The sequence below is a fragment of the Streptomyces sp. NPDC059957 genome, from assembly GCF_042730015.1.
Classification (GTDB): domain Bacteria; phylum Actinomycetota; class Actinomycetes; order Streptomycetales; family Streptomycetaceae; genus Streptomyces.
This window is the reverse complement of record NZ_JBHWMB010000027.1, coordinates 56,066-103,117: the sequence shown is the minus strand read 5'-3', so window position 1 is coordinate 103,117 and position 47,052 is coordinate 56,066. Positions and strand designations below refer to the sequence as shown.

Here is a 47,052-nt window from a genome sequence, read left to right as displayed (position 1 = left end):
CGGCGGTGTCAGATGTGTAGAAGAGAAAGGGCCTGGACTGCATGATTTAGGCGCCCTCTGTTCTACTCCGACAGGGTGCGGGCTTCTTTTGCGCCACAAATCACGCTTTACGTCCAGGCCGACACCCCACCCCGCCCCCGTCCCCGGCCCGGGCCGCCTCCGGGCTTTTCAGCCGTCCGGCGTTTGAGGACCGGGGTCTGGGGCGTAGCCACAGGGGGTCCGGGCGCAGCACGGGGAACGGTGGAAGGGCGGGTAGGGGAGATGCCCCGCGCAGCGGTGGCACCGTCTGACGCCACTGTGGCACATGGTGGATTCACCGCCCTGACCAGCGGATTTACGGGAACTGGCGTCACCGCATCGCAGAGTGGTGCCACATTGGCTCGACATGGCGCCATCCCTGTGCCATGCTGTGGGACATGGACCTCACGCCCTACGTCACCACCCTCCGCCAAGAGCTCGCCGTCGCCGCCGAGGCCGGCGGCGACGAAGCCCGCAAGCTGGCCGAGAGGCTCACCGCTCCCCTGGAGTCGGCGACCCGGCTGACCCTGCTCAACGTGCTCTCCGCCGCGATGGACGAGATCACCCGCGAACTCGCCCCCGGCTCGGTCGACGTACGACTGCGAGGGCTCGACCCCGAGTTCGTGGTGACGGTGCCGACCGTCGAGAGCCACGCCCCCGCGGAGCCGGCCACCGCGGACGCTCGGTTCGCCGAACCGCTCGCACCGCACGCGTCCGCCGACGGCGACGAGGGCGGCACCGCCCGCGTCAACCTGCGCCTGCCGGCCCACCTCAAGGCCCGCGCCGAGGAGGCCGCGAGCCGCGAGGGGCTGTCGGTCAACGCGTGGCTGGTGCGCGCCGTATCGGCCGCGGTCGACGGCGGCGCGAAGCCGCGTACGGCAGAGAAGTCCCAGAGCGTGGGGCAGAGCTTCACAGGCTGGGTGCGCTAGCCCCCGGCCCCCTCACCGCACCGCATCAGTTCTCCCACACCACGTCCCACCAGCGGGGACGCCCAGAAGACTCAAGAGGACGGGACAGCCATGCCTACTTTCGACACCTCCGAAGCGATCTCGGTCACCGCACACGTGGAGGCCGGCTCCATCCAGTTCACCGCGGGCGACCGCCTCGACACCGTGGTCGCGGTGCAGCCCCGGGACCCGAAGCGCGACAAGGACGTACGGACCGCCGAGCAGACCGAGGTCACGTTCGCGGGCGGCGTGCTGACCGTCAGGACGCCCAAGTCCAACCCGTTCGGCAAGCCCGGCATCGTCGACGTGACGGTCGACCTGCCCACGGGTTCGCACGTCGACACGACCGGCGCCTGGACCCAGGTGCTCGGCGAGGGCCGGCTCGGCGAGGTCCGGGTGAAGACCTCGTCCGGCGACGTCCGGCTCGACACCACCGGCCCGCTCAAGCTGACCGCGTCGCACGGCTCGATCACCGTGGACCGGGCCGAGGGCGCGACCGAGATCACCACCAGCTCCGGCAGCGTGCGCCTCGGCTTCGTCGACGGCCCCGCCGTCCTGAAGAACTCGCACGGCACCACGACCGTCGGCGCCGCCATCGGCGAGCTGCGGGTGAGCGGAGCCAACGGTGACATCGAGATCCGGCGCGCCGAGGACTCGGTCACCGCCAAGACCGCCCACGGCACCCTGCGGGTCGGCGAAGTCGCCCGTGGAACCGTGGAGTTGGAGACCTCCTACGGGGCCATCGAGGTCGGCGTCCGCGAGGGTACGGCCGCTTGGCTCGACGTCAGCTCGGGCTCCGGCCAGGTGCGCAACACGCTCACCGCGTCCGGGAGTCCGGAGGCGAGCGCGGACACCGTCAAGGTTCGCGCCCGGACGAAGTACGGCAACATCGACGTCCGCCGCGCCGCCGCCGGATCCTGACAGCCCCCTCCCCCCCCCGCCACTTCAGCCTTCGAATGGAGGGCCTCATGCCTTCTTCTGTCATGCCCACATCACGTCGAGGCGACGGTCACCCGTCTCCGGCAGCCGTCTCCACAGTCGGTCTGCGCAAGTCCTACGGCGACAAGCCCGTCCTCGACGGCATCGACCTGAGCATCCCGGCCGGCTCCGTTTTCGCACTGCTCGGCCCCAACGGCGCCGGCAAGACCACCGTCGTGAAGATCCTGTCCACTCTCATCACCGCCGACGGAGGTCAGGCCCAGGTCGCGGGCCACGACATCGCGGCCTCCCCTGGTGGGGTGCGGGCGGCAATCGGGGTCACGGGTCAGTTCTCGGCGGTGGACGGGTTGATCACGGGGGAGGAGAACATGCTCCTCATGGCCGACCTGCACCACCTGTCGAAGGGCGAGGGGCGGCGAGTGGCCGCCGAGTTGCTGGAGCGTTTCGATCTGACGGAGGCGGCGCAGAAGCCGGCTTCCACCTACTCGGGTGGCATGAAGCGCCGCCTGGACATCGCGATGACGCTGGTGGGTGATCCGCGGATCATCTTCCTGGACGAGCCGACGACCGGTCTCGATCCCCGTTCCCGCCACAACATGTGGCAGATCATCCGCGAGCTGGTCACCGGCGGTGTCACGGTCTTCCTCACCACGCAGTACTTGGAGGAGGCCGATCAGCTCGCGGACCGGATCGCGGTGTTGAACGGCGGCCGGATCGCTGCCGAGGGCACTGCCGAGGAGCTGAAGCGGCTGATCCCGGGCGGACACGTCCGACTGCGGTTCTCCGACCCGCACGCCTACCGCTCCGCCATCGCGGTACTCGGCGAGGTCAGCCGGGACGACGAGGCACTGGCTCTGCAGATCCCCAGCGACGGCAGTCAGCGTGCGCTGCGCTCGATCCTCGGCCGGCTGGACTCGGCCGGTATCGAGGCGGACGAGCTGACCGTGCACACGCCCGACCTTGATGACGTGTTCTTCGCCCTGACGGGCACCGACCCGCGCCCCAGCCAGTCCAAGGAGAACGTCCGATGAGTTCCCTCGCCCTTGCCGTCCGTGATTCGTCGACGATGCTGCGCCGCAACCTGCTCCATGCCCGCCGCTATCCGTCTCTGACGCTGAATCTGCTGCTCACGCCGATCATGCTGTTGCTGTTGTTCGTCTACATCTTCGGAGATGTGATGAGCGCGGGCATCGGCGGCGGCGACCGCTCCGACTACATCGCCTACCTCGTGCCGGGCCTGCTGCTGATGACGATCGGATCGACCACGATCGGTACTGCGGTGTCGGTGTCGAACGATATGACCGAGGGGATCATCGCCCGGTTCCGCACGATGGCCATCCATCGTGGTGCGGTGCTCATCGGGCACGTCGTCAGCAGCGTGCTGCAGTCGATCGCGAGTGTGGTCCTGGTGGGGGCCGTCGGTGTGGCCATCGGGTTCCGTTCCACGGATGCGACGGCGCTGGAGTGGCTTGCCGCGTTCGGGCTCCTGGTTCTGTTCGCCCTGGCGTTCACCTGGATCGCGGTCGGGATGGGGCTGATCAGCCCGAACGCCGAAGCCGCCAGCAACAATGCGCTCCCGATGATCCTCCTGCCGCTGTTGTCGAGCGCCTTCGTGCCGGTGGAGGGGATGCCGGGCTGGTTCCAGCCCATCGCCGAGTACCAGCCCTTCACCCCGGCCATCGAAACCCTGCGCGGGCTGCTCCTCGGCACCGAGATCGGCCACAACGGATGGCTCGCCGTCGCCTGGTGCCTGGGCCTCGCGGTCCTCGGCTACTTCTGGTCCGCCGCAAAGTTCAACAGCGACCCCAAGTAGTAGAGGTGGGGGGTTGACCCGCTGTGGCTAATGCCATTAGCTTGTGAGTGATGGGTATTAGCCGCAGCGTGAATCACTGCTCCTGGGGGACGGGTCATGACGGAGTTTCTGAGCATCGAAGCCGGACGGCTCGCGTATGAGGTCACGGGCGAGGGCCCGCTGATCGTGCTCGCCCACGGCATGGGCGACAACCGCGCGGCCTACCGCGAGACGGCGCTTCTGCTCGTCGCCGCCGGGTACCGCGTGGCTGCCACCGACCTGCGCGGACACGGGGAATCGAGCACCGGCTGGGCCTCGTACACCCGCACCGACGTGGCCGGCGACCTGCTCGCCCTGATCCGGCACCTCGGCGGACCGGCCGTCATCGTCGGCCACTCCTTCGCCGGAGGCGCCGCCACCATCGCGGCGGCGCAGGAGCCCGCGCTCGTCGACGCGATCGTCGAGATCAGCCCGTTCACCCGTGCCCAGAAGATCGACTTCGGCGCCCTCGGATCCAACGCCCGCTACCGCAAGGGCATGCTCCTGCTGCTGGGCACCGGCATCCTGCGCAGCGCCGGCCTGTGGAAGCGCTACCTCGACCACGCCTACCCCGGCACCCGCCCCGCCGCTCACACCGCCCACCTCGCCGCGCTCGACGCCGACCTGAGCCGGCCGGGCCGGATGGCCGTCCTCGCCAAGATGGGGATGTCCGCCCCCACCGACGCGGGCGCCCGACTCGGCGACGTGCGGTGCCCGGCGCTGATCGTCGAGGGCACCCTCGACTGCGACTGGGCCGACCCGGCCGCCGAGGGCGCGGCCATCGTCGCCGAACTGCCCGAGGGGCGCGGGCGCCTCACGATGATCGAGGGCGCGGGCCACTACGCACACGCGCAGTTCCCCGCCGAAACCGCCGCCGTCATCGTGTCCTTCCTGAAGGGGGCCGCCCGTGCCTAGGGCCTCGCTCTCGGCCGACGCGGTGGTCGACGTCGCGCTGCGCCTCGTGGACGAGCAGGGCCCGGCGGGCCTGACCCTGTCGGCGGTGGCCGGGCAGGCGGGGGTGGCGACGCCCTCCCTCTACAAGCACGTACGCAACCTCGCCGAGCTCCGCGACCTCCTGTCGGCGCGGGTCATGAACGAGATGGCGGACGAGATCGGCGTGGCGGTCATCGGCCGCTCCGCCGACGAGGCGATCCGCGCCTTCATGACGGCCTGGCGCGGATACGCCCTGCGCCACCCGCACCGGTACGCGGCCCTGCTGCACAGCCCCGAACCGCGGACGGCCGAAGCCGGGGAACGGCTGATCACCATCCTCTTCGCCACCCTGCGCGCCTACGGCCTGGAGGACTCCGCGGCCGTCCACGCGGCCCGCTGCCTGCGCGCCACCGCCCACGGCTTCGTCTCCCTCGAAACCGGAGGCGGCTTCGCCCTCCCCGAAGCCCTGGACGAGAGCTACGCCCTGCTGACGCACATGGTCGTCAGCGGCCTGCACGCGCCGCGCCCGGCTAGTCGGTGATGAAGTCGCCCATCATGGCCATGTCCTCGTGTTCGAGGTTGTGGCAGTGGATCATGTAGGTGCCGGGGTAGTCGGTGAAGCGGGTGACCACTTCGACGGCTTCGGCCGGGCGCACGTCGACGGTGTCCTTCCAGCCGTGGTCGTACGCCCCGATGGCGCGGTTGCTGCGTGAGAGCACCTGGAAGTGGTCGAGGTGCAGGTGGACCGGGTGGTGGAAGTTCGTGGTGAACCGCCAGATCTCGACCTGGCCGAGCTTGGGCCGGGCCAGTGCCTTTCCGGGTTCGTACTCCTTGCCGTTGATCGTCCAGCCGTCGCTGGAGCCGCGGAAGTGGAAGTCGCGGGTGACGACGGCCCGGCTGGGGTCGAGGCGGGGCACGTCGCTGAGCTTCTCCGGGACCCTGGTGTCGTCGACGGGGGAGCCGGGGGCGATGTCGAAGCGCATGACCTGGGCGGTGGAGCCGTCCCCGAAGAGGTTGAGCAGGCGTACCCGGGTGCCCGGCCGGTAGCGGGAGAAGTCGATGACGACGTCGAAGCGCTCGCCCGGGGCGATCTCGAGGGTGTCGTGCCGGCGGGGCGCGTCGAGCAGTCCGCCGTCACTGCCGACCTGGACGAAGCCGCCGCCGCCCTCGGGCTGTGGGTCCAACTGCAGTTTGTACGGGCGGGCGTTGGAGGCGTTGAGGAAGCGCAGCCGGTAGCGCAGCCGCTGCGTCTCGTGCACCGGCCAGGGGGCCCCGTTGACGAGGACGACATCGCCGAGGACGCCGTTCATGTAGGCGTCGGTGACCCCGGGCGTGTGCAACTGGGGGTCGATCCAGGGGTACTGGAAGGATCCGTCCGCGGCGAACGAGCGGTCGGTGATCATGAGCGGTATGTCCCGGTCGCCCCGGGGCAGCGGCAGGCGCTCCTCCTCGTCGTCCTTGACGAGATGGAATCCGGCGAGCCCCATCCAGACGGCCGCGCCGGTGTAGCTCATGCGGTGGTCGTGGTACCAGAGCGTCGCGGCGCGCTGGTTGAAGGGGTAGGTGTAGGTGCGTGTCCCCTCGGTGAGGTCCATCGGGCCGTGGCCCATGGCCGCACCGTGCGGTCCGCTGCTCATGTCCTGGTGGACGCGGTGTGCGTCGTACGAGCCGTCCGCCGGCAGGATCAGGGAGGTCGGGTAGCCGTCGCTGGCCGCCGGGGTGTGGCCGCCGTGCAGGTGGACCACGGAGGGGCGGTCGAGCTCGTTGCGGTGGCGCACCACGGTGCGGCGTCCCGAGCGCGAGACGATCGTCGGCCCGGGGAAGGTTCCGCCGTAGGTCCAGGCCGGGGTGCGCAGTCCGGGCAGGATCTCCAGGTCGGCGTGCTGCTGGGTGATCTCGTAGGTGTCGGTGGTGCCGTTCGACGACACCGGTTGCAGCACCTGGGGGATCGGCAGGGGCGTGCGGAAGGCGGCCGGCAGCTTGGCCTTGCTCGTCAGCACCTTGCCGGGGAGGCCCCCGCGCACGTAGTCGCTCAGCAGCGGCCAGCCGGCCGCGGCAACGACGCCGCCGCCGAGCACCGCGCCGCCGGCGCCCAGGAACGTACGCCGCCTCACCGGACCGCTTCCGGCGTCAGGGTCTCGTCCGGGGCACTGGGGGCCGGGATCTCGGCGGCCGGGGTCTCGGCGGCGGGGGTCTTGGCGACCGGGTCCTTGGCGGGCAGCGGGGTGGTGAGCACGCGCTGGGCCAGCACCACTACGGCGGAGACGAGGACGACGCCGAGGAAGACGTGGAGGGAGACGGCGCGGGCCAAGCCGAGGGCGATCTCGCCCACGAGCGCCACGACCAGGACGATCGCTGCGGGCAGGACCGATCTCGGCCCTCCGGCGCGGCGGACGAAGAAGGCGGCGACGGCCGTCAGGAGGGCGACCACGGTGAGGACGCGGGCCAGCAGTCCGTGGAGCGCCAGCATGTCGTAATGGCCGCCGAGAAAGCCTCCGGCCAGGGCTACCTGACCGAATATCAGAACCGAGAGAATTCCGGCGGTGATGCGCAGGGAGAGCAGAGATGGGCGCAAAGGCATACCGTCGATCCAACCCGAAGCCAAAGCGGCCTGCAACCCTGATGTGCCATTGCCGCAAGTCACTCGAGTGATACTCAAGTTTCCTCGGGATTGGCAAAGGAAGAATAGAGCCAGTGGGTGGGTCGAAAACGAGCCGCATTGTGTGAAGTGCCCCGGCAGCTCGGCTGTCGGGGCACTTCGGCGCTCCGGCGGAGGGGCTCAGCGGGCGATGGCGAGCGTGGCGGGGGAGTCGGTGGAGTGGAAGGAGATGTTCTCGAAGCCGGCTTCGGCCAGCCAGGCGGCGTAGTCGGCGCGGCGCCAGGTTCCCCCGGTGTTGCTCTTGAGGAGCATCTCCGAGGCGAACAGGAGCGGGAAGGAGGGGCCGCTGCGGTCGTCCTCGACGATGTAGTCGCAGACGACGAGGGCGCCGCCGGGTTTGAGGGCGCGGCGGAGCTTGGTGAAGACCGCGATGTTGTCCTCGGGGCCCTCCTGGTGGGCGATGTGCGAGTACAGGGCCACGTCGTAGGCGGCGTCCTCGAGCGGGACGGTGTGGAAGTCGCCGTCCAGGGAGGTGAACCGGTCGTCCAGGGAGTCCTGGGCGAGGAGCCTGCGGGCGATGGCGTTGATGGGCTCCCAGTCGAGCTGTGTGGTCCGGGCGGTGGGGTTGAGCCGGAGCCAGACGGAGGAGAAGACGCCCGACCCGCCGCCCACGTCGAGGATGGAGAGGTTGTCGCGTTCGGCCAGGCCCAGCACGTCGGCGGAGGTCTGCGCGGCGGTGACCGATATGCCCGCGATGGCGGTGACGACCTTCTCCCAGTGGGGGTTGTCGGCCACCTCCACCATCGGCTCGGCCAGCGGGCCCCCGGCGCTGAACACCTCGAGCCGGCCCGCCAGTCTGTCCATCTCGCCCAGCTTGAGCTGTGCGAACCCGCTGATGTCGGTGGGCTTCCCCTCGACCAGGTACAGCTCGGCTTCGGGGGTGTTCCGGTAGGTGCCGTCGTGCGTGTGGAGCAGTCCCAGGCCGACGAGCCCGTCGAGGAGGGTCTGCACACCGCGCTCGGCCATGCCGGTCTTCTCGGCGAGGTGGCCGGTGGTGTCCAGCCCGTCGTCGATGAGCGTGAACAGCGAGTGCTGCGTCGCCACGCCGAGGAGGCCGGTGGCCCAGTAGCCGCTGGCGATCTCCAGGATGCGGCCGGGGGAAGGCTGGTTGCCCGTCATGTTGTCCTTCTCCTCAGAGGGATACCGGCACGGCCTGCCGGCGGCGGTCCACGGTGATGGCCGGCGCCTGGACGCGCCAGCGACCGACGGCCATTTCGGCGGTGATGCCCGGGCCGAAACCTGCGACCACGCCGGTGGCGTTCGTCGTCATGGTGTCTTCCTCGAACAGCCTGCGCAGCGCGTCGAACACGACGGCGCTGGCGATGTTCCCGTACTGCGAGAGCGTCGCGTAGCTGTGCCGGAACATGTAGGGATCGACGCCCAGGAACTTGCTCAGGTCGGACAGGATGCGCGGGCCGCCGGCGTGGATGATGTAGAAGTCCAGGCCGGCGACGTCCCAGCCGTGGCTGCCGGCGAGCTGGCGCAGTACCGGGGCGAGGGGCTCCATCGTCCCGGGCACCCGGCGGTCCAGCTGGAAGTGGAAGCCCGTGGGCTTCACGGCGTACGAGATCCAGTCCTCGGTGTTCGGGATGATGTAGGAGGCGTTGCGCTCCAGCGAGATCCCGGTGCCGCCGCTGCCGCGCACCACGGCGGCGGCCACCGCGTCGCCGAACAGTCCGTCGGACAGCAGCGCGCCGATGTTGTCGTCGGTGGGCTGGTAGCACAGCGAGCACAGTTCGCAGGAGACGATCAGGACGTTGCCCTGCGGGTAGGCCTTGCAGAAGTCGTGGGCCCGGTTGATCGCGGCGCCGCCGGCGGCGCAGCCCAGCTGGGCGATGGGTATCTGCCGGGTGTCGGTGCGGAAGCCCATGTTGTTGATCAGCCATGCCGTCATCGACGGCATCATGAACCCGGTGCAGGACACGAAGATGATCGCGTCGATGTCCCGGACGGTCAGAGCGGCGTTCGCCAGGGCCTCTTCGATGACCTTCGGGCATCGCTTCTTGGCCTCGACCTCGAAGGTCCGGTTGCGTTCCTCGAGTCCGGGATGGCGCAGCGTCTTCTCGATCGGCTGCACGATGTGACGTTTCTGTACACCCGTGTTCCTGATCAGCCGAAGCGCCAGTGGTAGCTGTGGCTTCCCGCGGTGGGTTTCTTCGGCGAACTTCAGGGTGTCTTCCATGGTGATGATGTACTCCGGTACATCCACCGACGGTTTGCATAGCGTAGGCATATCCGTGGAGTCCACCTTCTGAGGAGTCGGCCAGGAGTTCGCGCCTCCAAACCGTCGCCGACCCGACTTGCGATCGACTTGCCGTGGACTTGGCCTCCACCGTGCCTGTAGTGCGCTGTGAACGGACCGCCGCTCCAGCGCTACTCGTCCCGGCGTGTAGTGATCTCTTCTAGCATCCGACGCAGCGTGTCGATCGTGTCCTGGCCGAAGTGCCGGGCCCACAACCGTTCCATGTCCCCCAGGATCCGGGCGGCGGCGAGCTGACCTGCCCGGCCCCGCTCGGTCAGCCGGATGAGCTTGGCCCGGCGGTCGCTCGGGTCCGCGGTCCGCTCGACGTAGCCGAACCGCTCGAGTTCGTCCACGACTTCGGCGATGGCCTGCTTGCTGAACCCGGAGCGTTCGGCGAGCGAGGTGAGCCGCGACCCCTCCGGGTCGACGAACCGGAAGACGGAGCCGTGCCTGAAGCGGATGCCCTCGAACCCCTCCTCGTGCAGCTGCCGGTGCAGCTGCTCGACGGTGAGGTCCTTGGCCTGCGCGAGCAGCGTGGGCAGCGGCACCCGATGTTCGCCAGAGTTATGCGGTTGTGTGGTGATTTGGGGCCACCTTTCGGACGCAGTCAAGTCGTCAGGGGGCTTGACTAAAAAGTAGTACGGTTGCTTGACTAACTCTAGCGGCATGGGGAACCCGGCCGCGAGATACGGCGCGACACCGGTTGTGAAGGGAAACAGTCATGAGCACTGCGGGCGAGGACAACCACAAGGCGACGGGCTTCGACAGCGAGGCCGTCGAAGCCTTACGCAAGCGGGTGACGGGGCCGGTTCTGACTCCCGAGGACGAGAGCTACGACGCGGAACGCGCCGGGAACCAGACCGCACGCTCGCACCGGCCCGCCGTCCTGGTGGGTGCGGCCGACCCCGCCGATGTGCAGCAGGCGGTGGAGTTCGCCGGCCGCCACGGCCTCCCGGTGGCGGTGCAGGGCACCGGACACGCGCTGGCCGCCGTCGCCGCCGAGGGCGGAGTCCTCATCAACACCTCCCGGTTGACCGGCGTCCGCGTGGACGCGGAAGCGGGCACCGCGTGGGTGGCGGCCGGAGTCAGCTGGAACGAGGTCATCAAGGAGGCGGCGCCCGCCGGGCTGGCACCGCTGGCGGGCTCGGCCCCCGGGGTCGGCGTGGTGTCGTACACCCTCGGCGGCGGCCTCGGACTGCTCTCGCGGCGCTACGGATACGCCGCCGACCACGTACGCAGCATCGACGTCGTCACGGCCGACGGCCGGCTGCGACAGGTCACCCCGACATCGGACCCGGACCTGTTCTGGGCGCTGCGCGGCGGCCGGGACAACTTCGGTGTGGTCACCGGGATCGAGATCGACCTCATGCCGGTCCCCACGCTCTACGGCGGTGGCCTGTTCTTCGACTTCGCGTCGGCCCCCGAGGTCCTCGAGACGTACGTCCAGTGGTCGGCCGGCCTGCCCGACGAGATGACCTCCTCGGTCGCGATCATCTCCTTCCCCGACGCGCCGGTGCTCCCGCCGCCGCTGCGAGGCCGCCACGTCGTCCACGTCCGCATCGCCTACTCGGCGGACGACCTCAGCCTCGGCAAGGACCTGGTGGCGCCGCTGCGGGCACTGGGCCCCTTCAACGACACCGTCCGCGAGCTGCCCTACGCCGAGGTCGGCACGATCCACAACGACCCGCCCGTGCCCGGCAGCTTCGAGTCGGTCACCACTCTGCTGCGCGAGCTCGACACCGACGCGGTCCGCGCCGTCCTGGACCTGGTCGGACCGCACGCGCCGGTGCCGCACGTCGTCGAACTGCGCCACCTCGGCGGCGCGCTCGCCCGGCAGGCCGAGGTCGCCAACTCCGTCGGCAACCGCGACGCGCACTACCTGGTGAACGTGGTCTCGCGGCTGGAGCGCGCCGACCTCGCCGACATCCAGCCCGCGCACGAGCGCCTCCTCGAGGCGCTCGCACCCTGGAGCACCGGAGGCCGGGCCCTGACCTTCCTCAACGGCCGCCGGGACACCGAGTACGTGCGCTCCGCCTACGAACCCGCGGACTACCAGCGCCTCACCGAGATCAAGGCCGCCTACGACCCGCAGAACATCTTCCGGCTCAACCACAACATCCCGCCGGCCACGCACTAGACGACCTCGGCCGTCTCTTTCGGATCCCGCGGGCTCGGCCGGCAAGATCCGGAAGAGACGGCCTGGGGCCTGTCGTCACATTCCCGTCGTCGCCCGAGGCAGACGGGAATTTGACGACAGGCCCTAGGCGCGTCCCGCCCGGGGAGGGCCCGGCGGGCTCATGCTCTGGGGGCGGCCGTGGCGGGCGCCAGTGGTCCGGTCGGCCGCCCGGCCGCCCAAGCGCGGCCGGCTGCCGCCTCGATCCGCAGGTGCAGACGTCCCCGGCGCATCCGTCCGGTGATCTCGTACAGCGCGTCGGCCACCAGCGCGTCGGTGAAGCAGAACCAGCCGAGTCGTTGCTTGTCCTCGTCGATCAGCCCCGCCGCGATCGCGCTGTCGAGCACCGCGAGCGCCGTGTCGATCTCGATCGACGCCACGTCGGCGACGACCTCGACGTCGAAGTGCCGGCCGGCGACGGCGGCCACGGCGAGCAGCTCGGCGGCGGGTTGCGGCAGCCGTGCGACGCGGTGCAGCACCACCTCGCGGACGGGGGCCGGCACCGGCGCCGTATCGGATCGGTCCGAGCGCTGCTCGCCCGCCAGCAGTTTGAGCATCTCGTGCAGGAGGACGGGGTTGCCGCCGGACCGGGCGCACAGGCCTTCGGCCGTGCGGCTGCTGACCTCGCTGCCGACGAGGGCGCCGGCCAGGGCCTGGGTGTCCCGGGGGGTGAGCCCCCGCAACTGGATCCGCGTCGGGTTCGCACCGGACAGTGCCGCCAGGGTCCCGGCCAGGACCGGCGTCTGGTCCGAGCGGTAGGACGCGATCAGCAGCAGCCGGCTGTCGGGTACGGACTCGGCCAGGTGCACCAGCATCCGCTGGGAGTCCGGGTCGGCCCGGTGCACGTGATCGAGCATCACCACGAGCGCTCCGGTGCCGGACAGACCGGTCAGGTGGCGGCCGATGGCATCCAGCAGCCGCGGGTCGACACCCATCGCGTCCATGCCGGACGTCGGCCGGGCGGATCTCTCCAGCAGCTCGGCCACCGTCCTGGGCGTCGGGCGGCCGGGGAAGGCGGCGTCGGCCGCGCGCAGTACCTGCTCCCACGGTGACAGCGGCGGTGCGGCGATGTGCTCGGCGCAGGTCCCCCACAGCACCGGGACACCGGACCGCTCGGCGAAGCGCCGCAGGAGGCTGGTCTTTCCGGCTCCCGGTTCCCCGGACACCGTCACCACCTGCCCGCGGCCGGCCTCCGCCGCGGCCAGTGCCTCGGTCAGCTGCCGGATCGCTGCCTCGCGGCCGACGAAGACGTCCTCGGCTGTGTCGTCCGCCGGCGGTGACATCACGGGGCCGTGCGGCGCGTGCGAGCCGGCGGCCCCGGCGGCCGCCCGCTGCGCGGGGAGGGCCGGGACGGCCGGGAGGTCCGGGAGGTCCGGGAGGTCCGGGAGGTCCGCGAGGTCGGGGAGGTCCGGGACGGTCGGGGCCGGTTGCCAGTCCAGAGCAGGGTCCTGGTTCAGGATCTGCTGCCTGATCTGCTGCAGCCGCAGGGTGGGATCGACGCCCAGCTCCTCGGACAGGCGCGCCTGGATGGTCCTGAGCACTTCCAGCGCGTCAGCCTGCCGGCCTGCCCGGTACAAGGCCAGGCTCAGCAGCTCGCAGCCGTACTCGCGCAGCGGGTTGGACTCGACGAAGGCCCTCAGCTCGGCCACGGCGACTTCGTGGGCACCCAGCGCCAGCAGCGCCTCGCACCGCATCTCGACGACGGACAGCCGCACCTCCTCGAGGCGCGCCACCTCCGGCACGACACACGGGACACCGCTGACCTCAGAGAAGGGCTGCCCACGCCACAGGGCCAGCCCCGCGTCGAACTCGTGGAGTGCCGCTCGCGGATCATCGCGGTCCCGCGCCTGCCTGCCCGCCTCGGCGTGCGCGCTGAACCTGTGCACGTCGACGTCGACGGCCCCGGCGTCCAGCACATAGCCCCGGGCGTACGTGCACAGGACCGTCGCCTGTGTTCTCGGCGCACGGCCCGGTTCCAGGACCTTGCGCAATTTGGCCACGTACGCCTGCAGCGATGTCATCGCCGACGGCGGCGGATTTCCTTCCCAGAGGGCCTCGAGAATGACGTCCGTGCTCACCGGCCGGCCGGCCTGGCTCACCAGCAGAGCGAGGAGCGTGCGCTGCTTGGGCGCCCCCAGATCCACCATCCGGCCGGATACCCACGCCTGAACCGGGCCCAGCGCATGGAATTGCGCCGTGGCATGCCGAGGGGCCCGTCCGCCTTCGAGTGATATCGCGGTCACCGTGCAGAGCCCGAAAGCTGCGAGGTTCCGACGAGCTGGGTGTTCGTCATGATGAGCCCTTCCGGATAACCGACCGTATACGGGCTTCCGTACAGCAGCGCAGGCCGGAAAGCGCTTTGTCGCCCGCTGCCCACCCCAGATCTAAGGGATCGTTGGCCGACGTTACGGACATCGGTTCAAGACTCGCTTGAGTATTCCTCGAAATGCACTCGGGTGTCTCTGATTCGTCTGGTCGGCTTCATGGTTCGGATGCTAATAAATAAAGGGTGCTTCAAGGCAATGGTGAAGAGAGGCTGATCATGAAGGCAGTGCGTTTCCATTCCTATGGTGATTCCGATGTTCTGGTCTACGAAGAGGCGGACCGTCCCCGGGCCGGTGCGGGCCAGGTCGTGCTGCGGGTCGCCGGCGCGGTGGTGAACCCCGTCGACGCCTCGCTGCGCGCGGGTTGGGTCAGGCAGGTGTTCGACCTGGCTCTGCCGCACGTGCCGTGCTACGACGTCGCCGGTGTCATCGACGAGGTCGGTGAGGGGGTGAGCGGCTGGAGCGTGGGCGACGCGGTGGTGGCCTGGCTGCCGATCGACGGGCCCGGCGCCGCAGCCGAGTACGCCGTGGCGCCCGCGAGCGTGCTGACGGCCGCCCCGCGCACGGGGGAGCTGGCCGACGCCGCGGCGCTGCCGTCCGTCGCGCTGACGGCCTGGCAGGCGCTGTTCGAGCACGCCGGCCTGACAGCTGGCCAGAGCATCCTCATCAACGGCGCCGGCGGCGCGGTGGGCGGGTACGCCGTCCAGCTCGCGGCGCAGGCCGGTGCGTCGGTGACCGCGACCGCCAGCGCCGGCAGCGCCGAGCGCGTGCGCTCCTACGGGGCCGAGCGGGTCGTCGACTACACCACGGCTCCGATTCAGGAGGCCCTGGCCGGCGAGCAGTTCGACGTCGTGCTGAACCTGGTGTTCCTCCCCGACCCGGCCGAGCTCGCGCGGCTGGTGGACCTGGTCGTCGACGGCGGCGCGTTCGCCAACACCGTTCCCCCGGGCCTGGCGCAGACCGAGCGCGGGGTGCGCAACGTGCAGGTCTTCGGACGCAGTGATGCGGGGCAGCTCGCCGAGCTGGTCGCCCGGGTGGACGCCGGTGATCTGAAGATCCACGTGGCCCAGCGGCGGCCGCTTTCCGACCTGCGGGCCGTTCACGACGAGCTCGGCGCCCAGAAGCTGCCGGGCAAGACCGTACTGATCCCCTGAACCGGTGGCTCGGCGAATGCCGCTGCCACGAGAACAAGGAGCTTTGTGCCCATGCCCTCGACGTTGGAATCAGACGCTGTCGCATCAACCCTGAGCGCCCTGCTGGCAGCGGAGGACAAGCAGGATCTGGCGGCCGAATGGGCCGCGGCCGGTGTGCCTCTGGGCGGTGACTTTCCCGCCGAGATGAGCGCCGCCGAGCTGGCGGAGCGCACGAAGGACATCATCATGTCCGTCTCCAGGGAGGGCGGGCGGCTGCTCTACCTGCTCACCAGGGCCGTCAAGGCGAAGAACGTCGTCGAGTTCGGGACCTCCTTCGGGATCTCGACGCTCTACCTGGCGTCCGCGGTGCGCGACAACGGCGGCGGCCAGGTGATCACGACCGAGCTGCAGCAGGACAAGGCAAAGGCGGCGAACGAGAACTTCGCCGCCGCCGGGCTCGCCGATCTCGTGGACCTGCGGCTCGGTGACGCCCGCGAGACGCTGCGGGAACTGCCCGGGCCGGTGGACCTGTTGCTGCTCGACGGATGGCTCGACCTGCGGCTGCCCATCCTGAAGGTCGTGGAGCCCCGGCTGCGGCCGGGCGCCCTGGTGGTGGTCGACGACGTCTCCCTCGACATCGGCCGCGGGGTGTACGAGGAGTTCCGCGCCTACATCGACGACCCGGCCAACGGGTTCCTGTCGATCACGCTCCCGATCCATCAGGGAGTCCAGCTGGCGCTCAAGCTGGGCTGACGCACGAGAAGCGGGCCGGTCGCGGCCACCGGGTCCTTCCCGGTGGCCGCGGCCGGCTCATGTGCGCCACTCGCCCGCGCTACTCGCCCGCGCTACTCGCCCGCCGCGATCACCATCCGGAGGCTGTCGTCGACGATGCGCTCGGCACGCTCCCCGGAGACGGCCCCGTCGATGTGGGTGAAGTTCCACGAGAGCCGGCCCTGGCTGGTGGACACCGAGGAGCCGAAGTAGCCGACCACCGAGATCCCGCCCACGAACTGCGCCCCGGACAGCTGCCAGTCGCCGAGCTCGGTGGGGAAGTCGAACCGGCCGATGTTGGACACGAAGAAGTTGAAGGGTCCGTGATCCTCGAAGTACCGGATGAAGCCCTCGCTGTCGGCGACGCCGGCCGGTCCCTGCGCGGCGAGCAGGCTGAAGACCTCGTACTGCTCGCCGAGCTTCTTGCGCCCGGTGAGGTCGTCCTTGATGAACCGGGCCATCGACCACAGGTCGTCGGGCTGATAGCTCACCACCGAGTGCAGCGCCGACACGAAGCAGCCGACCTCGTCCTCGGACACCACACGCTGAAGCTCGCTGCGCAGGGAGACCGGGGAGCCGACCGCGAAGCGCGCGGCCGGCGCGGCTCCCGCGTCGCGGGCCACGGCGCAGGCCATCGCCGCGGCCAGCACACCGTGCAGTGTGGCGCCTTCCCGCTTGCACGCGAGGGTGAGCCGGTCGAGCGTGTCGGCTGACAGGGACCGGTGCAGCATCCGCGTCCGCCGCTGGTCGAAGGGCACGAACCGCTCCGGGTCCAGCCGGCCCACCTTGCCGGCGGCCGCCTCGGCCTCGGCTCCGCCGGCCTCGGACCCGTCGGCCGCCTGCTCGCCGGACGGCGCCGACCCCACGCGGAAGCGCTCCGGGAAGAGGGCTTCGAACGGCTCCGGGAAGAGGTCGTTCGAGGCGGCGGCGGGGCCGGTCTCCGTCGGGGCGGCGGCAAGCCGTACCCACTGGCGCAGCAGGGACAGCGCGGTCGTCCCGTCCGCGATGACGTGCGGGACGGTGAGGATGAGGTCGTGGATCTGCTGCGGCCCGCTGATGACGACGGCGCGGGCCAGCGGGCCGGTCCGCCAGTCGAGGGGATCGGTCAGCTCGTGGCCGTCGACCTCGCCGGCCCATCGCGCGTCCTCGGAGCTGGGCAGGTACACCTCGCGCAGCGGGATCGGCCGGTTCGTGGGCACGAACTGCGGCCCGGCACCCGGCTGTTCGGACGATGCGTCGGCTATGGCGGTCCGCAGCTGAGGGTGGCGGTCCTGCAGCGCGCCGAGCGCGGTGCGCAGCCGCTCGACCGAGAGTTCCCCCTCGATGCGGACGCGGGCGCAGACGTTGAGCGTGGAGAGCTGATCGATGATCCAGTACCAGCGTTCACCCGGGCTCAACTCGCGCGAGACGGTTGCGCGCCCGGCGGTGTCTTCTTCCGTCAGGGCCTTCGATGCGTTCATGGCCGCCACTCCCCATCACTGTTCTCTTCGCACGTCCGATGCCACATCGGGTGGCCGCAGGAAGCTAGCAACGTGTCATCGCATATCGGTCGAGCGCCGGTCAGGTACGTCGTGCAGGCGGCTGAGCTGCGGTTTGTGGTCGGCGGTTAGTCGTTCCCAAGTGAACTCTGGTGGCATTTTCCTCCCGGCCTCAAGTCAGCCGGGATCCGGCTTCGAGTCAGCCGGGATCCGGCCTCAAGCCAGCCAGGAGGAACACCGCCATGACCGACACCACGATCGCTGGGAAACCGGGCCTGCTCTTTCCCATCGACCCGTCGGGCGCCGACCGTCATGGTGAGGCGGCCCTGATGCGCGACCTCGGCCCGGTCGTGCGGGCGGTGCTGCCCGGTGGCGTCCGCATGTGGGTGGTCACCGAATACGCGCTGCTGGCCGAGCTCACCGCCGACCCGAGGGTGGGGCGGGACTGGCGCACCTGGGAGGCCCTGCGCAAGGGCGAGATCCCCGACGACTGGCCGCTGCTCGGCATGATCCGGCTGAACAACATGATGGCCCGTGACGGTGACGAGCACCGGCGGCTGCGCCGGCCGCTGACCAGAGCGTTCACCCGCAACCGGGTCGAGCGCATGGGGCCGCGCATCGACCAGATCGTGGCCACGATGCTGGACGACCTGCCCCGCCATGCCGCGGCGGACGGCACGGTCGATCTGCGGCGGCACTACGCCTACCCGTTCCCCATGCAGGTGATATGCGAGCTGATAGGCATACCCGAAGCGTGGTGGTCCCGCTTCCGCGAGCTCATCGACTACGTCATACGCGCCGACACCACGCCCGAGCAGTTCATCGCCGGTCAGGAGGAGCGGCACGAGCTGTTCCAGCGCCTGTTCGCCATGCGGCGCGCCGAGCCGGCGGACGACCTGACCAGCGCGCTGCTCGCGGCCGGCGCCGAGGAGGGCGCGGAGGCGTTCACGGACGAGGAGCTCGAAGACACGCTGTGGACGCTGATCGGCGCCGGTCACGAGACCTCGATCAGCCTGATCGTCAACGCCACGCGCGCCCTGCTGACCCACCCGGAGCAGTTGGCGATGGTCCGCGACGGCGGCAGCGCCGTGTGGGGTGAGGTGGTCGAGGAGACCCTGCGCTGGGACTCCCCGGTGGGCAACTTCCCGGCCCGGTTCACGACCGAGGACATCACGGTGGCCGGCGTCACCATTCCCAAGGGGGACGCCATCCTCGCTCCCTGGAGCGGCGTCAACCGTGACCCGAAGCAGTACGGCGAGAGCGCCGACCAGTTCGACATCACGCGGCCGGTCAAGCGGCACCTGGCGTTCGGCAGCGGGCCGCACGTGTGCATCGGACCCGCCCTGGCCCGGTTCGAGGCGATGGCCGCGCTGCCTCCGCTGTTCGCCCGCTACCCCGAACTCCGGCTCGCCGTCGATCCCTCCGAACTGTCCCCGGTCCCGTCGATCTTCTCCAACTCCGTCACGGGCCTGCCCGTGTACCTCGGCCCGGAGAAGCGCTGAACCCGGCCCACGGCTCCCGCCACGACCGCCCCAGACCCGAAGGGAACGTTCCATGACCGCACAAGCCACACTCGCCCGATTCCGCGAGTACATGGTGGGACCCGCACGGTTCATGAACCTGCTGTCCTGCTTCGAACTCGGTCTCATCGACGCGCTCCGGGACAAGCCCGGCATGACCGCGGCCGAGCTCGGCGCCGTCGCCGGAGCCAAGCCCGACGCGATCGAGCAGCTCCTGAACCTGCCGGTCAAGGAGGGCTTCGTCGCACACGACGAGCAGGCCGGAACGTACTCCCTCGACGCACTCGCCGACGTGGAGGGCCCCGACCTCCAGCGGGTCCTCGACTTCATGGGCAAGATCAAGGCCACCACGCTGCGGCAGCTCTACTACCTCACCGAAAGCGTGCGGAGCGGAACCATCGTCGGGCTGAAGGAACTCTACGGATTCGACGGAGACCTGTACGGCGCGATGGCCGTGCACGCGGACCTGCGCGAGCCGTGGTCGAAGCTGATGGACTCGGTCACCGACCGCATCGACCCCTGGTTCTTCGACAACGTCGACATCCCGGCCGGCTCGCAGGTCCTCGACCTGGCGGGACACACCGGACTCGGCGCGATCCACACCCACAAGTTCAAGAGCTCGCCCGGACTTCGGGTGACCACCTTCGACCTGCCGGACAAGCGCGAGGACTGTTTGCGCAACTTTCGGGAGAACGGCGTGGACGACAGGTCGTCGTTCATCGGCGGCGACGTGTTCGAGGGCGTCCCCAAGGGCTTCGACGTCGTACTGATCAAGCACTTCCTGAACATGTTCGACAAGGACGACGTCCTCAAGATCCTGGGCAATCTCCACGCGTCCCTCGAGCCCGGCGCGCAGGTCCACATCCTGGTGCCGATCTACGCCGAGAACATCAAGGAATCCTGGAGCGTCGACTACTACCCCTCCTTCTTCCTCGGCTGCGCCACGGGTCAGGGCGGACCCCAGAAGATGTCGACGTTCGTGAGCTGGCTGGAAGAGGCGGGATTCACCGTCACCAGGGAGATCTCCCAGGACCCGGCCGACCTGCCGCCGGACGCACTGCCGCTGCAGGGAATTCTCAGCGCGACGAAGAACGGCTGACCACACGCTTCGGGCTCCGCGTCCACATCCATGGGAGGACCATGTCCAGCCGCCTGTTCACCTCGGAATCCGTGACCGAGGGGCATCCCGACAAGATCGCCGACCAGATCAGCGACACCATCCTCGACGCCCTGCTGAGCCAGGACCCCACCGCGCGCGTGGCCGTCGAAACCCTGATCACCACCGGCCAGGTGCACATCGCCGGAGAGGTGGCGACCTCCGCCTACGCGGACATCGCCGGCCTGGTCCGCGCGAAGATCCTCGACATCGGCTACGACTCCTCGAAGAAGGGCTTCGACGGCGCCTCGTGCGGTGTGTCGGTGTCCATCGGCGCGCAGTCCGCGGACATCGCGCAGGGCGTCGACAGCGCCTACGAGGACCGCGTCGAGGGCGTCGCCGGCGACGACGAACTCGCCCGCCAGGGCGCCGGCGACCAAGGCCTGATGTTCGGGTACGCGACCGACGAGACACCCAGCCTGATGCCCCTGCCGATCGAGCTCGCCCACCGCCTCTCACAGCGCCTGACACAGGTCCGCAAGGACGGCACCGTCCCCTACCTGCGTCCCGACGGCAAGACCCAGGTCACCATCGAGTACGACGGCGAGACCCCGGTCCGCCTGGACACGGTGGTGGTCTCCTCGCAGCACGCGGCGGACATCGACCTGGACTCGCTGCTCGGCCCCGACATCCGCACGTACGTCGTCGAGCACGTCCTCGCCCAGCTCGCGAGCGACGGCATCAAGCTCGACACCGACGGCTACCGCCTGCTCGTCAATCCGACCGGCCGCTTCGAGGTCGGCGGCCCGATGGGCGACGCCGGTCTGACCGGCCGCAAGATCATCATCGACACCTACGGCGGCATGGCCCGCCACGGTGGCGGCGCCTTCTCCGGCAAGGACCCCTCCAAAGTCGACCGTTCGGCCGCCTACGCGATGCGTTGGGTCGCCAAGAACGTGGTCGCCGCCGGTCTCGCCTCGCGCTGCGAGGTCCAGGTCGCGTACGCCATCGGCAAGGCCGAGCCCGTGGGCCTGTTCGTGGAGACCTTCGGCACGCACAAGGTCGACGTGGAAAAGATCGAGAACGCCATCGGCCAGGTCTTCGACCTGCGCCCGGCCGCGATCATCCGCGACCTCGACCTGCTGCGCCCGATCTACGCCCAGACCGCCGCCTACGGACACTTCGGCCGCGAGCTGCCGGACTTCACCTGGGAACGCACCGACCGCGTGGACGCCCTGCGCAAAGCCGTGGAAGCCGGCTGACGGCAATCTGCCGCCAGGACCTGGCGCGACACAAGCCAGTGGTGCGCTGCCTCCCCCGCAGCGCACCACTTTGACGACCGGAGGTACACGATGACGTCGCAGCAGGCAGACCGCGTGCTGATAGTGGGTGCCGGGATCGCGGGCATGTCGGCGACCATCGCCTTGCGACGCATCGGGGCGGAGGTCGACCTGGTCGACATCCAGCCCGACTGGGCGGTGGTCGGCGCGGGACTCACGATCACCGGGCCGACGCTGCGCGCGCTACGGCAGCTCGGTGTGCACGACGAGGTCGCCGCGCAGGGATACGTGGGCGAGGGCATCCGGGTGTGCGGGGTCGACGGCACGTACATCCGGGACATCCCGACGCCGATGCCGCCGGAGGCCGGTGTGCACGGCTCCGGCGGCATCGGCCGGCAGGTGCTCTACCGGATCCTCTCCGCGCAGGTCCTCAGCCGTGGAGTGAGCCCGCGCTTCGGCACGTCCGTCGCGAAGATCGAGCAGGATGCGGCCGGCGTCGACGTCACCTTCAGCGACGGCACGGAGGGCCGCTACGACATGGTGATAGGGGCGGACGGGATCTACTCGCGCACCCGCCGCCAGATCTTCCCCGGCGCCCCGGAACCGCAGTACACGGGCCAGAGCGTATGGCGCATGTTCGTTCCCCGACCGCCGCAGGTCGACCGCCGGCACTACTTTCTCGGCGGAGCGGTCAAGGTCGGCTGGACACCGGTCTCGGCGACGCAGATGTACATGTTCGTGGTGGAGCGGACGCCGCGCAGGTTCCGTGAACCCCACGAGCTGCCGGGCGCCCTGGCCGACCTGCTGGAGCCCTACGGCGGGCACGTCCAGGCGTTCCGGAAGTCGATCGGCGAGGACACCGAGATCGCCTACCGCCCGCTGGAGTCGTTCGACCTTCCCGGTCCGTGGCACCGCGGGCGGGTGATCCTCATCGGTGACGCCGCCCATCCCACCACGCCGCAGCTGGCCTCGGGCGCCGGCATCGCGGTCGAGGACGGGTTGGTGCTCGCCCAGGAACTCGCCCGCCACGGCGGGGTTGCCGCGACGTTCGAGGCGTACTCCGCCCGGCACGAGCAGCGGTGCCGGTTCGTCGTCGAGAGCTCCATCGAAATAGGCAGGCTCGAACAGGAACAGGCACCGCCGCAGGCCCAGACGACCATCGTGGAACGCGCGCTGACCAGGCTCATGCAACCGATCTGAGGCCGCCCGGGCCCGGCCGGAGGCGGTTCACCCGCCGCGCACCGCGCGACCGGCCGGCGCCCCGCAGCGCGGAAGCTCACCCCGAGAGGGCCGACCGGCTCGGATCGGCCCGGGGATAACTGCCCAGGACGAAGGCGGCGTGGTGTCGGGCGAGGGCGGCGACGACGACGCCGACAGGCGGGTCGTCCACGTGTCCCTCGCATTCCAGCAGGAAGGAATAGGTGCCCAGGCCGAGGCCGCCGGGCCTCGACAGCACGGCGGTCAGGGGTACGGAGGAGCGGGTGAACTCCTCGAGCACGGAGTGCAGTTCGTGCATCTTGTCGGCCAGCGGAACGACCAGGCTGGTGCGGTCGACGCCGGTGGGCAGGCCGCCCGCCACGGGCCGGGAGACCTTCACGAAGCGGGTCACGGCGTCCCGCCTGTCTCCGATGTCGAACGCGAGGACCTCCAGCCCGTAGCGCCGCAGTGTGTTCGGCGCGGCGATCGCGGCGCGATGGGGCGAGGCCGCGGTACCGACCTCCTGGGCGGCTTGTGCGGTGGAGGTCGAGGTGACCACCTCGGCCCGCGGCAGGTTGATGTTGAGCCAGGTGCGGCACTGCGCGTGCGCGACGGGATGCGTCAGTACCTGGCGGATGGAAGCGAGTGAGCCGGTAGGGGGAACGGCGAGCGCGAACTCCACCCGCAGGAGCGTCTCGGCGACGATCCACAGGTCCCTTCCGGTGGTGAGCGAGTCGACGGATTCGGTGACGGAGCCTTCGACCGAGTTCTCCCACGGGACGACGCCGGCCGACACCTCGCCGCTGCGAACGGCGTCGAGTGCCTGTCGGACCGTCGGGTACGGCACCGCCGCCTCGTGCGGTACGTCCAGCCCGCTCAGTGCTGCTTCGGTGAACGAGCCGGACGGGCCCAGGTAGGCGATGGACATCAGGGGATACCTCCGGTCTCGACCGGTCAGAGCTCGCTCCAGGCACCGGCGACGGCGACGGCCTGTCGGGGGTTGAGGCGCGGGTCGCACAGTGTGGTGTAGCGCGTGTGGACTTCGGCCCACTGGCCCTCGCTCCAGACGCACTCGGTCACATCGTCCGGCGTGGTCTCCAGGTGGAGACCGGCCGCGATCCCGCCGGCCGCACCGACCGCCTGCTGGAAGGCCACCACCTCTTCGATGACGGTCTGCACCGACCGGGTCTTCATCCCGGAGAGCGTCTTGATCGTGTTGCCGTGCATCGGGTCGCACAGCCAGGACACCGGATGCCCGGCCTCACGCACTGCGGCGACCAGCGCCGGCAGCCGTGCCGCGACCTGGTCGACGCCCATGCGTGCGATCAGGGTCAGGCGGCCGGGCTCCTTGCCCGGATCGAGCCTGGTGCACAGGTCCACCAGTTCCGCGGGGGACATGGTGGGGCCGACCTTGCAGGCGACGGGGTTGGCGACCTGGGCGAGCAGCCTGACGTGAGAGCCCTGCGGATCCCGGGTGCGTTCGCCGATCCAGGGCAGGTGGGTGGAGGACAGGTACCTCTGACCGCCGGCCGTGCGGCGCAGCAACGGCCGCTCGTAGTCCAGGACCAGCGCCTCGTGGCTGGTCCACACGGGTGCTCCGGTCGGAGGCATCCATGCACCGGTGCGCTGGCGCAGGAGCGTGGTGGCCTGGTCCGCCGCCGCGTAGCAGGAGAGCATGCGCTCGGGGTCGGCGCGCCGCTCCTCGGCCGTGGCGCCGGGTCCGTTGACCAGATGGCCGCGGTAGACCGGCAGTTCGCGCCCGTCGACGATCTCGGTGGGGGAGCTGCGCGGCTTGGCGAACTGCCCGGCTATGCGGCCGATCCGGATGACCGGCTTGCCGGTGTTGATCTTCATGACGCCTGCCAGCGCGTCGATCAGACCGATCTTGCGGTTCACCGCCTGCGGTCCGCACTCGGCAGGGTCCTCCGCGCAGTCCCCGGCCTGGATGACCTGGTAGGTGCCGACGGCCGCCTCGGCCATCAGCATGCGCAGCATCTGCACCTCCTCCCAGCCCACCAGGCCGGGCCGCGCGGCGAGCTCCGCGCGCACGTCGGCAGCGCGCCCCGGGTCCGCCCACACGGGCTGCTGTTCCGGAGCGGAGATCCGCCCCGGGGCGACGGCGGTGGCCGTCGCCGGCCGGAAGTCGCGGTCGCGAACGGGAGATGCGACAGGCATCGCGGACATGATCATGCTCCTTGGGGCAGAGGGGAGTCAGTTCCCCGGGGGCGGGGCACTCAGGTCGGGGCGCAGCGCCGCCGTGGCACCGAGGTACACGTGGTCCATGGCGTAGCGGGGTCGGGGGCTGTGCACGTGCGCCAGAATCCGGATGACGCGATGCAGGGAGCCGGGGACCGCGATCTCGGCGGTGCACAGCAGCGGTACATCGGTCAGGCCCAGCTTCCTGGCCGCGGCCGCCGGGAAGGCGGAGCGCAGGTCGTGGGTGGTGGTGAAGACGATGCTGATCAGGTCCGCATCGCCCAGCTCGTTGCGCCGCAGGATCTCGCCGAGGAGTTCGGTGGTGGCCTGTTCGATGAGTGCGGGGTCGTCGGAGGTGACCTGAGTGGCACCGCGCACGGCACGCACGGCGAGAGCGCCGGGCGCGATCGCCTGGCTGGTCGGGGTCGTCACTGGCTGGCTCCTGTGTCTGCCGGGAAAGGCCGGTGCGGCCGGGTGATCAGGCCGCCTGCCGGGTCAGCAGCTCGTGCAGGGAGGCGATGGTGCGCGCCTGCGGCAGTTCGTCCGGGGGCAGCGCCACCCGGAACTGCTTCTCCACCTGAGCGACGATCTCGATGACGTTGAGCGAGTCGGCCTGGTAGTGGTCGAAGAGGTCCGCGGTGTCGTCGACCTCCTCCGGATCCAGCATCAGGATCTCTGCCACGATCGCGCGGACCCTGGCGATCGAGTTGTCGGTGTCGTTCATCTGCCGTCCTTGTCTTGATGCGCTTACGGTGCGGTGGGGAGCAGGCTTGCGGAGGGGCGCGAGACGACGAGCATCGAGCCGACGGTCAGGACCGTTCGGCCGGCCGTCCGTGTCTCACCGGTGAACTCGCCGACCCCGCCGGAATGGTGGCCGAGCCGTACGTGGTGTTCCAGGACGTCGCCGGGCACTGCCGGCGCGGCGTAGACCAGGTCGCGGATGTTGACCATCAGCGGGACCTCGTCCGGCGGGCCGAGCTCGGCGAGCGACCACAGGAGGGAGACGGCCTGCCCGAACGATTCGAGCAGGAGCACCGACGGATAGGCGAAGCCGTCGATGCCGGCTCCCTGCGCCATGTCCCGGTAGCAGTCCTCCCCACCGGTGATCGCCTTGGTGGCGACGAGCGAGTCGGGCGGCGTGAACTCCCGCACCGTGTCGAGCAGAAGCATGGGAGGGCGCTGGCGCAGCCGGGCGCGCACCTGGCTGTGGTCAAGCATCGGCCACCACCACCGGTTCGAGCGTGACGGACAGCTCCGCCGCCATCTGGCCATCGCTGCGCGCGCCTCGAGCCCGCACCGAGACCCGGCTGTCCGTCCCGGCCGTCACCAGCAGGGACAGTTCCAGTTCGTCGCCCGGAAACAGCGGCCGGGCGAAGCGGGCGCGGTCGATGCTGCGCAGCCGCAGCTCCGCACCCAGAGCGGAACCGGCCGCCTGGCGCACACAGTCGATCAGGAGGACCCCCGGCATGATGGGGAACCCCGGATAGTGGCCGACCATCTGCGCGGTGGCCCGCTCCACGGGCACCCGCACCGTGACCCGGGTGCCCCGGGGACTCTGCTCGATCAGCGGCGGGCTGTGCAGCGCGTCGAACACCTTCGCTGTTCGCGACGAGGCAGGCACGGCGCTCCTCAGCCCAGGCCCGGCTCGGAGAGGAGTCGCTTGGCGAGCTCTTCCACGTACTCGGTGATCGTCACGTCGTGGTCGAGGTACGGGACCACCTCGCGCGTGGCCTCGTACAGCTTCCGGGTCGCGGGCGACAGGCCCTCCGTGCCCCGGATGTCGACGGCCTGGGCGGCGCAGAGCAGCTCGAAGGCGACCACGTAGGCGACGTTCTCCAAAACCTCCGCGGCGCGGCGGGCCGCGACGAAGCCGAAGGACACGATGTCCTGGAAGTCCCCCGTCGAAGTCAGCGACTGGATGGACATGGGCATGCACTTCGCCCGGGTCTCCGCGGTCAGCGAGGCGGTCATGAACTGGCCGCCCATCAGGCCCAGGCGCAGGCCCGGGTTCTCGTTGCACAGGAAGGCCGGGAGCCCCTCGCTGTTGCTCTTGTCGAGGAACCGGTCGATGCGGCGGTTGGACAGGTTCATCAGCGTGGTCAGCGCGATCGCCAGGTGGTCCATCGCCATGGCGACGTACTGCCCGTGGAAGTGGCCGTTGTGGAACACCTCGGCCTCGTCGGGGTCGATCAGGGGGTTGTCGTTGGACGAGTTGAGCTCGTCCTCGACGACCTTCGAGAGCGAGGCGAGGCTGTCCACGACCGGCCCGAGGATCTGCGGTGTGCACCGGACCGAGTAGGCGTCCTCGATGGACTGCGATCCCGCCTTCGCGGTGTCTCCCATCTCGCCCGACAGAAGGTGCTCGGTGTTGAGCTCGTCGACCGCCAGAGTGGACTCGGCCAGCGTCTCCCACAGGAACGTGGCGACCTCCTGCTGTCCCTTGTGCGGCTTGAGCGCGTGGACCCGCGGGTCGAACGGCTTGGTCTTGCCGGCGAGGCCCTCCACGGACAGCGCCGAGATCAGCAGGTACGTCTGCAGCAGCCGCCGGGCCTTCGCGATGTTGATGCTGCCCAGACCCACCATGCCGGAGGTGCCGTTGATCAGCGCCAGGCCCTCCTTGAAGCTGAGTTCCATCGGCTCGATGCCGACCCGTCGCAGTGCCTCGGCACCCGGGAGGACCTCGCCGTTCAGCCGGGCCTTCCACTGGCCGATGCAGACGAGGGCGATCGCGGCCAGCGGCCCGAGGTCGCCGCTGGTGCCCAGCGACCCCTTCTCCGGCACGCACGGTATGACGCCCGAGTTGCGTACCGCGATCAGCTTGTCCAGGTTCGTCAGGGAGATGGCCGAGTTGCCGCGGGACAGCGACACGATCCGGGACGTCATGATCGCGCGGACCGTGGTGTCGTCCAGGTGGTTGCCCACGTTGGTCGCCACGGCGTTGAGCAGGTTCTCCTGGAGCTGGCGGGCCATCGTGACCGGCACCAGGTAGTTGACGAACCCGCCCATGCTGGTGTTGACGCCGTAGATGACCCGCTTCTCCTCGACGAACTTCTCCAGCGTGCCGCGCGAAGCCTGAACGCGCGCGCGAACCGTGTCGTCGATGGCCACGGGCTCGGCCGAGACCGCGGTCGACTCGACGTCGGTGAGCCGCACTCGCTGGCCGATGGACAAGGTGAAAGTCACTTCTGGCTCCTAAGCGTTCGTTACGTGTCGTACAGGCGACGTCCCCTGGGGGGAGGCCAGCTTCTGTGTGAGCAAAGTGCGGTCGACCTTGCCGTTCTCGGTCAGGGGGAGCTCCGGCAAGGTGCGGATCGACCGGGGCACCATGTAGGCGGGCAGCTCCCGGGCGCAGAACGCGATCGCCGCACGGACGTCGAGGTCTTCGGGGCCGTCCAGGACGACGGCGGCCATCAGCACGTCGTCCCCCGGCCGCGGAACCAGGGTGGCCGCGGCCGCCGTCACGCCGGGAAGGCGGGTCAACGTGCCCTCGATCTCGCCCAGCTCCACCCGGTTCCCGCGGATCTGCACCTGGTAGTCGGACCGGCCCACGAAGGAGAGGTCGCCCTCCGGGCCCAGGCGGGCCAGGTCGCCGGTGCGGAGCACCTTCTGCCCGTGGCGCGGCTCGACCGGGTCGGGCACCAGCACCGAGGCCGTGGCCTCGGGGTCGTTCCAGTAGCCGGTGAACAGCGCCGGGCTGCGCAGGTAGATCTCCCCGATCCCGCCCGGCTCGGTGACCACCTCGCCCCGCTGGTCCACGAGGGTCATCTCGGCGCCGGCGTGTGCGTGGCCGATCGACAGCCGCTCCAGCTCGGCGGGCAGTGGATTGGGAACGTCGGTGAACGAGGCCGCCATCGACTCCGTCGCCCCGTAGCCGTTGACGACACGGATGCCGGGAAGCGTCTCCTGCAGCCGACGGAGTTCGGGGAGCGGGAACTCCTCTCCCGCGAAGACGACCGAGCGCAGCCGCTCCAGCTCCTTGAGCAGGTCCGGGTCGTGGCGCAGGACCGGCCGCCACAGCGACGGAACACCGTGCACCTGGGTGGCTTCGGCATCGCGCAGGAAGCCGATCATGCGCCGCGGCGAGCCGAGGTCCTCCCGGCGGACCGGAACCAGCGTGGCGCCGCTGCTGAGGGCCACACCGATCCCGAACAGCGCGAAGTCGAACTGCAGCGGCGAGGTGGTGGCCACCCGGTCGTCGTCCGCGGCCAGTCCGTCCTCCAGCATCGCGCGCAGGAACGTCACGATCGACCGGTGGCTCATCACCACGCCCTTGGGACGGCCGGTCGAGCCGGAGGTGAAGACGATGTACGCGGTGTCGGTGGCCAGCACGCTGCGCCGGCGGCGCACGCGCCGAGCCGGCGCGTGCTCCACCACCAGGCCGCCCGCACCGAAGTGCGCGCTGCCCTCGGCTTCCACCAGCTCCCTGCGCGCGAGGCCGTCGGCCCGGGCGTGGAGCGCGGGCTCGACCGAACGCACGATCGACAGCAGGCGGGTGTCCGGAGTCTGCGGGCTCACCGTCACGAACGGCAGGCCGAGCATGGAGCAGGCGAGCAGCATGGCCACCGCCGGCGCCGAGGTGTCCGCCTCGATCACCACGCGGTCACCGACATCGAGGCCGAGGCCGTCCAGAACGGCCGCGTATTGCCGGGTCAGGAGGTCGAGGCTGCGGTAGGAGGTCTCGTGGAGACCTCCGCTCCCGTCCGCCTCCACCACCGCGGGCTTGTCCGGCGTGATCGCCGCGGGCCCCATGAGCAGCCCATAGAGGTTGTCCGCCGAAGGACGCGGGCGTTCCATTACGTCTCCCTGGTCAGTTGAGTAACGGCGGCGAGCTGAGCCGCCGGTGCCGCCGTGTCGCTTCGGGGCCTTGGGAGCAAGGGTGGGACACCGCGATGGGCGTGGGACTGGAGCGCGTCTTGAGCGGCGGTGTAAAGGCAGGTCGGCGCCCCGGTACGAACGGCCGCGCGAACAGATCGAGCCTCCGCGCCGACCGCCGGCCGCGCACCGGTGGCGCGCGCTCCAGCCGGGTGCGAGGGGCAGACGAGGGCAGCGTCCTAGCGTCCACCACATCGAACCGGCCAAAGTCTGAAGGAGCCCGCATGTCCTCCGAGCACGAGTTCAAGCTGCCCGGCGCGGATCTTCCCGCGCCCGACGCCGACCTGCGCAAGAAGCGCGAGGCCGTCGTCGCGGAACACACCATCGCCGAGGGCGCCTGGGACATCGACGGCGTGCTCGCCACGTTCCCGCGCGGCGGCGTCTACCGGGTCATGGCGTACCCGGAGAGCCCGTTCATCGGTGAAGAGGCCATCAAGACGGGCTACTTCGCCGAGCTGCAGAGGGCCTTCCCGAACCCCGAGCACGACCTGTTCCACGTGCACCACACGCCGACCGCGGTGATCCTCGAGGCGCAGATGCGCGCCAAGCAGGAGGCGGACTGGCGCGGCATACCCAACCTCGGCAAGACCGTCGAGGCCCCCGTCGCCGTCTTCTTCCACTTCGACGGCGATGTCCTGATCGACGAGACCCTCTACTTCGACATGGCCACCTTCGCCCGCCAGCTCGGGGCCTGAGTCCGCAGAGCCGGGGCGCACCGATCAGGGCACCCCGGCAGCCGGCCCACTCCACCGCCGACCGACAAGGACCACCACCCATGAGCGTGTCCAGGACGGACCGGAAGGCACCGTCGCAGACCCACTCGGCCGGCGTGCGCCCGATCCTCCTCGATGTCGCAGGCCTCACCCTGTCGGGTCTGCTGGCCGAGCCGGCCGACCGCCCGCCCCGGGCGACCGTCGTCGCCGTCCACGGCGGCGGCATGCGCGCGGGCTACTTCGACGGCCAGGCCCACGCGGACCTGTCCCTGCTCGCACTGGGCGCCCGGCTCGGCTTCACGGTGCTGGCCCTCGACCGGCCCGGCTACGGCCGGTCCGCGGAGCAGGTGCCCGACGGCCTGACCCTCGAGGAACAGTCCGACGTCCTGGCCGGGGCGCTCGACGCCTTCGCCGAGGGGCACACCGTCGGCAGGGGCTTCCTCCTGCTGGCCCATTCCTACGGCGGCAAACTCGCCCTCACGACCATCGCGCGCACCCCCGGCCTGCTCGCCCTCGACGCCTCGGGCATCGGTCACCGCTACGGCATCGAGCCGTCCGAACGCCGGCGCCTGCGCCGCCACCTGGAGATGGAGCGCAACTGGGGCCCGCTCGGGCTCTACCCGTCGGGTACGTTCCGTGCGGCCGAGGCCCTGGTCGCCCCCATTCCCGACCGCGAGGCCGCCGAGGTGCCCCTGTGGCCGGACATGTTCGACGAGCTGGCGCCGCGGATCGACATCCCGCTGCGGCTGACGTTCGCCGAGCACGAGGGCTGGTGGCTGCACGAGGAGCAGGATCTCGCCGATCTGACCTCCCGGCTGGCCAAGGCACCCGTAGTCCGGGTCGAGCGCCAGCCCGGCGCGGGGCACAACATCAGCCTCGGCATGGCCGCCCGCAGCTACCATCTGCGCGCGTTGGCCTTCTTCGAGGAGTGCCTGCAATCCGCCGAGGACGACCTGGCAGACGTACGTCCCCCCAGGGCCCGGGACAAGTCCGCCGCCTAGGGCGGCCACCGGCGTCGATGCGGCATCCCCTCGCCGCTCCGTCCGCACCGGGGCGCTGGCCTGCCGGTACATCGCCACTCAAGACGCACTCAAGTCCCACGCCCATCGCGGTGTCGCACGGTTGGCCCCGAGGCCCCGAAGCGGCACCGGCGACTTCGCTCGTCGCCGTCACTCAACGGACAAGGGAGACGTCATGGCGAGGCTCTTGAGGCGCGCCCGATTCGCGATCGTCAGATTCACCGCTCGGCTTTGAGGACGCGTGGGCGCGGCCAACGCCCCATGATTTCCTCACGTATTCGGTGTGAGTCCATCGCTGCTGGATACCCGGCACGCACATTCATACTGGAGGGCGAACGAATCCGCGGGGGATGAGCCGGCCGTTCGGTCGGCTCCTGTCAGCCCGAGGAGGTGTGCTGTTCGTGATTCCACCCCTGGAAGACCCGCCCCTACGCTTGCATCACTTGTGGTCCCTGCGCGAGGACACCGCGGTCGGGTGGGACGAGGAGGGCCAGGCGCTGGTGCTCAGCGGCCCGCAGGGCACCGAGCGGATCGAGGCCCCCACGACCGTCGTCGCCGAGGCGCTGCACCGCATGGAACTGGGCCCCATCCGGCTCGCGAACCTGCTGCAGCCCAAGGACGAAGCGACCCCCGGGCAGGACAGCTACACGGTGGTGCTGTCGGTGCTCCGCGAGATCTCCCACCTGGTGATCAGAACGCTGTCCCTGGAAGACCTCAAGGGCCCGGTGCTGTCCGTGGTGCCGGCGGGCCGGACCGCCCGTTTCGCCATGGCCCGGGTGCCCGCGCAGCGCCGGGTGGGGCTACGGCCCAACGTGACGATCACGGTGCAGGACAACGCGTTCCTGCTGGAGTGCGGCGGCCTGGAACACCGGGTGGAGATCCACCGTCCCGAGGCGATGTGGGTGGTGTCCCTGCTGGCCTGGCCCATGACACCGGAAGCACTGGTCGAAGTGGCCCCGCTGCCCGCCGAACTGACGCTGTCGATCCTCGGTCACCTGGCGGGTGCCGGCATGACGGTGCCCGTAGGCTGACCGGTCACATCGGACCGGTCACACCGGACCGGTCACACCAGCCAGCCCGAGTCACGGGCGATACGGATGGCGTCGACCCGGTTGCGCGCGTTCAGCTTGGCCACGACCGTGGTGAGGTAGTTGCGTACCGTGCCCACCGAAAGGTGCAGTTGCGCGGCCATCTCCTGGGGCTCCGAGCCCTGCGCGGCCATCTGGAGCACCTCGGTCTCGCGTATCGTCAGCGGGCTCTCGCTGCCACCCCAGGCGGCCAGGGCCAGTTGCGGGTCGATCACCCGCTGACCGGCGACGACCCGGCGCACGGCCTGGGCGAGATCGCTGGGCGGCGCGTCCTTGAGAAGGAAACCCGAGACGTGCGCGGACATCGCCCGGCGCAGCGTGCCGGGGCGGCCGAGGCTGGTGAGGATCAGCGTCCGGCACTCGGGCAGACGCTCGTGCAGGAGCTCGGCCGCGCTGATCCCGTCAAGACCGGGCAGGTCGATGTCGATGATGGCCACGTCCGGCCGGTGCTCGCGCGCCTGGCTCAGGATCTGGTCGCCCCGCTCGAGCTCGGCGACCACCTCCAGGTCGTCCTCCAGGTTGAGCAGAGCCACCAGTGCGCCGCGGACCATGTGCATGTCTTCGGCCAGGAGGATCCGGATCATCGTCGCCGTCCACCGTTCTTTCCCATACGAGAATCTTGCTGGATCCTGCCCACCCGCGCCTCCGCCGTAGGAGATTCGCCAACGGGAGAGCCGGCCAGGACTGCTTACGCTACGTCGTCTATCCGGCCGTAGGGCTGCTCTTTCCCCATGATCACGGTTTGGTGCGGATCGTCCGATCGCACTTCCCGGACCGGTGCCTCGGCCGTGAGCCGGAACAGGTCCGTGTCGGAAGCGTCGGGGAGGCGTTGTGCGATCAGCAGGCCACCGATGTCCTCCAGCCGTCGTTCGAGGTTGCCCAGGCCGTTGCCGCTGTGCGGCGCGCGGAGGTGGGAGCCCAGCACCAGGCCGTCGTTGACGATGGCGAGGCGGACGACGCCGTCCTCGATGCGGGCGGAGATCCAGCAGCGCGAGGCCTTGGAGTGCCGCAGCAGATTGGTCACGCCCTCGCGCAGCACCGTGGCCAGCACGGTGGACGTCATCGGCCCCAGGCCCTCGATGGCGTCCTCGGTGTCGACGGTGACCTCGACGTCGGCGGCGGCCAGTACCGATTCCGCGGAGGTGAGCTCGGAACTGAGCGACATCTCCCGGTACCCGCTCGCGACCCGGCGCACATCGGCCAGGGCCTGGCGGGAGATGCCGAGCACCTCGTCGACCTCGTCGCAGGCCCGGTGCGGATTGGTCGGGATGAGACGGCGTATCAGCTCGCTCTTCAGGGTCACGGCGGACAGGCTGTACCCGAGCAGGTCGTGCAGATCTCTGGAGAACCGCAACTGCTCGTTGCTGACGGCCAGCCGGGCCAGATCGGCGCGGGCCTTGTGCAACTGGTCGACCAGGCTGGTCAGGCGGCTCAGGCCGTACACGACCAGACCCGTGAGCGAGGTCGTCTGGGCCAGGTAGACGATGTCGACGACGCTCCGGTCGTACAGGACCCCGGTGATGACCATGCTGAACGCCGTCAGCCCGTACAGCGTCCAGCCCGCCGCGGGGCGCAGGAGGAGCAGGAGCGAGCCGGCGAAGAAGCCGGCCATGGCACCCCAGTACACCCCGAACCAGAGCAGCGGCAGATAGGACAGGACGCCTTGGGCGCCCAGGGTGAGGACCTTGGTGCGCATCCGGGCAGTGGAGGCACCGGGTGCCGAGTGCACGAGTTGCAGCAGGAACACCAGCACCAGGCAGATCACGGCGCGGGTCAGGTCGTACGCGCCGAGGGACAGGGAAAGGATGTTGAGGAAGGTGATGCCCAGATAACAGCCCAGCGCGGCCAGCAGAACGCCCCGGGCGGTCCTGGTGGCCACGCTGCCGTAGTCCTGCGAGTGGTTGACGTGCGAGGGGGATCTGTCCGGACCGGTGCCGTCCATCTCTCGTCTCCCGGTTTTCTTCGTTGATGACGATTCGAACAACCGGCAGTCATTCTAGGCAGGTTGGCCGATGTCCGGTGGTCATCCCCGGGACCGGATGCATGCCCGTTCCATCGCCGTCGCCGATGGCTTCGGCGCAGGCCGGGAGGGGACGGCCGATCCACCGGACGCCCTCCGAGGGGGCCGTCGTCACGTCGCCTGTGGGGAGGCTGGGAAACCTGTGGGGGAAGGCCTCCTGGCTGGATCTGTCCTCCCCGCCGCCTGCCGGGGAGCGGTCGACCGCCGCACGCGGTCGCCGCGTCACACGAACAGCGGGATCGGGTTGAGCTGCTCGTACGGGGTGGGCGCGGTCAGGCGTCCGAGGGTGACGGGCACGTCGAACAGCCGGCCCGGCCCGTACCGGGTCCAGAAGTGCCGGAGCCCCGGCACGATCACCTTGACCACCGGCAGTCCGATGTCCGGCCGGGTCTGGTCGAGGGCGAGCAGCTCCAGGCCCTTGGCGGCGAGCAGGTCGGTGATGGCCGTGACGTCGTCGAGCAGGTCGTTGCGCACCACGTAGTTCCAGTGGCCGGGAGTGCGGGGCCGGACGGTCGGGTCCGGCGTCAGGTAGGGCTGGTTGGCCACCGTCGCCTGCCGCCACCAGCGCACCGGGAGAGGATCCGTGATGCCGTATCCGCCGCCGGGGCGGTCCCTGTTCACGGCCGGCAGCAGCTGACCCGTCTCGGTGAGCGCACGTCGCAGTGCGACGGCCGGGTCGAAGTGCGCGCCGAAGCCGAAGACGATGTCCTCGCTGGGGCCGTGCGTACGCCGGGACAGTGCCACGATCGCGGGAATGCCGAGGTCCGAGGTGAGGTCGAGAGCCCACAGCTCCCGGCCCAGTTTCTGGTGTCCCTCGCGGATCCGCGCTATGTAGGGCTCGTGGAAGGAGTCCAGGTCTATCGCGGGCTGCCGGGTGCGGTTGTACCACCACAGCGCGACGGCGTCCCGTTCCACCAGTTCCATGAAGCCCTGCAGCAGGGCGTCCTCCAGGCTGCTGCCGGCCGCGTTGCCGTTGGAGTCGGCGTACGGTCCCGACTCACCGGGGGTGGAGGAGAAGTAGAGCATCGAGGTGGGCAGCAGCCGCTGGCGCTGCTCGGTCAGGGACCACACGGGCGTCCACTCCACCGGCCGGTTCTCGTCGAAGGGCTTGGGCACGTGGTGGAAGGGCGAGCCCGAGCGGTTCCAGCGGTCCCGGTCGCGGAACTGCTGGTCCGCGTACAGCTGGCAGGCGTTGGGATGCAGGCCCTGGTCGCCGAGGGCGCGCAGGGTGTCCACCACGGTCGGCTCGTCGCCGTGCCGGGTGCCGCAGTAGCGCTCCACCGCCTCGCACAACGCGCTGGTACGGGCCTCCGTGTCGGTCAGGCCCTTGCCGCCGCTCTGCGAGCGCAGCCCGGCCGGACCGCGGTCCCGCATCGCCAGGTTGTACCCCGACACGTACGTGGTCGCGAAGTCCGGCGCGCCGGGGGAGGGTTCGAGGTGCGGAATGATCCCGGTGATCGGGCTCACCAGGTGGGCGTGCCGCTTGAGCAGCTGATCGGGGCTGAGCGCCCGGTGGTCGCCGCCGCCGTGCCCCGCCTTGGTCCGCGACACCGGGACGATCGGAGCGAGCACGCGCCGGCTCATCAGGCCGGGTTCGCCGCAGGAGGGGCACTGGGGGATCCGGGACACGGTGTGGACGCGGGTGCGCAGGTTGAGGGTGTCGACCGTGCGCACGGAGCCCTGGTCGGCGTAGCGCAGCCCGGCCAGCCACTTGGCTGCCTCCAGGACCGCACTCTGAGCGGCCATGACGCGCCCTGCGGAAAGCGAGGCGATCGGCCGTAAGAGAGGGCGGTCCAGTCCTAAGGCCTCCTGGAGCGGTCCGTCGTACCCGCGGTGCTGCTCCAGCCGGTAGGCCAGGCAGGACCAGCAAGGTCCCTCGTCGGGACGGAAGAACGGGCCGATCCAGGGTTCGTAGCCGCACAGCCGGGTGAGCAGCCACGGCCTTCCCGCCGCCCGGTGCTCCGCGTCGACCCGCTCCAGCTCGGGGGAGAGGTAGTCGTCGCACAGGACGAGCGTGAGGTCCGTGTCCGAGTCGGTCACGCTGAGGCCGGACTCCACGCTCGCCGCGAGCACCGGCCCGGGGTCGACGCCGCCGAGCGGCAGGACCCGGAGCCGGGAGCAGGTCAGCCCCGCCGCGGCCCGGGCGCCGTCCAGGCCGGCCAGGTCCCAGTACGCCTCGGCGACCGGGTCGGTGTCCCTCGCCGACCGGGCGGGATTGTCGAAGCGCAGGAGCCCGGCTTCGCTGAGCAGGCGCAGACCGTCCTCGGCCTCCTCGGCGGTGAGGGCCGGCGCTGCGGCGTGCAGGATCTGGGCGAGCGACCGGGTGCCGTCGAGCAGCGGAACCAGCACATCGGCGAGGAGACCGTGCAGGGTGGTCACGCCCTGGCGGGAGACCAGATACGTCGCCTCGTTGGGGACGGTCGCCGGGCGCAGGTGGTGCCTGAAGCCCACAAGAGTCGAGCTGTCCCGCAGGGCGGCCGGTCCGGACTTCCGGGGGACGGAGGACTCAGAGGTCATATCCAGGCCCCCGCGACTGCATCGCCGTCGACGGCCACGGGGGCCGAGATGGGGGCGAAGCTCGCGGGGGGCGGTCCTGCGCACAGGCTGAAGAACGCGACGTTCGGCGCCGCGGGCACCGGAGTCGCACAGAGGCTGAACAGAGCGGGTGATCCGAAGGAGCTGTCAGGGAGCTGGACAATGAGGAGCGGACGTGCGGGAGCTGCCTCGGAGATGCGCGCCGAGAGAGAGACGGTGGCACTGGCGTGGCTCATCGGAGAAGGTCCTCACTGATGTGGTCGGCGTTGTGCTCCAATGGCCGGAATTCTTCGTGAGTGAGGATGGCCACGGACAGTGTCGCCTTCACCGGTGCCGGGTGAAGTTCTCACTCAATCGGAGGCACCACCTCCGGCGGCCGCCGCCTTGAGCGGTTCCCACCAACTGCGGTTGTCGCGGTACCACTGGACAGTTTCGGCCAGCCCCTCCTCGAAGCTCTTCCGAGGCTTGTACCCCAATTCCTCGCGGATCTTCGTGCAGTCGACGGAATAGCGCCGGTCGTGCCCCTTGCGGTCCTCGACGTATTCGACACTGTCCTCCCAGGTCGCGCCGCACGCCGCGAGCAGCATGCCGGTGAGCTCCTTGTTGGAGAGCTCGGTGCCGCCCCCGATGTTGTAGATCTCGCCGGCGCGGCCCTTCGTGCGGACCAATTCGATGCCCTGCACATGGTCATCGATATGCAGCCAGTCGCGGACGTTGTCGCCGTCGCCGTACAGCGGGACCTTCTCGCCGTTGAGGAGGTTGGTCACGAAGAGCGGGATGAGCTTTTCAGGGAAGTGGTGGTGCCCGTAATTGTTCGAGCAGCGGGTGACCCGGACATCCAGGCCGTGGGTGCGGTGGTACGACAGCGCGATGAGATCGCTGGACGCCTTCGCCGAGGAGTACGGCGAGTTGGGGCTCAGCGGGTGGGTCTCGGGCCAGGATCCCTCGTCGATCGAGCCGTACACCTCGTCGGTGGAGACGTGCACGAAGACCTCGACGCCGGCCCGGTGGGCGGCGTCGACGAGCGTGTGCGTGCCGACCACGTTCGTGCGCACGAACTCGGCGCCCCCGTCGATCGACCGGTCGACGTGCGACTCCGCGGCGAAGTGCACCACCTGGGCGTGCTCGGCCATCAGCTTGTCGACCAGCTCGGGGTCGCAGATGTCGCCCTGCACGAAGGAGAACTGCGGGTGCGCCCTCACCTCGTCGAGGTTGGCGGGATTGCCCGCGTACGTCAGCTTGTCCAGGACGGTGATCGAGACGTCACCGGGACCCTCGGGGCCGAGCACCGTACGGACGTAGTGAGAGCCGATGAATCCGGCCCCGCCGGTCACCAGCACACGGGTGGTCATGACGCGCTCACCTGGGCGTCGGCGGGGGTGGCAGGTCGGATCGGAAGCATGGGAGGTTCTCCTTCTCAGGCTACGCGGACGATCGGCATCGGGCGGTGGCGTGCGGCGACGTCGATGACGTAGTCGCCGTAGGCCGTACCCGCCATTTCCTCACCGAGGCGCCGGCACTGTTCGGCGGTGATGAAGCCGCGGTTGAGCGCCACCTCCTCGACGCAGGCGATGTACACGCCCTGCCGCTGCTCGACCAGCTGGACGTACTGCGCCGCCTGCAGCAACGAGTCGTGGGTGCCCATGTCCAGCCAGGCGAAGCCGCGGCCGAGCTCGGTGAGGCGGGCCCGGCCCTGCGCCAGGTAGGCGAGGTTGACGTCGGTGATCTCCAGCTCGCCCCGCGCCGAGGGCGAGAGGTTCTTGGCGATCCCGACCACGTCGCTGTCGTAGAGGTACAGCCCGGTCACCGCGATGTCGGAGCGCGGGTTGGCCGGCTTCTCCTCCAGCGACAGCAGCCGGCCGGCGGCGTCGACCTCCCCGATCCCGTAGCGGTGCGGATCGCTCACCCGGTAGCCGAACAGCGCGGCGCCGTCGAGCCGGCGCAGCGCGTCGTCGAGGAGCACCGAGAACCGCGGCCCGTGGAAGATGTTGTCGCCGAGCACCAGCGCGACCTGGTCGTCCCCGATGAAGTCGGCGCCGATGACCAGGGCTTCGGCGATGCCGCGCGGCTGGTCCTGCTCGGCGTACTCGATGTTCAGGCCGAGCCGGGAACCGTCCCCGAGGAGGGCGCGGAAGCTGTCCGAGTGGTCCCGGGAGGAGATCACCAGGATGTCCTGGATGCCGGCCAGCATCAGCACGGAGAGCGGGTAGTAGATCATCGGCTTGTCGTAGACCGGCAGGATCTGTTTCGACAGCGCGGCCGTCAGCGGGCGAAGCCGGGTGCCGCTGCCGCCGGCGAGGATGATGCCCTTCATCTGAGCTTTCCTTTTCGTCGTTGGTGGGGTGCGGGCCTTCGACCACAGCGCCGCCAAGGCGTCTTCGGCGCCGGGACGCGGAGGACGTCTGCGGTGGTGCGGGGGCCCACGGCCTGCCCGAGTCCCGCCGCCCGATGGTGTTGCGGTCCGATCGAGTGCGGGCGGAGAAGAACTGGAGACCGGCGCGCCCCCGGGCCGCTGCCGGGACTCGACCGGCGCTCGAGCGCGGCTGCCTAGCCTCCCTCTGACGCCCTGGGCGTCCTCAGCAACGGGTCGGCGCCTCGTTACCCGACCGCGCGACGGAAGCCGTCGTCCCCCCATGGTGGAATCGGAAGGAAAGCCCTGAATGAGTACTGACAAGGTCGCCGCCGGCGGCGGTGCGGCCGGTGCGGGGAGGTCCCCGGGCCTGGCCACGCTGATCACAGCCCTCGCCACCTTCATGGCGGGGCTCGACAACCTGGTAGTCCTCGTTGCGCTGCCCACCATCAGGGACGAGCTCGGTGGCAGCCTGGAGGACCTGGAATGGACGGTGAACGCCTACACGCTGTCGTTCGCCGTGCTGATGATGTTCGGTGCCGCCCTCGGTGACCGGTTCGGCCGCCGCAGGGTGTTCATGGCCGGTCTGCTGGTGTTCACGGCCGCGTCGGCCGCGGCCGCGCTGGCACCCGGCATCGAGGAGCTGATCGCCGCCCGCGTGGTCCAGGGCGCCGGCGCCGCGGTCATCATGCCGCTCTCCCTCACCCTGCTCACCACCGCAGTGCCCGCCGCGAAGCGAGGTGCCGCCCTCGGCATCTACAGCGCGGTCGGCGGACTGGCCATCGCGGGTGGCCCGCTGGTGGGCGGACTCATCACGGAAAACCTGTCCTGGCAGTGGATCTTCTGGATCAACGTGCCGGTGGGCCTGCTGCTCATCCCGGCCGCCTGGCGCGGTCTGGACGAGAGCCGTGGCGCGAACAAGAGCCTGGACATGGTGGGCACGGCCCTGGTCAGCCTCGGCATGCTCGGCATCGTCTACGGCCTGATCCGCGCCAACGGCCACGAAGGCTGGGGCGCCCCGATGGTCCTCGGCCCCATGGTGGCCGGCGCCCTGCTGGTCTTCGCGTTCGTCCAGTGGGAGCGGCGCAGCAGCGCGCCGATGCTGCCCATGGGCATGTTCCGCAACCGGGCCTTCAGCGCCGTCAACGCGGGCGGCCTGCTGCAGGCCTTCGCCATGTACGGCGTGGTCTTCCTCATCACGCAGTTCATGCAGAACATCCAGCACATGTCGCCGACCGAGGCCGGCGTGCGGATGCTCCCGTGGACGGCGATGCCCCTCCTCATCGCGCCCATCGCGGGCATCCTGTCGGACAAGATCGGCGGACGTCCCGTCGCGGTCTTCGGACTCGCCATGCTCGCCGCAGGGTTCGCCTACTGGGCCCTGGTGATGAGCCCCGACTCGACCTACGTCGAGCAGCTGCCCGGCTACCTTCTGGGCGGCGTGGGCGTCGCCTGCTTCTTCGCCCCGCTCATCAACCTGACCATGAGCTCCGTCGACGTCTCCCAGCAGGGCATCGCCTCCGGCTCGACCTCGGCCATGCGCGAGCTGGGCGCGGCGCTCGGCGTCACCGTCCTGACCAGCGTCTTCACCCACAACGGCGGCTACGCGTCGGGCCAGAACTTCATCGACGGCTTCGTCCCCGCCCTGTGGGTCGGAGCGGTGGCCATGGCGGTCGCCGCCGTCGTGATGCTCTTCGCCGTCCGGCCCGCCGGCGCGGGGGAGCAGCCCGGCGGCGAATCGGACGGCGCCGAGTCGGACGCCGCGCAGCCGCGCAGCGCCGAACCGGCCGCCTCGGCCACCCGCTGACACCTCGTACGCCGACCCGCGGCCCGACACGACGACATCGCGTCGGGCCGCGGGAATTCGGCATCACATCACGTCTCCTGCAGCACCCCTCCCTACTCCACCTCTCCTCACGCCACTGGCAGAAAGGCCGTGCGAGACATGAAGGTCCTCTTCGCAAGCCTCGGAAACTACGGACACGTATTCCCCCTGGTTCCGCTCGCGCAGGCGGCGCAAGCGGCTGGGCACGAGGTCTGGTTCGCCACCAGCGAGCAGTTCCACACGACCCTCGAGAAGGCGGAGCTGCGGCCGGTCGCCAGCGGGCTCACCGTCCCCGAGGCGTTCATCGAGGCGATCGGCGGCCAGGCGTTCCTGGAGGCCAACGGCGGCGCCGCGCAGGCCAGTGACATCCCGCCCGAGGTGCTGGCGGCCCTGGCGGTGAAGGCGTTCGGCTCGGTCCTGCCGCGCAGCGTGTTCGCGGACCTCACCCCTGTCCTCGCCGACCTCCGGCCGGACCTGGTCGTCTACGAATCCTTCAACCCGGGCGCCGGCTTCGCGGCCGCGGCGGCCGGCATACCCGCCGTCTGCCACGGCATCGGCCGGGTCTCGTCCGACCCGCTGATCCCGCAGGAGCTGTTCGCCACGGCGACCGACCTGGGCGTGGCCGACAAGATCGGCCGCGGTCTGAGCCTGGGCAACCCGTACATCGAGATCTGCCCCCCCGCCGTGCAGAACGAGGGCTTCCTGGCCCCTGGTGTCCAGGTGATCCCGCAGCGGCCCGCCTCCTCCAGCGAGCCGGGCGAGCTGCCCGCGAGCATCACCCAGGGCGAGGGCCCCCTGGTCTATCTGAGCTTCGGCACCGTGGTCACCTCCGCGGAACTGCTGCGCACCGCGATCGACGGCCTGCTGCCGCTGAACGTGCGGATCCTCGTCGCGACGAGCTCCCTGGTCGACCCGGCCGAGCTGGGCGAGCTGCCGGACCGGGTCGTCGCGCTTCCCTGGGTGCCGCAGCCCGAGGCACTGAAGTACGCCACCGTCATCGTCCACCACGGCGGCCACGGCACCACGCTGGCCTCGCTGGCCGCGGGGCTGCCCCAGCTGATCCTGCCGAAGGAGAACGACGGCCTCGGCAACGCGCCCGCGGTGAAGGCGACCGGAGCCGGCCGCATGCTGCTCGGCGAGGAAGTGTCGGCCGAGGCGGTGGAGACCGAGGTGCGCGTCCTGCTGACCGACGGCGCCTACCAGGAGGCGGCCACCAGGGTCGCCCAGGAGATCGCGGCCCTGCCCGGGCCGGCCGACACGGTCGCGAGGTTCGCCGAGTTCGTCGGCTGACCCACCCCGCAGGTCTCCCGGCGGTCAGGTCCGCCGGGAGGCCTCAGGTCCACCCCGCCGCCGGCGGGCCCCCCACGCACAGTGCCCCGCGCTCAAAGACGAGCGCGGGGCACTGTGCGTGGGGGGCGATGCGTGGGGGGCGTTCACAGAGCACGGCCGTGAGGCGGTCGCGGGTCTCCGCGACCGCCGCAGGGCACGGCGGACGGCCCGGCTCGTTCAGGACTGCGCGAGCGCCGCCGGGTCGGCCCCCAGCTGCCGGAAGAGGTCGTCCATGTTCAGCTGGTCCCAGTGCTCGGCGAGGAGGCCGTCCGCCACCCGCCAGATGTCGATGGACTGGAAGTTCACCGGACGCCCGCTCGCCGGTATGCCGAGGAACGTTCCCTGGTGGGTCGCGGTGTACTCCAGGCGGGCAGCCACCCGGTCGCCTTCCGCGATGACGTCGTGCAGCACGGCCTTCAGGTCGGGGAAGGCACTGAACACCTGGGTCCAGAAGCCCCGGTTGGCCTCGATGCCGTCGGCCACCCCGGGGTTGTGGTCGATGTGACCGGGAGCCGTGTGCTCCTCCATCGTGCTGACGTCATGGCTGTTGATCATGTCCACGAAGCTCTGCACGAGAGCGTGGTGATTCCTCGACATGCCGGCCTCTCTCTAGGCGGGGTGGGTGGAGAACGATGAAGTCGAAGCATCGCCACCCGCGGTCGAATCCCCCTCGAGCAGGCGCCCGGGCGCGCGTTCGCGGCGAGCACCAGGGCGCTCCAGCGGAGCGCGAGGGAGGGGCGAGGGGCGCGTCCTAGCGTTACGTTCCGAATCGAACGAGCCAGTCTCAAGGACCCTTCACGGCCACCACACGCCGACCGAGGCGCTCGTGGAGGCGCAGTTCCGCGCCGAGCAGGAGGCGGACTGGCGCGGCATCCCCCCACTGCGGCAAGACCGTCGACGCGCCCGTGGCGATCCCCTTCCACTTCGACGACGACGTGCTGATCGAGAAGACGCTCCGCTTCGACATGGCCACCTTCGCCCGACAGCTCTCCTGACCTCGCGAAGCCGGCTCGCCCGTCATGGCCCGTAAAGTTGAAAGGAAGTAGCAGGATGCAGCCCGAGGTGAACGCCGCCGACGCCTTCCTGGCATCGGCGCTGGAGTCGATATCCCCGCTGACCCCCGACGCAGGCGCCTTCCTCAAGGAACGCGAGGACTCCGCCTCGTACGAGGTCGAACAGGTGCCGCTGGCCTCCCTCCCGAACTGGCACCACGGTGACCGGCTCAACCGCGAGGACGGCAAGTTCTTCACGGTGGAAGGGCTCTCCGTACGGACGGACTTCGGCCCCGTCCCGCAATGGTCCCAGCCGATCATCGTCCAGCCCGAGATCGGCATCCTGGGGATCATCGTCAAGCGGTTCGACGGCGTGCTCCATTTCCTGATGCAGGCGAAGATGGAGCCGGGCAACACCGCCTTCGTCCAGTACGCGGCGACCGTTCAGGCGACCCAGAGCAACTACCGCCGCGTCCACGGCGGCAGGGCCACCCCCTACCTGGAGTACTTCCTGGAGGGCACGCGGCCACGCGTCCTGTTCGACCAGCTCCTCTCCGAGCACGGCTTCTGGTACCTGAACAAGCGCAACCGGAACATGATCGTCGAGGTGCCCGAGGACGAGGACGTACCCGTCGAGAACGACTTCACCTGGCTCACCCTGGGCCAGCTGCGCCACCAGCTCATGCTGGGCAACCGCGTCAACATGAACGCCCGTACCGTGCTCTCCGGAATCGCCTACGGCGCTGCCGACGACGGCGGGCCGTCCTACGCCGAGCAGACCGACGGATTCCACGCCGAGCTCCTGAAGTCGCACCGGACGCCGTGCTCGGAGACCGACCTCGCCGGCGCCCTGACCTGGCTCTTCGACCAGAAGGCGCGGTACAACCTGGACGTCAGGCGGACCAGCCTGCGGGACATGGACGAGTGGATCTGCGACGACGAGAGCATCCGTCACCGCGACGGCCGCATCTTCGACATCATCGGCATGTCGGTCCGGGCGACGAGCCGTGAGGTCGGCACGTGGTGGCAGCCCATGCTCGAGCCCCGGCCCGGAAACGCCGTGGCCCTGATCTGCCAGCGGCAGAACGGGGTACTGCGGTTCCTGCTCCAGGCCACGGTCCAGCCCGGCCTGACGGACCGGCTCGAACTCGGACCCACCGTCCAGTTCTCCCCGGGCTACCACCGCGGCCCCGAGGACTTCCCGCCGCTGACCGAGTACCTCGACGCACCCGAATCCTGGACCCGGCTGGACGCCATCCAGTCGGAGGACGGCGGCCGCTTCTCCAAGGCGGACACGCGCCACCTGGTCGTCGAGATCCCCGAGGACCACAAGATCGAGGTGCCGGACAACTACCGGTGGATCACCCTCGGCCTGCTCAACCGCCTGACCCAGATGGGCTACCACGTCAACGTCGAGGCCCGGAGCCTGGCCGCATGCCTTCTCTGACGACCGGCGGGGCCGGGAACCGTGGTTCACGGACCACACGAACCCTCATGGAGGTACGGGCGTGAACCCGCTCATCGTGGTGCTCGGCGCCACGGGCTTCGTCGGATCCGCCGTGTTCCGCGAGCTGGCACGGCACCCGGTCCGGATACGGGCCGTCTCCCGCAGGAAGGTGACCGTACCGGAGAACGCCCTCGCCGAGATCGAGGTGTTCCCCGCGGACCTGACCGAGCCCGGCCAGATGGCCGCCGCCGTCGCCGGCGCCGATGTCGTCATCCACTCGCTGGCGTACCTCGCCGGGGCGTCCACGTGGCGCATCGCGGACGGCGACGCGGGCGCCGAACGCGTCCACGTGGGCCTGATGCAGGACCTGCTGCAGGCGCTCGGCGACCGTCCCGGTTCCCAGGCGCCCGCGACCGTCCTGTTCACGGGATCGATCACGGCGGCCGGCTCCTCGGACAAGGAAGTCCTGGACGGCACCGAACCCGACCGGCCCACGGGATATTACGAGCGCCTCAAGCTCGAGGCGGAGCGACTGCTGCTCGCGGCCGACGCGGCGGGAACGGTGCGCGGCGCCTGCCTGCGCCTCACCACCCTCTACGGCTACAGCGCCGGGTCCACCGCCAAGGACAAGGGCATCGTCTCCACGATGACCCGTCGCGCGGTGGCCGGCGAGCCCCTGACCATGTGGCACGACGGATCGGTCCGCCGGGACCTGCTCCACGTGGACGATGTCGCCCGCGCCTTCTGGGCCGCCATTCCCCACATGGACGCGCTCGGAGGCAAGCGCTGGCTGATCGGCACGGGCCAGGGGGCACCGCTCGGGGACGTGTTCACCAGGGTCTGCGCACTGGTCGCCGAGCAGACGGGCAAGGACCCGGTGCCGCTGGTCTCCGTGGAGCCGCCGGAGTACGCCGAGGTCAGCGACTTCCGGAGCGTGACCGTCGACTCCTCCGCGTTCCGGGCCGCCACCGGATGGAAGCCGCAGGTGTCCCTCGAGGAAGGCCTGCGCCTGACGACGGAGTTCTGCTCCAGCGGCCGGGAGTCGGAGGTTTCCTGAGCCTGTGGCCGCGTAAGCGTTCATCCCTGAAGGAAGAGAAGGTCGCGTGATCTACACACAGCTGGGCCGTACCGGTCTGCGGGTCAGCAGGCTGGCCCTCGGCACCGTCAACTTCGGCGGCCGGGTGGAGGAGCCGGAGGCGCACCGCCTCATGGACCATGCCCTGGACCGGGGCATCAATCTGGTCGACACCGCCAACATCTACGGGTGGCGCGTCCACAAGGGCCACACCGAGGAGGTCATCGGCCGCTGGCTCGGCAAGAGCCCCGCGCGCCGCGACCAGGTCGTCCTGACCACCAAGGTGGGCGACCCGATGGGCGAGGGCCCGAACGACCACGGCCTGTCGGCCCGCAACATCGTCGCGGCCTGCGAGGCATCGCTCAAGCGGCTGGGCACGGACTGGATCGACATCTACCAGATGCACCACCTCGACCGGTCCGTGGGCTGGGACGAGGTCTGGCAGGCCATGGACCTCCTGGTCGCCCAGGGCAAGGTGCGCTACGTCGGCTCGTCCAACTTCGCCGGCTGGGACATCGCGTCCGCGCAGGCGGCCGCGCAGCGCAGGAACAGCCTGGGCCTGGTCACGGAACAGTGCGCCTACAGCCTGGTCAGCCGGTACACGGAGCTCGAGGTGATCCCCGCCGCCCAGGCGTACGGACTCGGTCTCTTCGTCTGGTCACCCCTGCACGGCGGCCTGCTCGGCGGGGTGCTCCGCAAGCTGGAGACCAACTCCGCCGTCAAGTCCGCGCAGGGCCGCGCTCTGGAGGCCCTGGACGCGCAGCGCGACACCATCGAGGCCTACGAGAAGCTCTGTGCCCAGTACGGCCTGGAGCCGGCGGTGGTCGGCATGGCCTGGGTGCTGTCCCGCCCCGGTGTGACGGGTGTGGTGATCGGGCCCCGCACGGAGCAGCACATCGAGGGTGCGCTGGAAGCTCTGGACTGCACGCTGCCGCAGTCCCTGCTGGCCGAGCTCGACGTGCTCTTCCCGCCGGTCGGTCAAGGCGGCCCCGCCCCCGACTGCTGGCTGACCTGACCTGACCTGACCTTTCGCCCCACTCCACTGCCCCC

The 47,052-nt window shown here is 70.2% G+C and carries 42 protein-coding genes; 21 read left to right on the top strand and 21 right to left on the bottom strand.

Annotated features, from left to right (window positions below):
* Window positions 1-416 precede the first annotated feature (416 nt).
* From ACFWBW_RS19895 to ACFWBW_RS19870, 6 genes are all read left to right on the top strand, one after another.
* A complete protein-coding gene (locus ACFWBW_RS19895) occupies window positions 417-947 on the top strand; it encodes a hypothetical protein (protein WP_385374180.1) in 531 nt (176 codons plus the stop codon).
* Between the two features lie 90 nt (window positions 948-1,037).
* Complete coding sequence (locus tag ACFWBW_RS19890; protein ID WP_385374178.1) at window positions 1,038-1,886, top strand: DUF4097 domain-containing protein; 849 nt, start codon at window positions 1,038-1,040, stop codon at window positions 1,884-1,886.
* Window positions 1,887-1,933: 47 nt separating this feature from the next.
* Window positions 1,934-2,935, top strand: coding sequence for an ATP-binding cassette domain-containing protein (locus ACFWBW_RS19885; RefSeq protein WP_385374176.1), 1,002 nt, complete (start codon window positions 1,934-1,936; stop codon window positions 2,933-2,935).
* Window positions 2,932-3,717, top strand: coding sequence for an ABC transporter permease (locus ACFWBW_RS19880; RefSeq protein WP_385374174.1), 786 nt, complete (start codon window positions 2,932-2,934; stop codon window positions 3,715-3,717). Before ACFWBW_RS19885 ends, ACFWBW_RS19880 begins: the two co-directional genes overlap by 4 nt.
* Window positions 3,718-3,813: 96 nt before the next feature.
* Window positions 3,814-4,650, top strand: coding sequence for an alpha/beta fold hydrolase (locus ACFWBW_RS19875; protein WP_385374170.1), 837 nt, complete (start codon window positions 3,814-3,816; stop codon window positions 4,648-4,650).
* Complete coding sequence (locus tag ACFWBW_RS19870) at window positions 4,643-5,209, top strand: TetR/AcrR family transcriptional regulator (protein ID WP_385374169.1); 567 nt, start codon at window positions 4,643-4,645, stop codon at window positions 5,207-5,209. Before ACFWBW_RS19875 ends, ACFWBW_RS19870 begins: the two co-directional genes overlap by 8 nt.
* Here the strand turns inward: ACFWBW_RS19870 and ACFWBW_RS19865 are convergent.
* The 5 genes from ACFWBW_RS19865 to ACFWBW_RS19845 all read right to left on the bottom strand — a co-directional run bounded on the left by ACFWBW_RS19865 (window position 5,199) and on the right by ACFWBW_RS19845 (window position 10,117).
* Window positions 5,199-6,782, bottom strand: coding sequence for a multicopper oxidase family protein (locus ACFWBW_RS19865; protein WP_385374167.1), 1,584 nt, complete (start codon window positions 6,780-6,782; stop codon window positions 5,199-5,201). The two genes, ACFWBW_RS19870 and ACFWBW_RS19865, sit on opposite strands and share 11 nt — an antisense overlap.
* Window positions 6,779-7,249 (bottom strand): hypothetical protein, encoded by a 471-nt coding sequence (locus tag ACFWBW_RS19860; RefSeq protein WP_385374165.1) that lies wholly within the window; start codon window positions 7,247-7,249, stop codon window positions 6,779-6,781. The genes ACFWBW_RS19865 and ACFWBW_RS19860 overlap by 4 nt, the downstream gene beginning before the upstream one ends.
* A 198-nt stretch (window positions 7,250-7,447) precedes the next feature.
* Window positions 7,448-8,446, bottom strand: coding sequence for a class I SAM-dependent methyltransferase (locus ACFWBW_RS19855; protein WP_385374164.1), 999 nt, complete (start codon window positions 8,444-8,446; stop codon window positions 7,448-7,450).
* A gap of 13 nt (window positions 8,447-8,459) precedes the next feature.
* A complete protein-coding gene (locus tag ACFWBW_RS19850) occupies window positions 8,460-9,560 on the bottom strand; it encodes a type III polyketide synthase (RefSeq protein WP_385374162.1) in 1,101 nt (366 codons plus the stop codon).
* Between the two features lie 140 nt (window positions 9,561-9,700).
* On the bottom strand, window positions 9,701-10,117 hold the full coding sequence (locus tag ACFWBW_RS19845; protein ID WP_385374160.1) for a MarR family winged helix-turn-helix transcriptional regulator: 417 nt from the start codon (window positions 10,115-10,117) through the stop codon (window positions 9,701-9,703).
* Between the two features lie 173 nt (window positions 10,118-10,290).
* Between ACFWBW_RS19845 and ACFWBW_RS19840 the strand changes: the two genes are divergently transcribed.
* On the top strand, window positions 10,291-11,706 hold the full coding sequence (locus tag ACFWBW_RS19840) for an FAD-binding oxidoreductase (RefSeq protein ID WP_385374158.1): 1,416 nt from the start codon (window positions 10,291-10,293) through the stop codon (window positions 11,704-11,706).
* 158 nt (window positions 11,707-11,864) lie between these two features.
* Here ACFWBW_RS19840 and ACFWBW_RS19835 read toward each other — a convergent pair whose 3' ends face one another.
* Window positions 11,865-13,889, bottom strand: coding sequence for a BTAD domain-containing putative transcriptional regulator (locus ACFWBW_RS19835; RefSeq protein ID WP_385374156.1), 2,025 nt, complete (start codon window positions 13,887-13,889; stop codon window positions 11,865-11,867).
* Between the two features lie 395 nt (window positions 13,890-14,284).
* Between ACFWBW_RS19835 and ACFWBW_RS19830 the strand changes: the two genes are divergently transcribed.
* Together ACFWBW_RS19830 and ACFWBW_RS19825 are read left to right on the top strand one after the other, a co-directional pair.
* Entirely contained in the window at window positions 14,285-15,220 is a 936-nt protein-coding gene (locus tag ACFWBW_RS19830) for an NADP-dependent oxidoreductase (RefSeq protein ID WP_385374153.1), read from the top strand.
* A gap of 51 nt (window positions 15,221-15,271) precedes the next feature.
* A complete protein-coding gene (locus ACFWBW_RS19825) occupies window positions 15,272-15,952 on the top strand; it encodes an O-methyltransferase (RefSeq protein WP_385374151.1) in 681 nt (226 codons plus the stop codon).
* Between the two features lie 92 nt (window positions 15,953-16,044).
* Here ACFWBW_RS19825 and ACFWBW_RS19820 read toward each other — a convergent pair whose 3' ends face one another.
* On the bottom strand, window positions 16,045-17,430 hold the full coding sequence (locus tag ACFWBW_RS19820; RefSeq protein ID WP_385374149.1) for a condensation domain-containing protein: 1,386 nt from the start codon (window positions 17,428-17,430) through the stop codon (window positions 16,045-16,047).
* Between the two features lie 260 nt (window positions 17,431-17,690).
* Here ACFWBW_RS19820 and ACFWBW_RS19815 point away from each other — a divergent pair, with 260 nt between their 5' ends.
* From ACFWBW_RS19815 to ACFWBW_RS19800, 4 genes are all read left to right on the top strand, one after another.
* On the top strand, window positions 17,691-18,950 hold the full coding sequence (locus ACFWBW_RS19815) for a cytochrome P450 (protein WP_385374147.1): 1,260 nt from the start codon (window positions 17,691-17,693) through the stop codon (window positions 18,948-18,950).
* Between the two features lie 52 nt (window positions 18,951-19,002).
* Window positions 19,003-20,067, top strand: coding sequence for a methyltransferase (locus tag ACFWBW_RS19810; RefSeq protein WP_385374145.1), 1,065 nt, complete (start codon window positions 19,003-19,005; stop codon window positions 20,065-20,067).
* A 41-nt stretch (window positions 20,068-20,108) separates the two neighbouring features.
* Window positions 20,109-21,326 (top strand): methionine adenosyltransferase, encoded by a 1,218-nt coding sequence (gene metK, locus ACFWBW_RS19805; RefSeq protein WP_385374143.1) that lies wholly within the window; start codon window positions 20,109-20,111, stop codon window positions 21,324-21,326.
* Window positions 21,327-21,416: 90 nt separating this feature from the next.
* A complete protein-coding gene (locus ACFWBW_RS19800; protein WP_385374141.1) occupies window positions 21,417-22,544 on the top strand; it encodes an FAD-dependent oxidoreductase in 1,128 nt (375 codons plus the stop codon).
* Window positions 22,545-22,620: 76 nt separating this feature from the next.
* Here the strand turns inward: ACFWBW_RS19800 and pheA are convergent, their stop codons facing one another.
* Genes pheA through ACFWBW_RS19760 form a run of 8 tightly spaced genes read right to left on the bottom strand, consistent with a single transcriptional unit; the run spans window position 22,621 to window position 29,531 of the window.
* On the bottom strand, window positions 22,621-23,469 hold the full coding sequence (gene pheA / locus ACFWBW_RS19795; protein ID WP_385374139.1) for a prephenate dehydratase: 849 nt from the start codon (window positions 23,467-23,469) through the stop codon (window positions 22,621-22,623).
* A gap of 26 nt (window positions 23,470-23,495) precedes the next feature.
* Window positions 23,496-24,716 (bottom strand): 3-deoxy-7-phosphoheptulonate synthase, encoded by a 1,221-nt coding sequence (locus ACFWBW_RS19790; protein WP_385374191.1) that lies wholly within the window; start codon window positions 24,714-24,716, stop codon window positions 23,496-23,498.
* Between the two features lie 36 nt (window positions 24,717-24,752).
* Entirely contained in the window at window positions 24,753-25,169 is a 417-nt protein-coding gene (gene aroH, locus ACFWBW_RS19785) for a chorismate mutase (RefSeq protein ID WP_385374137.1), read from the bottom strand.
* Window positions 25,170-25,215: 46 nt separating this feature from the next.
* Window positions 25,216-25,461, bottom strand: coding sequence for an acyl carrier protein (locus ACFWBW_RS19780; protein ID WP_385374135.1), 246 nt, complete (start codon window positions 25,459-25,461; stop codon window positions 25,216-25,218).
* Window positions 25,462-25,484: 23 nt separating this feature from the next.
* Entirely contained in the window at window positions 25,485-25,955 is a 471-nt protein-coding gene (locus tag ACFWBW_RS19775; protein WP_385374133.1) for a 3-hydroxyacyl-ACP dehydratase FabZ family protein, read from the bottom strand.
* The gene (locus ACFWBW_RS19770; RefSeq protein WP_385374131.1) at window positions 25,948-26,358 is read right to left on the bottom strand and encodes a 3-hydroxyacyl-ACP dehydratase FabZ family protein; all 411 of its coding nucleotides are present in this window, start codon (window positions 26,356-26,358) and stop codon (window positions 25,948-25,950) included. Before ACFWBW_RS19770 ends, ACFWBW_RS19775 begins: the two co-directional genes overlap by 8 nt.
* 8 nt (window positions 26,359-26,366) lie before the next feature.
* Window positions 26,367-27,920, bottom strand: coding sequence for a phenylalanine aminomutase (D-beta-phenylalanine forming) (locus ACFWBW_RS19765; RefSeq protein ID WP_385374129.1), 1,554 nt, complete (start codon window positions 27,918-27,920; stop codon window positions 26,367-26,369).
* 9 nt (window positions 27,921-27,929) lie between these two features.
* Entirely contained in the window at window positions 27,930-29,531 is a 1,602-nt protein-coding gene (locus tag ACFWBW_RS19760) for an AMP-binding protein (RefSeq protein ID WP_385374127.1), read from the bottom strand.
* A 302-nt stretch (window positions 29,532-29,833) separates the two neighbouring features.
* Between ACFWBW_RS19760 and ACFWBW_RS19755 the strand changes: the two genes are divergently transcribed.
* From ACFWBW_RS19755 to ACFWBW_RS19745, 3 genes are all read left to right on the top strand, one after another.
* Window positions 29,834-30,304 (top strand): nuclear transport factor 2 family protein, encoded by a 471-nt coding sequence (locus ACFWBW_RS19755; RefSeq protein WP_385374125.1) that lies wholly within the window; start codon window positions 29,834-29,836, stop codon window positions 30,302-30,304.
* An 80-nt stretch (window positions 30,305-30,384) separates the two neighbouring features.
* A complete protein-coding gene (locus ACFWBW_RS19750; RefSeq protein WP_385374124.1) occupies window positions 30,385-31,323 on the top strand; it encodes an alpha/beta hydrolase family protein in 939 nt (312 codons plus the stop codon).
* A gap of 461 nt (window positions 31,324-31,784) precedes the next feature.
* The gene (locus tag ACFWBW_RS19745; protein ID WP_385374122.1) at window positions 31,785-32,372 is read left to right on the top strand and encodes a hypothetical protein; all 588 of its coding nucleotides are present in this window, start codon (window positions 31,785-31,787) and stop codon (window positions 32,370-32,372) included.
* A gap of 32 nt (window positions 32,373-32,404) precedes the next feature.
* On the opposite strand, the gene ACFWBW_RS19740 is transcribed toward ACFWBW_RS19745, so the two are convergent.
* From ACFWBW_RS19740 to rfbA, 5 genes are all read right to left on the bottom strand, one after another.
* Window positions 32,405-33,013 carry a response regulator transcription factor gene (locus ACFWBW_RS19740; RefSeq protein WP_385374120.1) on the bottom strand — a complete coding sequence of 203 codons (609 nt, stop codon included), beginning with the start codon at window positions 33,011-33,013 and terminating at the stop codon, window positions 32,405-32,407.
* A 104-nt stretch (window positions 33,014-33,117) separates the two neighbouring features.
* The gene (locus ACFWBW_RS19735) at window positions 33,118-34,371 is read right to left on the bottom strand and encodes a sensor histidine kinase (protein WP_385374118.1); all 1,254 of its coding nucleotides are present in this window, start codon (window positions 34,369-34,371) and stop codon (window positions 33,118-33,120) included.
* Between the two features lie 300 nt (window positions 34,372-34,671).
* Window positions 34,672-36,966, bottom strand: a complete 2,295-nt coding sequence (locus ACFWBW_RS19730) for a TOMM precursor leader peptide-binding protein (protein WP_385374116.1) — start codon at window positions 36,964-36,966, stop codon at window positions 34,672-34,674.
* 368 nt (window positions 36,967-37,334) lie between these two features.
* Complete coding sequence (rfbB, locus tag ACFWBW_RS19725; protein ID WP_385374114.1) at window positions 37,335-38,336, bottom strand: dTDP-glucose 4,6-dehydratase; 1,002 nt, start codon at window positions 38,334-38,336, stop codon at window positions 37,335-37,337.
* 65 nt (window positions 38,337-38,401) lie between these two features.
* Window positions 38,402-39,298 carry a glucose-1-phosphate thymidylyltransferase RfbA gene (gene rfbA, locus ACFWBW_RS19720; protein WP_385374112.1) on the bottom strand — a complete coding sequence of 299 codons (897 nt, stop codon included), beginning with the start codon at window positions 39,296-39,298 and terminating at the stop codon, window positions 38,402-38,404.
* 439 nt (window positions 39,299-39,737) lie between these two features.
* Here rfbA and ACFWBW_RS19715 point away from each other — a divergent pair, with 439 nt between their 5' ends.
* A complete protein-coding gene (locus tag ACFWBW_RS19715) occupies window positions 39,738-41,141 on the top strand; it encodes a DHA2 family efflux MFS transporter permease subunit (RefSeq protein ID WP_385374189.1) in 1,404 nt (467 codons plus the stop codon).
* Between the two features lie 138 nt (window positions 41,142-41,279).
* Window positions 41,280-42,449 carry a glycosyltransferase gene (locus tag ACFWBW_RS19710; protein ID WP_385374187.1) on the top strand — a complete coding sequence of 390 codons (1,170 nt, stop codon included), beginning with the start codon at window positions 41,280-41,282 and terminating at the stop codon, window positions 42,447-42,449.
* 216 nt (window positions 42,450-42,665) lie between these two features.
* Here ACFWBW_RS19710 and ACFWBW_RS19705 read toward each other — a convergent pair whose 3' ends face one another.
* Window positions 42,666-43,085, bottom strand: coding sequence for an ester cyclase (locus ACFWBW_RS19705; protein WP_385374110.1), 420 nt, complete (start codon window positions 43,083-43,085; stop codon window positions 42,666-42,668).
* A 453-nt stretch (window positions 43,086-43,538) separates the two neighbouring features.
* Here ACFWBW_RS19705 and ACFWBW_RS19700 point away from each other — a divergent pair, with 453 nt between their 5' ends.
* The 3 genes from ACFWBW_RS19700 to ACFWBW_RS19690 all read left to right on the top strand — a co-directional run bounded on the left by ACFWBW_RS19700 (window position 43,539) and on the right by ACFWBW_RS19690 (window position 47,017).
* Complete coding sequence (locus tag ACFWBW_RS19700; RefSeq protein WP_385374108.1) at window positions 43,539-44,927, top strand: NDP-hexose 2,3-dehydratase family protein; 1,389 nt, start codon at window positions 43,539-43,541, stop codon at window positions 44,925-44,927.
* A 61-nt stretch (window positions 44,928-44,988) separates the two neighbouring features.
* Window positions 44,989-45,984, top strand: a complete 996-nt coding sequence (locus ACFWBW_RS19695; protein ID WP_385374106.1) for an NAD-dependent epimerase/dehydratase family protein — start codon at window positions 44,989-44,991, stop codon at window positions 45,982-45,984.
* Window positions 45,985-46,030: 46 nt separating this feature from the next.
* Window positions 46,031-47,017, top strand: coding sequence for an aldo/keto reductase (locus tag ACFWBW_RS19690; RefSeq protein WP_385374104.1), 987 nt, complete (start codon window positions 46,031-46,033; stop codon window positions 47,015-47,017).
* Window positions 47,018-47,052 lie beyond the last annotated feature (35 nt).

What these genes read in the sequence shown, in the direction of transcription:
- ACFWBW_RS19875 (WP_385374170.1), top strand. Translation starts at nt 3,814, where the DNA reads ATGACGGAGTTTCTGAGCATCGAAGCCGGACGGCTCGCGTATGAGGTC.
- ACFWBW_RS19705 (WP_385374110.1), bottom strand. Translation starts at nt 43,085, where the DNA reads ATGTCGAGGAATCACCACGCTCTCGTGCAGAGCTTCGTGGACATGATC.
- ACFWBW_RS19860 (WP_385374165.1), bottom strand. Translation starts at nt 7,249, where the DNA reads ATGCCTTTGCGCCCATCTCTGCTCTCCCTGCGCATCACCGCCGGAATT.
- ACFWBW_RS19815 (WP_385374147.1), top strand. Translation starts at nt 17,691, where the DNA reads ATGACCGACACCACGATCGCTGGGAAACCGGGCCTGCTCTTTCCCATC.
- ACFWBW_RS19735 (WP_385374118.1), bottom strand. Translation starts at nt 34,371, where the DNA reads ATGGACGGCACCGGTCCGGACAGATCCCCCTCGCACGTCAACCACTCG.
- ACFWBW_RS19700 (WP_385374108.1), top strand. Translation starts at nt 43,539, where the DNA reads ATGCAGCCCGAGGTGAACGCCGCCGACGCCTTCCTGGCATCGGCGCTG.
- ACFWBW_RS19755 (WP_385374125.1), top strand. Translation starts at nt 29,834, where the DNA reads ATGTCCTCCGAGCACGAGTTCAAGCTGCCCGGCGCGGATCTTCCCGCG.
- ACFWBW_RS19890 (WP_385374178.1), top strand. Translation starts at nt 1,038, where the DNA reads ATGCCTACTTTCGACACCTCCGAAGCGATCTCGGTCACCGCACACGTG.
- ACFWBW_RS19825 (WP_385374151.1), top strand. Translation starts at nt 15,272, where the DNA reads ATGCCCTCGACGTTGGAATCAGACGCTGTCGCATCAACCCTGAGCGCC.
- ACFWBW_RS19790 (WP_385374191.1), bottom strand. Translation starts at nt 24,716, where the DNA reads ATGCCTGTCGCATCTCCCGTTCGCGACCGCGACTTCCGGCCGGCGACG.
- ACFWBW_RS19850 (WP_385374162.1), bottom strand. Translation starts at nt 9,560, where the DNA reads ATGCCTACGCTATGCAAACCGTCGGTGGATGTACCGGAGTACATCATC.
- rfbB (WP_385374114.1), bottom strand. Translation starts at nt 38,336, where the DNA reads ATGACCACCCGTGTGCTGGTGACCGGCGGGGCCGGATTCATCGGCTCT.
- pheA (WP_385374139.1), bottom strand. Translation starts at nt 23,469, where the DNA reads ATGTCCATCGCCTACCTGGGCCCGTCCGGCTCGTTCACCGAAGCAGCA.
- ACFWBW_RS19740 (WP_385374120.1), bottom strand. Translation starts at nt 33,013, where the DNA reads ATGATCCGGATCCTCCTGGCCGAAGACATGCACATGGTCCGCGGCGCA.
- metK (WP_385374143.1), top strand. Translation starts at nt 20,109, where the DNA reads ATGTCCAGCCGCCTGTTCACCTCGGAATCCGTGACCGAGGGGCATCCC.
- ACFWBW_RS19715 (WP_385374189.1), top strand. Translation starts at nt 39,738, where the DNA reads ATGGCGGGGCTCGACAACCTGGTAGTCCTCGTTGCGCTGCCCACCATC.
- ACFWBW_RS19895 (WP_385374180.1), top strand. Translation starts at nt 417, where the DNA reads ATGGACCTCACGCCCTACGTCACCACCCTCCGCCAAGAGCTCGCCGTC.
- ACFWBW_RS19730 (WP_385374116.1), bottom strand. Translation starts at nt 36,966, where the DNA reads ATGACCTCTGAGTCCTCCGTCCCCCGGAAGTCCGGACCGGCCGCCCTG.
- ACFWBW_RS19775 (WP_385374133.1), bottom strand. Translation starts at nt 25,955, where the DNA reads ATGCTTGACCACAGCCAGGTGCGCGCCCGGCTGCGCCAGCGCCCTCCC.
- ACFWBW_RS19780 (WP_385374135.1), bottom strand. Translation starts at nt 25,461, where the DNA reads ATGAACGACACCGACAACTCGATCGCCAGGGTCCGCGCGATCGTGGCA.
- ACFWBW_RS19750 (WP_385374124.1), top strand. Translation starts at nt 30,385, where the DNA reads ATGAGCGTGTCCAGGACGGACCGGAAGGCACCGTCGCAGACCCACTCG.
- ACFWBW_RS19710 (WP_385374187.1), top strand. Translation starts at nt 41,280, where the DNA reads ATGAAGGTCCTCTTCGCAAGCCTCGGAAACTACGGACACGTATTCCCC.
- rfbA (WP_385374112.1), bottom strand. Translation starts at nt 39,298, where the DNA reads ATGAAGGGCATCATCCTCGCCGGCGGCAGCGGCACCCGGCTTCGCCCG.
- ACFWBW_RS19885 (WP_385374176.1), top strand. Translation starts at nt 1,934, where the DNA reads ATGCCTTCTTCTGTCATGCCCACATCACGTCGAGGCGACGGTCACCCG.
- ACFWBW_RS19820 (WP_385374149.1), bottom strand. Translation starts at nt 17,430, where the DNA reads ATGAACGCATCGAAGGCCCTGACGGAAGAAGACACCGCCGGGCGCGCA.
- ACFWBW_RS19840 (WP_385374158.1), top strand. Translation starts at nt 10,291, where the DNA reads ATGAGCACTGCGGGCGAGGACAACCACAAGGCGACGGGCTTCGACAGC.
- ACFWBW_RS19835 (WP_385374156.1), bottom strand. Translation starts at nt 13,889, where the DNA reads ATGGTGGATCTGGGGGCGCCCAAGCAGCGCACGCTCCTCGCTCTGCTG.
- ACFWBW_RS19830 (WP_385374153.1), top strand. Translation starts at nt 14,285, where the DNA reads ATGAAGGCAGTGCGTTTCCATTCCTATGGTGATTCCGATGTTCTGGTC.
- ACFWBW_RS19760 (WP_385374127.1), bottom strand. Translation starts at nt 29,531, where the DNA reads ATGGAACGCCCGCGTCCTTCGGCGGACAACCTCTATGGGCTGCTCATG.
- ACFWBW_RS19810 (WP_385374145.1), top strand. Translation starts at nt 19,003, where the DNA reads ATGACCGCACAAGCCACACTCGCCCGATTCCGCGAGTACATGGTGGGA.
- ACFWBW_RS19880 (WP_385374174.1), top strand. Translation starts at nt 2,932, where the DNA reads ATGAGTTCCCTCGCCCTTGCCGTCCGTGATTCGTCGACGATGCTGCGC.
- ACFWBW_RS19800 (WP_385374141.1), top strand. Translation starts at nt 21,417, where the DNA reads ATGACGTCGCAGCAGGCAGACCGCGTGCTGATAGTGGGTGCCGGGATC.
- ACFWBW_RS19855 (WP_385374164.1), bottom strand. Translation starts at nt 8,446, where the DNA reads ATGACGGGCAACCAGCCTTCCCCCGGCCGCATCCTGGAGATCGCCAGC.